We start from the raw sequence: 57,671 nt of genomic DNA, 5'->3' as shown, positions 1-57,671 counted from the left end.
ATTTCCAGAGGAGGATAACTTGGATGAGGCGAGATCATAAGAGAAACGCCAACAGAGGCCTGACTTAACAGACGGGCATATTCATCAAGCGGCATTTTACCGGTGACAGTGCAATTTGGTACTGATCGTACAAAAGAGGAATCAAATTCCTCGCCAATGCAGTATACCTTCCATTTATTAGCCAGAACAGGGTTCCTTCTTGCCCAAAGGGCCAAACCGTCAATTCCCGATTCAAAACAATTCCGCAATGCAGCAGGCCTCGAATAGAACAGAATGATTCTTTCTCGCGGCACACGAGTGAGCGTGGCGTCCACCTTTGCATTCGGCGTATAGCTTATGAGCATCTTGGCGGGGTGACTATATCTCGTTTCAAAATATTGCAGAAGTTCCTCCGAGTTAATGAGTGCTATAGTATCATCACCCCGCATATAGGTCGATTCCGCCAAGGCATAACGTGTAGACCAGCCATAAAAATCAGGTTCAAAGTCTTGTATCAGGTAGACAACCTTTGGCGCATTGCCAAACAAGCTTTTCTGAAGGTCGTGCAACCGGAATGCGTTTAATGCGGTCCACCAGGCCGTAGCGACAAAAACGTCATCGGGACGGAGATCCAGATATTTCTGTCTTCTCTGCGTCGCATCAACAATAACCCGCTTTGCGGGAGCCTCGTCCCCTATCTGCTGAACAATATATTCTTTCAAACTATCGGGTACATCTCCCACACGAGCTTCTGTTACGATAACGCGGACATCTACATCGTCGCCAGCTACAGCTACTATCTGATCAAATATTTTTAGCGCAGTATCGATCCCTCCGAAGATCGAAGCCGGATCAATGATCGGCAACATGAGGTTTAATCGCCGCTTCCCGATCCGCTGGGGAGCCGCGAGTATGCGCAATGTTTCTCCTATTTTCATAGAAGCCACTCCAACCGCACCGTGCTCCGAACCCAAAAGCGGTATAAATTTACGATTGATGCCAAGTCGGCTTTTCTTGGGTGCCCGCGTAGTAACACGTGCCCAACTATGCCCCGATCTCTCAACAAACAGTAATAATGACCTCTCTATAGCGTGCGCGAGAGTGCCATCAATTTGAGCATTTTCTTCTGGAAAATCGTCAAAAGATAAATCGAGATCGAGAAGCTGTTTAATAGCCGCCGAACGCCCCCAAAACATCGACCCCGAAGGAAACTCAAGGATGGTGTTCGAATCCAGAACGACGCCAATTCTTGCCAACAGCTCTTTGGCAATTGGGAAATCGAAACCCCAATTGATATGCTGTTTTATTGGCTTGGCATGCTCCGGATAAACGACGCCAATATTCTCAGATGAAAGTATCTCTAAATTGGATCTAACGATGGGTTCGCTGCCCGCCAAACTCTCAAATAAATAGCGACGCCAGACGTTTCCGAGCCCATCAGCGTGTAAGGATTTTTTTGAATGTACATGTAAAAATGCTTCATACCGATCATAAACGTCACGAAAAGCAATATATTTAGGTGCAATATCGCGACCTCTGTTCGGCGTCACACGAATTACGACCTCAATCGCCCCGACATCAGTTCCGTCGATTGCATCACGAATCCTATTCTTCTTTTCTTCAGTATCTGTCGTAATAAACAAACCAAAAGGAACAGGGATATTTTTAATATAACCAATTATTTCCTCCGTTAATTCGGGATAAAAAATATGTGCTACGACAGCTACTCTATCGAAAATAATATCACCTTCCGATTGTTCGAAAGGAATATTTAACGACGGATTGATATCATCTGGCAATGTTCGTGCAGTGACAGCACCAATGCTATTCAACTTCCCGCCTTGGAGATTTTGATCCGTAATGTAGGAGGAAACTTCGTACGAACCCAATTTAAAACTAATAAACTTCAAACTGTGCATTACTAAGCCCGTCACTCCTCTCGTTTTCAAAACATGGCTAGCTCGACGCACGTAGTACATATAAATGTTCCAAAATTCACAAGTTGGGCAGTTTAACATCGTTTGAGCATTATGCGGGTATGAGGCCCATTGGACGATCTTTCGATATGGCACTCATATCCATCATTTTGCACCATCAAGAAATAAGGGATAGCTGAAACAGAGCCACAAAAACACCCTAATAAGCGCAATTCAGAAAAATAGGCGTTAACCATTTTCTGCCTGCCAAGCGCGAGCCATCGCCTCAATTTTTTTCTCTGCTTTTGCGATCATCGGCGTATAGCGACTATTATCAAACCCCCACAGAGTGGAAGTGACGCCTTCATTATACCCAACAATAAATGGGATACAAACAACCACCCGGAGTCCTTTCTGCCTTTCCAAATATCTATCTACCGTGTTCGTGACTGCATCCGTATCGAGCGGGTCCCATTTTGATAATAATTCCAACGCGCTCCGATTATAGATGTTGAATACCATACTGGTCATTTTATCGATTATGACGTAGGTGCGATCACCCACTGTCTCTACAGACAGCACTTTCGCTTCCGGATTAATATCAGCCATTAAACCTGAAAAAATATCCCAGTTGTTTTTTTGGGTATCTAGATATTGGTTAACCTGTCGTAGAACTTCATCATAATTTTGTGGAAGAAGCGCGTCATCTTCCATAACTGTTAGTCTCTCAATGTTATTGTAAAGCGCATATCGTGACAGAGCGTTGAAGCTGCTGCCACATCCAATCCAGCCGATCCTATGACGAATTCCGTCAAACACTTGACAAGATTCAGGCCGCGTCCGAGCTATCGTTTTTCGTCGTTCAATTGTTTCGGGCAACGAAAGCACAAAGAAATTGCTATTATTAGCAATATAAACAGGATTCTCTAGAATAGCATTAGCAGGAATTGCCCCCAAGACCACTAGAAAGCGATCCAACATAAATTCAAAACGTTTTGAACTCGTGGAAACTGCCTGTTGAACAGCTTGCTTCAGATAATCTACATCATCAAGCATCTGAGCAGCGGCACTCATCATGCTATCGACTGACCCCTCGTCAAAATAGCGTACGGCGCCTTCAAGTTCTGGATATTCGCCCTGATCTTGAGACCCCTCGGAAAGAACCGGTACGCCCAACGATATGCACTCGCAAATACGCGGCGTCTCCAGCAAAGCACCATCATAATAATGAATATTTACAACAACCCGTGCCTGGCAAATGATATTATACATTTCATCGCCGAATACATCATTGCATATTTTAACTTTATACTTCTTCTGAAGACGCGATAGGAATTTTCGCCTGCGTTCAGAGCTCAGATTATCCCCATAGAAAACAAAATCGTATTTTTTAAGCATTTCACCTTCAAAGCACCACTGGACCGTGCCGATCGGCAGATAATGCACCTTAGGATACTCAACCCCCTTCCGAGCAAGAAAGTCTATATTGCTGAGAGAATACTCGAGGACGCCGAGAGATTCCTTTAAAATTTTTATGTATTCCGGAGTAAACCAACGAGAGCTAACGGACTGCTCTAGTTGAAACACAACACGCTTGTTAGCGGGCGGAAGTTGCGCAAACATCTGGGGGCAGAGAACGATGTAGAACTCATGGTTGAAATCCTCCAGAGGACCTGTCAGAACTTCACTCGCGATGCCATGTATGGACAAGCGACTGGATATTGCATTTGCTATAAAAAGAGTATGCGGCGTACACATAATCCCCCATGCAAGTTTATTTCCACTCGCCAGACGACGATGCAATTTCACTTGTGTCTGTTCGTCACGATACCATCTTAGCCGACGCGCCAGACCGGAAAAATCTCCGCGAGCCAAGTAACGTAACCCATTAGTTAATTGGCAAAAACGGCTTCGCAATTGTTTCATGGTTGTGAGCTCCAATATCGCGCCAAGTGGCTTATTCCGAGATCTGTAGCCTGTGCCTTGAATCGGGCGCAGAAGTTAGAATCCAAAACCACTAACAAGTTTATGCATCATTGGATATTTCAACTCCGGCATGTAAATGTATATGCGATGCACAGACGTTACAAATATCGGTTTTTTTCCTCCGAAACATTTCCCGAGCGCAAAACAGCTTTGTGCCGGACAAGGTCACAAGATGAAGAGCTAAAACTGCTCATTAATTTTGTTGAGCGGAACAATTCCTATTTGTCAGGCCCCAAAATAAAGTGGCAAAATCTCCGCCGGAGTGCCGTCCATCTTCACACGTCCATGCTCAAGCCAAATTACTCTGTTGCAATTTTTTTCCATCAGTTCTTTCGAATGGCTGGCCAGGACCAATATTTTTGTCGAGTCAACCAGATCGCGCATTCGCGCGTTAGCGCGATCCTTGAAATCTTCATCCCCGGTCGAAAGCCATTCGTCCATAATCAATATCTCCGGTCGAACAGCCGTCGATGTGGCAAAAGCTAACCGCAACTGCATACCTGATGAATAGGTGCGGAAGGGCACATCTAGAAATTCTCCAAGTCCCGAAAAATCGGCAATCTGATCAAATTTCTCTGCAATTTCTTCGGGCGGCATGCCCATCATTGCGGAACGAAGTCGAATATTCTCACGCCCTGTCGCGTCCGGATCAATACCGAGATTGATGTTAATCAACGAGACACAGTGCCCATCAATGACAGCACTTCCATGCGTTGGCGTATAAATACCTGATAGCACTCGTAACAAGGTGGTTTTACCGGAGCCATTATGCCCAATCAGCCCAACCCGATCACCATCCCTAAAGGCCAGCGACACATTATCAAGACCGCGCACAATCACGAGACGGTCTGTACGCCTTTCAATCTTTCCGCCTGTTGCGATACTAAGAACGCGATTTTTAAGGGAACGGCTCGATGAATTATAAATAGGAAATTCAACGCATACATTTTGAAGCTCAATTGCACTCATTGTCTACAACCAATACGCTACACGCCAACGATACCGCCCGAAAAACACGATTGCGATGGTCCAACCGACAATCGCAAGAGCGATGGTAAAGCCCCAGTCGAGCATTGTTGGAGCGGTCCCAAGTAGTGGAGCTCTGACAAGCTCTATCAAGTGAAAGAATGGATTCCATTCTATAAAGGCGCGCGAAACATGATCTGGAAGAATCTTTACCATCCACATGATAGGCGTCGCATAAAACATCACTTGCAGTACATTTGCCACGACCTGCGTCATATCGCGAAATCTGGCACACAAAACGGCCAAGATCAGCGTAATCCACGCAAGATTGACACATATCACTAAAAATCCAGGAAAAGCCCACAGAACATTTAAATTCAGCATTCTGCCGAGGATGACGAACAAGATGGGGAAAATAACGATGTTATGGGCGAATATTATGATATTACGCCAAATTGTGCGCAATATATGCGTAAACAATGGCATGCGGACTTGCAGAATTATACCTTCGGAAGAGGTAAACGTTGTGCAGCCTTCGCCAATAGCCGTTGAGATAAAACCCCATGTGATGATTCCGGCGCATAGATACGGCAGAAATTCACGCATCTCGCTCTGAAAGAGAGTACCAAAAATCAGGCCAAGCGCACCAATAAAAACCGCCATGTTGAGCGTGAGCCAAAAAGCCCCCACTCTAGAGCGACGATAACGCTGCGCGACGTCCTGCCATCCAAAAATCAACGCCAGGCGATATTTGGACAAAGCTTCCACAATGTCACCAATGGCAACCTTTGGCCCTTTGGTTGGCTCTGCCGCTACAATGTCGTGGGACACTCTCGCTCCAGATATCTCGATACTCATGATGTTCCCCGGGCTAATCTCTTATTTGTCACGACTGCCACTTTCTCGAATATATTTGTCAATCCAATGGGCGTAATTGAAGAAATGTTACCATTAAGTCAACTCCGTCGTTACTCCCGAATATGGCGCATTTAGGGTTCCCTCATTCTGGCGCTATTTCAGGGCAACGAAGAGATATAGCGAAAGAGGCAAATTTGCATCGAAAAACGGGCATAGAATGTCTGCGTAATTTTTGTTGAGATCGTGTCCCTGTCGGGGAACATTCGAAAAAAGAAACGGAGCACTGCCATCAAGCGCGCATCCTGCACGCAAGATGGAATCGAGGCCTATTTGAACAAAAACAACAGGAATTGGATTTTGTCAGTGTTTCATGGCTGGGGCGCCTGGATTCGAACCAGGGAATGGCGGTACCAAAAACCGCTGCCTTACCGCTTGGCTACGCCCCAACAAATCAAACCGAAGCAATCGGTTGCGCGGCCTTATAGCCGCTTCGAAACCGGAGCGCAATCGCCTAATCGCGAAATCCCGCGCAAGCTTACAGCCTCCGTGAGGGACGTTTTCAACACCAAAGCATGTCGCGCTTTATCCTATTCAAGTGCCATGCTTCAAACTCCAGTTTTCACGCATGTCGTTATCCCAAAACCGGTTCCCACTTTCGGGAGACATGCTCCAGGACCACTAGCCGTCACATAAAGCGAAACCGTCGATTTGCGCCCCGCTTCAAAGCTGCTACTTCCTATTGAAAACTGTGTTCTCGGTGTTCGCTATGCTGTTTCTGTTGATCTCATTTCTCGTGAGCGCTGCCTTGTGCGGCATCGGTCTCTATCTGCTGAACCGGCTCTTGCCCGAGCGCTTTCTTGCAGCCCGCATGAGTTCGCGTTCCAACCATACCACAGTGGCCCGACAGATCGGCGGGCTGGCGCTCATTCCCGCAATCATTGCGACGTTGCTGATCTTCGCCCCGGATCTGGAAGTCAACGCTCAACTGGCGCTCTGGCTTTCGGGGGCCTCGCTATTGCTCTGGATCGTCGGAGGCCTGGATGACCGCTACGAGCTCTCGGAAATTGTCCGGCTGGGGTCGCAGTTCATCGCTGCCGGGGTCGTTGTTTACGGTCTGGGACCGGATTTCCGGCTGTTGCCGGAGCTTTTGCCGCACTGGCTGGAGGCTGCGCTCATTGTCAGTGCGCTCATGGTAGCGATCAATGTGACCAACTTCATGGATGGTCTCGACCTGATGACCGCGGCGGGCATAGGGATTCCGCTGGCTGGCATCGGCATTCTGGCCGCCCTTGGTCTCGCCGGGCTGGAGAGCGGCGGCATCGCAATTATCGCGGCGGGCGGAATTCTGGGGTTCGCGCTGTTCAACCGCCCGCCAGCCACGATTTTTCTGGGTGATTCAGGAAGCCTGCCGCTTGGGTTGATTACAGGCACGGCGCTGATCCTGCTCGCGCGCGAAACGCATATCGTCGTCGCGCTGATCCTGCCGCTCTATTACATTCTCGATGCAGGGACCACCATTGTGATGCGGCTGAGCCAGGGCGAGAATATCCTGAAAGCGCATTCCAAGCATGCTTACCAGACAGCGAAGCGCTCGGGCTGGAGCGTGCTGAAGGTCGTCGGTCATGTGGCGCTGCTTAATCTGGTTCTCATCGCCTGCGCCATTGCGTTGCTCGCTCTCGACAACACAATCACGCAGGTCGCCTTCCTGCTCGTGGCAGTCGTCGCGACGCTGGTTCTGCTGCTGGATTTCCGCGGACGCTTCAGGAAGCTATAACGTCGAACAGAACCTTGCGGACCGCATCGACATCGCCGCTTTCCATCGCAATGCGCAGTGCGGCAAGGCTGGCTGGAACATCCACGGCTGCCTTGTTGCCTTTCGGCGCGCGCATGATCTTTGGATGGCGCGTCGGCTGTGCCAGTGACGGATCGTAGAAGAGTTCCTCGTACATCTTCTCGCCTTCGCGAATTCCCGTCACCTCGATGGCAATATCGCCATGCGGGTTCTCTTCATTACGAACGGTCAGCCCTGCCAGCAGGATCATGTTCTCTGCCAGATCGCGAATCCTGACCGGTTCGCCCATCTCCAGCAGTACCGTGTCACCGGATGCAGCGATGCCACCGGACTGCACGATAAGCTCTGCGGCTTCCTTGATCGACATGAAATAGCGGGTCATGTCGTCATGGGTCAGCGTAATCGGACCGCCACTGGCAATCTGCTCGCGGAAAAGCGGAACGACCGAACCGTTCGATCCGAGCACATTGCCGAAACGAACGGAATAGAACGCCTTCTTCTTTCCCGACTGCTCGGCGAGCATACCGCAATAATATACCACCAGTTCGGCCCAGCGCTTGGTTGCGCCCATCACATTGGTTGGCCGCACTGCCTTGTCGGACGAGATGAGGACCATGCGTTCGACGTCGGTCTCAAGAGCCGCCTGGGCCACTTCCAGCGTGCCGAAAACATTGTTGAAGATGCCGACCAACGGGTTCTTTTCGACAAGCGGCACATGCTTGTAGGCCGCGCAGTGATAGACCGTATCGACATTGTGGTCGCGAATGGCCTTCTCGACGCATTCGCGGCTGCTCACCGTGCCGAGGATCGGCACGATCTCGCAACCGGCTATCTGTCTCAGTTGCCTGTCGATGTTGTAAAGCGCGAACTCGCTTGATTCGAAAAGGACGATGGAGACGGGGTTCCATTGCGCAATGGTGCGGCAAAGCTGGCTGCCGATCGATCCGCCGGCCCCCGTCACCATGATGCGCCGGCCCTCGACCACTTCCCGCAACAGTGCCGCGTCCGGCGGCACCGGCGAGCGACCAAGCAGGTCGTCGATTTCAACATTGCGGAGCGAGCTGACCAGATATTTGCCTGCCGTCAGATCGGCAATCGGCGGAAGAATGCGCGTATTGACCGGAAGGCGCCCAAGAAGCCGCGCAAAATCCTGACGTTGCTTCTGTTCCAGCCCCGGTTCCGATACGACCACCTGCTTGATGCCGTAGTTTTCGATCAGGGCGGGAATGTCTTCCACGCCGTAGACACGCAGTCCCACGATATCCATGCCATTGAGCTGGCCATCAGGATCGACAAAACCGACAACCAATGTGTCACTATGGCTGCGAAGCGCGGTTGCGAGCTGGCGCGCGGGTTCGCCCACGCCAATGATCAATGCGGAACTCGTATAACGTTTGTCAGATTCAGCGCTTCGCAAAAGCCATTTTGCACCGAACCGGCTGGCCGAGATGAAAACGGTGCTCAAAAGCCAATAGAGCAGCGGAACCGAGCGCGGCAGGCCCGCGCTGCCGTAAAGTTCCATCAGGAACACCAGCGCAACCCAGAAGAGCGAGGCAATGGCCGTGGCCTGAAAAATCGGCCAGATCGCACGTTCCGCCAGATAGCGGATAATGGCGCGGTAGAGGCCGAAGCGAATGAAGACCGGGATTGCCAGAACGGGCGCGATGAAAATCAGGAACGTTTGTCCCTCGTTCGGCACGAAAACGAAGCCGAGCCGGATGACGAACGCGATATAGGCACTCAGCAACAGCAGAGCGCAGTCGCTCAGCATCAGGATGATCTGTTTGCTGGCGCGGGGCAAAAGCGCCAGTCTCTGCCATGGATATTTCAAACTCATACGCGTGTAATCCCGCTCTCCCACGGAGAGAAATACCGGAACGATTCCAGCGCCATAAGGCTATTCATACTACTATTGGGGACTAAAATTTAGTCAATCCCTTCGCGGCTTGCCGCACGTCGTAGCTGCGAAGCATTCAAATTTCTCGCCACCGTTATCATGAGTCCTACGGCAGGACTATATCAATTGCCGTTTCAGGCGCTTAACAAACATCTTTTGGCCAAATTGGGGCCGCGTTCGGTCTCGTGGGTTCCCGCATGTCCCTGCCCCAAACCGGTTGCCGCTTTCGGGAGACCGCCAGAGCGGACGCGCTCGCACAGGTTCGCGCTTCCGCTCCATCGCTTTGATTTACCGCATTTGTTCGACGCCAGATAATTCCAGCTGACAGCAAAATGCCCTAGGCAATTATCGTGCCGCTACGAATGCTTCGCCAGTTCGTGCCATCTGAATAGGCCATTTCAGCGTCGGACGGGGCGTTCGTCACAAAGACCAGCGCACCGGTGCCATTGTTTCCGGCAGGGGGCAGCGCCGCGAAAGTATAGGACGCGGGACGGATGGGACCATCAACATGAAGCTTCGTCTGCGGCCAGACCGAGCCTATGGCAACATTGCCTGTGGCGTGATCGATCTTGATCGCCTCCTGCCATCGCCCGCTGTCGCTGCTGACCTTCACGCTGAAATCGTTGCTGCCGTTCAGCCCCATTTCTGCAAAACCGGTCCAGTTCGTCTGGTAGAGAAGGCTCGCCGTATCGGTCATCGCCTGCTTGTTCACCTTTACCCGGTGCCCCGCCCCGGCATTGTTGAACAGGCTGGCATCGGACGAAACCGCCAGCCGGTTGACCGCATCGGCCGTCGCTTGAACACCGAGCATGGAGAGCGACAGGTTGTCAGGAACCGATGAAACGCCCTTCCAGAGCGCGCCGTCGAAAACGAGCAGTTGCGCTTCGTCCTCCACATACACCTGCCAGCCGACAGCGGGCGCAACAAACAGCCATCCGCCATCGATGAAGGAGGCAATCATCCCCTCTTTGCCGGCCCAGTTTCCCAAAGCGGGCGCGGCGGCCAGATAACGGTCTCCGCCGGCAGGGGTTTCTGGCGCGTCGGTCCGGCTACGCGACCTGACGCTCAGATGCGCCACGGCATCGAGCAACCGCAATGCCTCATTGTGGGTGACATGCTTCTGCGCCTGGCTGGGCAGGATATAGGGCAATTTCAGATTTGGGGTTTGGTCCATGAAAAACTCCTCGCGATGAATGATGCGAGGAGTCTATTTCTGTCATGGGTGGAGGGGATAAGTCCGATCAACTTCCGCGATAGGTGGAGTATGACCATGGGCTGACGAGCAGCGGCACATGGTAATGGCCGTCGACATCCGCAATTGCGAAGCGGATCGGAATAAGATCGAGAAACGGCGGATTGGCCAGCTCCGCACCGCGCCCCTCGAAATATTCGGCCACATGGAACTGCAATTCATAAGTGCCGGTCCGCATTTCGTCGCCCGTGAGCAGCGGCGCATCCGTGCGGCCGTCGAGATTGGTCACCGTGCGCTTGATGAGTTCGGACGCACCGTTGGCGGCTATCCGATAGAGCTCGATGCGCATGGCGGCTGCGGGGCTGCCGTGGGCGGTGTCGAGAACATGCGTGGAAAGCTTACCCATAAGTCTACCTCAATATGCTCAGGCAGGTTTGATCGTTTCGATGCGATAGATGGCATCGGAGAAGAAAAACTCTTGCAGATTGTCCTCCTTGCCTGCCCTGTCGACAACCAGAAAATCGGATTTCTGCTCCAGCGCCAGCAGCGGGTGGTGCCACGCATTGCGCAGATAATTGACGCCCTGGTCACCACGCGCCAGAAACACACGCGGGCGGGCGGGCTTGCCGCCAGCATCTTCGGCGACTACCACGAGGAACGGCCTGCCGTTCAACGGAATGAATGCCTGCGAACCGAACGGGTGGCGTTCCATCATGACGATATCGATGGGCGCTTCGAACGATTGTCCCCTGAAAATATTGACGAGCACCCGGGCCTCGCTGCCAGCGGCTTCGACACGAGCGAGATCATGGTAGCGCTCCGTTGTGTCATTGTTGATCAGGCGAAGTTCCGCTCCCTCCGTCTCGATCACATCGCCAAATGGCGCAAAAGCCTCTTTCGTCAGCGGTTCGACCACCAGAGTTTCGACGCGCAAGTCATCCTCCCCATAAAACAGATTTCTTATAACGACAAAGCTTGTTGACGAGGTCTCTGTCAATCGCGAAGCAGTTTCAACCGAAACAAGAAAAAGCCGGGCGAACCGCCCGGCTTTCATCATGCGGAGAACTGTGAATTTCAGCGCTTCAGAAGCGACATCATCGCAGGTACGCCGCACGCGGCAAGCGCCAGCTTCACAAGGTCGCCAACGATGAATGCGCCGAATCCGAAGGCAATGGCCTTTTCCAGACCGAAGAGATAGGCCATCCAGCCAGCGCCCATCAGCAGGATGACGGCTTCCGCGAGCAGCATAGCACCGCCGAGGGCGAAGGGATTGCGCGCCAGACCCTTGTCGGCGGCGCGTCCGACGATCCAGGCCGCAGCAAGATAAGACAGGAGGTAGCCGCCCGTCGGACCGACCATATAGGCAAGGCCGATGCCCTTTTCCGGCGTGCCGGTGAAGACAGGCATGCCAAGGACGCCCTCAAGCAGATAAAGCGCAACCGTCGCCACGGCGAGCCGCGATCCGTAAAGGGCCGAAATCGCAAAAAGAGCGAAGGTCTGCATCGTCACATTGACGTAGACCAGATCGACCTTGATCTTGGCGGAGATCGTGAGAACGGCTGTTCCGATCAATGCAAGGCCGACAAACCAGAAAGCGCGGGCCAGTTGACTGGTGGGCAGGTATTCTGCAGCGAGAGAGGCGGTGGCGACGCGAGGCTTTACTCTATGAGGCATATCCAACTCCACTTTTGACGCGGCGGCAGATACCGGAATGAAAACTCCCCGGAACCGACCCCTGACGCGATTTCGGCGCACGTGACTGTTCACGTTTGCAACCCGACTATATAAGGCCTATGCCGTTTCATCAATCAAACCAAAGAAGAATGGAAAGCCGCTTCCATGGCGCTTGTTTTCGACAGCAGTTTCACGCCCCAATATGGGGAACCGGTTGAACTGGGTAAAGGCATTTTGCGCCTCACCGTCAATAATCCGAGCGCTTTCACCTTTCACGGCACCAACAGCTATATCATCGGCACCGATACGCTGGCTGTCATCGACCCCGGCCCGGATAATGACGCGCATTATAACGCCCTGATCGGCGCCATTGCCGGTCGCCCGGTCAGCCACATCTTCGTCAGCCATACCCACCGCGACCACTCACCTCTCGCGCAGCGGCTGAAGGAAAGCCTTGGAGCGCGCACCGTGGCCGAGGGAGCGCATCGCCCCGCCCGCCCCTATTATGCGGGCGAAGTGAACATGCTCGAAGCAAGCGCCGATACGGACTTCATTCCTGATATCGCACTGGCAGACGGAGGTACGATCGAAGGCGATGGCTGGGCTCTGCAAGGCATTCATACCCCCGGACATGCCGCCAATCACATGGCGTTCGGCCTGAAGAATACTGGCGTTCTCTTTTCGGCCGATCATGTCATGTCCTGGGCGACATCCATTGTTGCACCGCCGGACGGCTCCATGAGCGATTACATGGTCTCGCTGGAAAAACTGCTGGCACGCGATGACAAGGTCTATCTGCCGGGCCATGGCGGGGCCGTCACCAAGCCTGCTGCTTTCGTTCGCGGCCTGCGTGCGCATCGCAAGATGCGCGAACGGGCCATCTTCGAGCGCGTCCTGCAAGGCGACAGGACGATCGGCGACATGGTGAAGGCCATCTATCGCGATACCGATCCGCGACTGCATGGTGCGGCAGCACTGTCCGTGCTGGCGCATCTGGAAGATCTGGTCGGACGCGGTGAGGTGAAGACCGACGACCACCCATCGCTCGACAGTATCTATATTCGCGGCTGATCATTCCACGTCGGCTGGAGCCCTGTTGACTTCACCTTCCAGCGCGCCCAGAAAATCGGTGATGAAGGCCGCATTCTGTCCCATGTCGCGTTTGCCATAACGCGACAGGGAACGCGCATCCACATAGGTGGTTTCGCCTTCGTCGAGCAGTCGGATGACGATATCGCTCTTGAGGCCCAGAATGAAACTGTGCGCCGTTGCGACAAACCGCGTTGCACTCTGCTCCGGCGAAGGAGCATCATGCGCGATCACCTGCCACCCGAATGTCTTGAAAACCGTTCTGACACCTTGCGCGATACGATCCGGGGCGGCTTCATAGCGGCGTCCGACCACATCGGGAAAGGCCGTCAACTGGGTCAGCGCATCGCCGCTCACCGCCACCGTCAGCGGGTTCATCCATTGCAGGCGTGACGGCATGTCGGGCGGAAATTGCGGTGGCGTCTCAAAGTCGGTTGAGAGGTCGTAGAGCGGTGGGGACGTGTACCACAGTGCTGCCACCAGCCCGACCGGCAGCAACACGGCAAAAGCGAACAGGCCGCCCCAGAAGGATCGCGCACCGCCCTTGTCGCCATTGACCCAGAGATTGCGAAAACCTTTTGCGGCGCAGAGCAGAGCCAGTGCCGCGAGCGCGGTACTCAATCCGGCAAGCAGCACCAGATCGGGCGTTTCGAGCTTCCAGAAGCGGTGCAGAAGAAATGCCATCGCAAGCAAAACAACTGCAAAAATGCCTAGCCGAAGCGACCATACCGCAGAGCGCGACTGACGCCGCTGGTAGCGAAGTTTTCTCATATGGTCTCCCAGACAGCAGTCCCAGGAAAACTGTCTCAACCGGAAAAGGCCCAGACCGCTTCCCGTTGAATGGAATCATGGGAGCGCCCTGTCTCTGTGTTTTCAGGCAATATGAATAGCAGAGAGATTTTCGCTCGGCAAAACCTCAACGCGGAAATTCAGATGCCCCGCCTGCTGCATTGCATGGCAGGGCATTTTTCCTTGGCATTACCGGTCAATAGCGCGCGTCCGGTCAAAATAAAGTTGCCGGAACCGCCCGAACTATTTGTTTCGCCGCATTATCCTGCGCATCGAAGCGGGTTAAGAAATCAGTCCAGTGAACTGATTTCCCCGCGTAGACGCTTCGCACTTTTGCTGGAAATGCTCTAATAGCGCGCGTCTTTCGGCTTTTTCGTATTCGGCCAGTCCTTCACCTTTCCGGCGAAATCAGGACGCGGCATGTGGGTGAAATATTCCGACACGTCGATAGCTTCCTGATCGGTCAGCACACCGCCTTGCCCGATGGGCAGATTGTAGTTCTGGGCAGGCGGCATCGCATATTTGACGAATTGCGCCGCCTTGTAAGTGCGGGCCAGTCCGGCCCCGATATTGAAGCTTTCGTCGCCCCACAGCGGCGGGAAGATATAATCGCCAGCCTGGTCCTTCATGCCTTCTCCGTCAGCACCATGGCAGGTGGAGCATTGTGCAGCGTAGATTCTCGCACCGTTGACCGGATCGGGAACAAGGCTTTCATCGATGGGCCCGGCATTGCGTATCGCCACCTTCGTGCCCTTCTTCACGTCTTGCCGCAGCCAGTCCATATAGGCGACCATCGCCCTCATATCGGCACCATCCGGCGGCAGCGGCTTGCCGTTCATCGAACGCTGGAAGCAGCCGTTGATGCGCATCACCAGATCGACTTCCTTGCCTGCACGGGGCATGACGGCGGGATAGAAATTGCTGGTGTTGATATAGGATGCAACGTTGTCCATCTTGCCCTGCCCCATGTGGCAGGAGTTGCAGTTGAGGCCATTGCCGACATTGTCGGGCAGAAGCCGCGCCGTTTCGTTGAGCAACCGCTTGCCGTGCATGATTTCGGACGCGTTCGGCTGCTTTAGAATGTCCCGGTCCGGCGGAATGACATAGGTTCCGACCTGGTTCTTGTCCTTGTCGAGAACCGCATAGGCCTTGGGAGCCGGAGCATCCAGCGAAGGCCGCAGATGATTGAAAAGGAAAGCACTGCCAGTTACTGCCGCGGCAAACCCCACACCAAGAACGATAATCGTACTGGTTTTCATTGCTTGTTCTCCGGAACATAGTGGACGGGCTTGTGAGCGATTTCACGTCGCATACGCGCGATGTCCTGTTCTGTTATGGCGGCCCCGTGGTTGCCCCAGCCATTGCGAATGAAGTTCAGGATTTCGGCGACCTGCCAGTTGGGAAGATCGGCAAATCCCGGCATGGTGAAGGCCATCCTGTCCGCTGGCGTGTCGGGCGTCCTGCCTCCGGTCAGCGTGACCTGAATGAGCGAGCTTGGATCGTCGGCAAAGACGATCGAGTTGCCGGCAAGTGCCGGATAGATGCGCGGCGCGCCCTTACCGTCCATACGATGACAGACCGAACATTGCTCGACATAGGACAGGGCGCCCGGCGCGGTGAAATCTCCCGCCTTGAGAGCAGCCGTCGTCACGTCTTCCCTAGGCTGCCATTCGCGTGCACGACCTTCGCTTGGCGCCAGCGATTTCAGGTAGCGGGCAATCGCCCGCAAATCGTCTTCCGCAAGATGCTGGGTCGAATGCTGCACGACATCGGCCATCGAGCCGAATGCCGCGGTGCGATCGGTACGTCCGGTCTTGAGGAAGGTGACAATCTCGTCTTCAGCCCATGTCGAAAGACCGGTATCCTGATCGCGCAGGTTTTTCGCATACCAGCCTTCCAGAACCGAACCGGAGAGGAACTTGCCTTTCGGATCGTTCTTCACCGCTTTTTCATCATAGGCGAGCCCCCGTGGCGTATGACACGCACCGCAATGGCCAAGCCCTTCGACCAGATAGGCGCCGCGGGCGATCACGGGATCGGTATCGGCCGCAATTTCGAACGGACGCGAATTTCCAAAGAAAAGCTGCCAGTAGGCGAGCGGCCAGCGCAGGTTGGTCGGCCATGGCAAGGTGCTGGGCTGGTTATCCTGCTGGATAGGCTGCACCTTCGACATGAAGAAAGCATAAAGCGCTTTCATGTCCTCATCATTCACGACCGTATAGGAGACGAACGGCATTGCCGGATAAAGATGGACATTATCCCGCCGCACCCCTTGCCGCACCGCACGCTCGAAATCGGCATAGCTATAGCTGCCGATACCGGTTTTGCTGTCCGGCGTGATGTTGGTGGAGTAAATCGTGCCAAGCGGCGTCTGCATGCCGAGCCCGCCCGCAAAAGCCTTGCCCCCCGGTGCCGTATGGCAGGCAGCGCAATCGCCCGCATGAGCAACATACTCGCCCTTTTGGATCAAAGCCTTGTCGGTGACATCGACGGCGCTTTCCTGTCGGGCCGTCAGCCAATGGGGCGTTGAAAGCGCAAAGAGCCAGGCTGCGGCTAGCGCACCCGCGCCGCCGACCGCCGCTTTCCAGATCAGTTTCATGTGCCCTCCGACACCAATTCCCTTGTGATGAGGAGAACGTCGAAGATTCGGGATGAAAGAGCATTGACCGCGATCAAAACCTACCGGGCCCAATGTTTAGCGATCTATGAAATCAACAGCTAATACACGTTTAGCGTGCTTGATAGACAAGGCAAATCGCATTAGGGGCAGCACCCTCCCCGGGCGCAGTTCAATCAGATTACGGCTCATCAGGACTGCAATTGTTTGTTCAACGCGCATCATATCCGAAAACAGTTTTGCACTTTTCGGGATGCGTTCTTAGCCTGCAAAGATCACCAGCTTTAAGAATAAGTGAAAAAAAGCTAGGTAAATCAAATAAAAAGGCATTGCAGCAACCGCTAACAGAAGGCATGATTGCGCACATGGGGGCAGATATTGCAATCGTCGGAGAGGACGGAATGGATCGCGCCCTTCAAAATGGCAGCCCGTTATCGGACGGGACAACCCCAGACGATATGATGACGCTTGAAGCCGTCGAACTGGAGTTCGCGCTTGGGGCCATCGACGTCCTGATCGAAGGTTTCGACTCCGCGCTTGCCAAAGCCGCCGAACGTGTGGGCGGTGAAGTTCTGTTCAACATGCCGGCGCTGGACACCAGCGAAGCGCAACGTATCGGGGCAATTGCCATCGCCGGGCAACCGGAGGACCAGGTCATATTCGTCACGTTGCGCAATGACGGCACAACATTGTCAGTCGAGCCGCCGACCGGCGAGAATGCCGTTTTCGAAAGCCTCGGCCGCAACTATGCAGCCGTCATGAAAAGTCTTTCCCCGAAGGAAAAAGTCAACGGCGCCTGAGCCAGTCATGCAGCCTATTTCGGTGCCGCCTGCTTTGGAACGTCCGCGTGAAGGTTGTGCGGTGCGACCGGGTTGAGCGTCATGGTCGTCTCGACCTCCTTGAGACGCACGAATTTCATCCCCTTCGCTTTCAGGGCCAGCACGCCTTTGACCACGCCCTCGCCCGCCGAACGCGACGGCTGGTTGATATGCGAAATGATGACGTCACCGTCCAGGGCGGCGGCGATGCGGCGCTCGACAGCAGGCGCCATCAGGGAGGCACCCTGATCGCCATTCAATGAATAACCGCCGATCTTGTAGCCCATGCTTGCCGCCAGCTTGACGGCATCGGTCGAATAACGGGCCGTCGCATCGCGATACCAGACGGGCTTCGACATTCCTGCATCCGTGATTGCCGTCGCACCGGCGTCGATCTCCAGTTGGACCGCCTCGAGCGATCCCGCCGTCTTGATCCCGTACATCCTGGGCTCATTGGTGATGGCCGGAATATGCATCGCACCATGATTTTCGATATCGAAAAGATCGGCATTGGCTTTGAGAACCGCCACGGCGGCAGGGTTCTGTTTTATCCATCGGCCCGTCACGAAGATCGTTGCCGGAATCCGGTTCTGAACCAGCATGTCGAGTATACGGTGGTCGGTCTTGCCCATGCAGGCATCAAGCGTCAACGCCACCTGCGGTGACGCGGCACCGCCGCGCGCAATATGCAATTGCGGTTCGACAACCCTGATCGTGTCGTGGCGGGCCTTGTTCTGCGCGCGCTCCTGCGGCGAGATATCATAGGCGCTGGCCATGCTGGTCGCGATGAGGATGGCGGCTCCAGCCGCGGCGATACAACGAAACATGATTACGTTTTCTGAAAATTGCTTGGCCACCGGGGCATTACTCCGGCAGCTAAGCCAAATTGTGGCGTATTGTCAAACCTTGCGCACAGCCGACTGCGCAGCCGCAAGACGGGCAATCGGCACCCGGAACGGCGAACAGGACACATAGTCGAGACCTGTCTTTTCGCAGAAGGCAATCGACGCCGGATCGCCGCCATGCTCGCCGCAGATACCGAGCTTGATATTGTTGCGGGTTTTTCGTCCGCGCTCGGCAGCAATTTCGACCAGTTCACCGACGCCTTCCAGATCGAGCGACACGAACGGATCCTGTTCGATCACGCCACGTTGCTGATAGGACGTCAGGAAGGATGAAGCATCGTCGCGCGAAATGCCGAATGTGGTCTGCGTCAAATCGTTGGTGCCGAACGAAAAGAACTCGGCGGTTTCGGCGATTTCGGCTGCGCGCAGGGCGGCACGCGGCAGTTCGATCATCGTGCCGACCATATAGTCGATCTTGATGCCCGCCTCGCTCATGACATCCTGGGCAACAGCATCGATGCGCGCCTTGACGAAATCAAGCTCGGCTTTCAATCCGACCAGCGGCACCATCACTTCCGGCACGACAGGCTCGCCCGTTTTCTTGCCAGCCTCAACGGCTGCTTCAAAAATCGCCCGCGCCTGCATTTCCGCGATTTCAGGGTAGGATACAGCCAGACGGCAGCCGCGATGACCCAGCATCGGGTTAAACTCATGCAGACTGTCGGCGCGTTCGCGAAGCTTTGCGCTATCCACGCCCATCGACCGCGCAACTTCTGCCACTTCCTCATCCGTATGCGGCAGGAACTCGTGCAATGGCGGGTCGAGCAGGCGGATCGTGACAGGCAGGCCCTTCATGATCTCGAAAAGCTCGACAAAGTCCGAACGCTGCATCGGCAGAAGCTTGGCCAGCGCTACGCGCCGCCCTTCTTCATTGTCAGCCAAAATCATCTCACGCATGGCGACGATGCGGCTTCCCTCGAAGAACATGTGCTCGGTGCGGCACAGCCCGATACCCTCCGCGCCGAAGGAACGCGCCGTGCGGGCATCTGCCGGTGTCTCGGCATTGGCGCGAATTTTCATCCGGCGGGTGCGGTCAGCCCATTCCATCAGCTTGCCGAAATCTCCGGAAAGCTCCGGCTGCAACATGGCGACCGCACCTTTGAGAACCTGCCCGGTGCCGCCATCGACGGTAACCACATCGCCCTTCTTGAAGCTCTGGCCCGCCGCAAGCATGACGCCGTTGCGATAATCCACGCGAAGCGACCCGGCACCCGAAACACATGGCTTGCCCATGCCGCGAGCAACAACCGCCGCGTGGCTGGTCATGCCGCCGCGCGTCGTCAGAATGCCTTCCGCCGCATGCATGCCGTGAATGTCTTCCGGGCTGGTTTCGATGCGAACGAGAATGACCTGGCGGCCTTCCGATTTTGCCTGTTCGGCGTCTTCCGACGAGAAGACGATTTCACCCGTCGCGGCCCCCGGCGATGCCGGCAGTCCCTGACCGATCACCTGACGCTCGGCGCGCGGGTCGATGGTCGGGTGCAGAAGCTGGTCGAGCGCTGCCGGATCGACACGCAGAACCGCTTCTTCCTGCGTGATAAGGCCTTCGCCTGCCATTTCCACGGCCATTTTCAACGCAGCCTTTGCGGTGCGCTTGCCCGAGCGGGTCTGGAGCATCCACAATTTGCCGCGCTCGATGGTGAATTCGAGATCCTGCATGTCGCGATAATGCTGTTCCAGCCGATCGGCGACCTTGAGGAATTCGGCAAAGGCTTCTGGCATCACCTTTTCAAGCGATGGCTTGTCGGAACCGGCAGCAATTCGCGCTTCTTCGGTGATATTCTGTGGCGTGCGGATACCGGCCACCACATCTTCACCCTGCGCATTGACGAGGAACTCGCCGTAAAGCTTCTTTTCGCCCGTCGAAGGATTGCGTGTGAACGCAACGCCGGTGGCAGAGGTTTCGCCCATATTGCCGAACACCATGGCCTGCACATTGACCGCCGTGCCCCAAGCCGCCGGAATGTTATGCAGGCGCCGGTAGGTGATGGCGCGCGCATTCATCCAGCTCGAGAAGACGGCGCCGATGGCGCCCCAAAGTTGTTCTCGCGGGTCCTGCGGGAAAGGCTGTCCGAGTTCCTCCTCGACCTTCGCCTTGTAGGAACCGATGACATCCTTCCAGTCTTCTGCCGTCAGGGCCGTATCGACATCGACACCGAGATCGGCCTTCTTGTCTTCGAGAATTTCTTCAAAAAAGCCGTGGTCGACACCCAGCACGACATCGGAATACATCTGGATGAAACGGCGGTAGCTGTCATAGGCAAAGCGCTCATCGCGCGCCTCGCGGGCAATGGCCTGCACGGTCTCGTCGTTAAGACCAAGATTGAGCACTGTATCCATCATGCCCGGCATGGAAGCCCGGGCGCCGGAGCGCACTGACACCAGAAGCGGCTTTTCGGCATCGCCGAAATTGCGCCCCGTCACCTTCGCGATATGGGCAAGCGCCGCCTGAACCTGGTCGTTCAATTCGGATGGATAGGACCGGTCGTGATCGTAATAATAGGTGCAGACTTCGGTCGTAATGGTAAAGCCAGGAGGCACTGGCAGACCAAGGCTGCTCATTTCTGCCAGGTTCGCTCCCTTGCCGCCGAGAAGATTACGGTCGCTTGCCGCGCCTTCTGCCTTGCCGTCGCCGAACGTGTACACCCACTTCGCCATCATGGCCTCCTTGATGCAGGATCGGCTCATAAACGGCTTGCAACAATTGCAAGCACTCCCAGAACCTGCTTCCCGTTGCTTATGCGATCCGTAAGGCTACTGCCAACCAAAAAAGATGAGCCGCGACAATAGAATCGATTTGAGGCGGACTTAGCCAGTAGAAGAACACAACGGATTGGCATTACTGATCACGTGCACTGGGACCAAGGCAATGCAAATCAAAGCTAAAACGCTCAATGTAACGAAGATTGAAAGGAGCAATCCCGTTCACCGAGTGATCCGAAAATGCTTGCAGGCAGCAAAAAACGGCACCTACGAGAGCCATCCATCAAGAAGCCAACTCTTTTCCCACCGGCAAAGATTCTCATCTCACTAGTGCTGGAAAAAAGTAATTGTTAACGGAGTTCAAAATTAGCGTCTATTCATATCAGTAGCTGGAAACAGACGAGCGTTGACCAGATAGTTTATGAAGGGATCTTTGTCAAAACTTTGCAATCGTTTAGTTGATCCCCCTCATTGAATTTTGCATCTTGTACCGACACGCAAATCGTTCGTCCGAATTTCAAACTGACAGGTGCACCCCGTGCTAATGAAAGACCGTATCGATCACCTGCCCCACGTCAAGCAGCACGAGTTGCAGCGTGTTTTAGAGATTCTTTTTGAGGAGTTCGACGACGCACTCAAAGAAGGTTCAGCTGAGTTTAAAAAACGCGGTCGGATTCTGAAAATTATTCTGTTCGGATCATATGCACGCGGCACACAGGTTGACGAACCGCACACTGGCAAAGGCTACCGTTCAGATTTCGATCTGTTGATTATCGTCAACAACCGAAAATTGGCCGATTTCGAAGCATATTGGCATAAAGCGGAGGACCGGTTGATGCGGCTTCGCGATGTACAAACACCTGTGAACTTTATCGTGCACTCGCTCCGGGAGGTAAACACACGAATTAAGGAAGGGCGATATTTCTTTACGGACATCCGTCGGGAAGGCATCGTGCTTTACGAACTCGAGCCCGAACCGCTCGCGCAACCGGGAACTCCCAATCCCGATGATGCCTATCGGGTTGCAAAGGAGTACTTCGATGATCGACTACCGCATGCACAGAGTTTTACGGAAGGTGCAGAGTTCTATCTTGGGAAAGGCAGGTTCAAAGAAGGGGCGTTTTTGCTACACCAAGCGATCGAGCAAGCCTATTCAACTTTTCTGCTGGTCACCACGAATTACTCACCTGCCTCGCACAATCTGAAATTTCTACGTCGACTGTCCGAAGGGCAGCAGAACGAACTTGCCAAAGCCTGGCCCCAGGACCAACAGCGTTACAAAGCCTGGTTCAATATCGTCAACGAAGCTTATGTGAAGGCGCGCTATTCGCCGCATTTTGACATCACTGAGGAAGCGCTGCTCTGGCTCCTGAAGCAGACAAACCTGCTCATCGCCCAAATAGAGCAACTGTGTTCTCAACATCTGGATAAAATGAGAGCAACTTAGGTTTTATATCAAATGGAGAACGACTGACAAAGCTGGTCTCTCGCTTTCTGGAATTTATAATGCCTTGTCCAGAGATCTTGCAACTGTCGACAAACTTAGAAGACTTCCCAACCGTTTTAACAGAAAATCTCGAATGTCGGGGCTCGCTTTCGACTTAACGCGAGAAAATCTGCTCCGGGTTGATGTTGCGTTGCCTGCGTTCTGTCATGACGCATTGGCTTTCTTGGAAGCGAACTAGTTGCTGCAAAATCTTCAACTTGTCCTGAAGCCCCTCAAAGACGGAATGTTGTGCCGGAGGCACGCGACTGATGGTTTCACTGTCGCCGCGCAGGATTGCGTTGCGCCCGAATCTAAGATCAAGGGCGCGGCTGACGCTTGTAAACTCCTGACGAATATGCGGCTCGAGCGAACCGACGAGGACGTCAAGCCGCGCGGTCTTCTTTTGCATCGCAGTTGTGATGCGACGGAGTTCTTCGCCGGCTTCTTCTGACAACCCGGGAATTGCGGTTGCCATCTGCTGACGCTCTGCGGCGATTGCTGTTGTTGCAGCCTTCAGGGCTGAGGCCCAGCCCGATCCCAGCGAGCGGACACTCGCCTGCACATCCGGCACGGCTTCCAATGCTGTCTTTCGCTCGCGGCCAACGGCCAGAAGCCTGTCCCTCAGCCGACCAGAGCCGCGCAGGGCACCATAGGCCGCAGGATCATTGGCAATGGCTGCCGCAATCCGATCACCGGCAATGCCTTTCCGGATCAGTGCCTCGATCGTATCGACGGCACTGGCGGGTTCACGCCAGAGATGAGAGGCCGTTTTGGCAAGTGCTGTTCGGTTATGGCGGTAGTGGGCTGCCGCGGATGCCCTCGCGCGCGCCTCAACGTCAACCGGGGTCGTAAACTCTGTCACGGCGGCAAGCAGCGGCGGTATGTTGCAGGCTTTCGAGCCCTGCCCGATATTGTTAGTCGGCCGGGTCCGGGACGAACCCGGAGAATTTCGATCCAGGGACATCGGGGCTGTCGGATTCTGCATGGGGAATCTTCCGGATTGCCTCTCATGATAAGAAACCCTGCGTTCCCGATCGATTGCCAAACCGAGCGCCGCACCTGCCCGCTCCCGGAGATTTGCCACCTGCTGGCGCTTTTGCGCCAGCCACGCCATCTGGCGTCTTGCTCCTGCCCCTGTGCCAGCGGCAATCCCGCCAAGTAGTTCAATGCCACGCCTGCGGGCAAAGTCCTGGACATGTGCCTGGTAGCCAGCCTCGCCAGCAAAATCCAGCGTCGTGGTTTTGGCGCCCGAGCGCCCGAGGCGCCTGGCCAGTTGCCGGAACAATTCCGGTGTGTGGCTTTCCCGTTCAATGCTTTTGCGGCGGACATCTGTGGCTTCATGCAGCTTCGCCGTCCAGACATTGCGTTCAACCGTGCGTTCCTCAAAGCGCCTTTTGCTCTCCTGTGCATCAGGGACTGCAATTTTTACCTTCACGGTCTCGACGCCATCCTTGCGAAGCGTGACCGTATCTCCTTTTGAAGCTCCCGCCGCCGACAGGGCTGCCGGCAGACTGACACCCCGGAGGCGATGGATCTTCCCGCCCTCAACCTTCAGATCAGCATAGGGCGTATCATTCGTACCCTCATCCCCGGGCCGGAATTTTGTCACCCCGGTTTCGACCAGTTCGCCGGTAATACCCTTCGCATGGTCAACAGGGGCCTTGTCCTCCCGTTCGGGCCTGAAGTCCTCGCGTGCAGCATAAAGATCAGCCCTGTGACGATGACGGGTCATGGACACATAGGTCAGATGCCTGTCCATCATGCCGCTGGCAAGCACAAGGGTCCGGTCGACAGTCGCGCCCTGCGACTTGTGGATGGTCACGGCATAGCCGTGATCGATGTTGCGATAACTGTCCTCACTGAGAACAATCTCGCCGCCGCTGTCGAGCCGGACAGAAAGAAGCGGCGCGCGGAGCGCGTTGCCGGTGGAGACCACCGTGCCGAACATGCCGTTCCTGACATATTGCGGACTGTTTCCTCTTGCACGCGGTTCGAGGAAACGGGCGTTCTCGAGAAAGATAATCCGGTCGCCTGCCGCAAACTCCCGCATGCCCCGCTCTGTCCGGAAGCGGCGCGCGCCATCGAGCGCTCCCTCTTCCCGCATCACCTTGCGCAAGGCTTCATTCAGCCTGTGGACATCCCTGTTGGTGTGCGCCAGCACCAGCAACGCATCACCCCGCAACTGGCCACCACCGTTTGATGCTGCAATCCCCGTCCCGGGCCGCATGTCTCGTCCCGGCTGTGATGGCGTGATCAGTTTCCGCCGTGCATCCGTCCAGTCCCTGACCAGACGCCCGATCAGTGCATCCCGGGTTTCCGCCTCGACCAGATGCCCGCGTCTGGCGTAAATCTCCAGCCCCGCCGCGGTGTCGCCGCGAGCAAAGAGTTTTGAGGCATCGCGTGCCCATTCATCCTGTTGCCGGCGCACACCGGCAAGTTCGGCGGAACCGATCCGCTCCGATATTGCCCGGAAAGCCGCACCGGCCCCGATCGGCTGAAGCTGCATGGCATCACCGACCAGAACAACCTTTGCGCCAGCCTTTTCTACGGCATCCAGCACACGTGCCATTTGCAACGAGGAGACCATGCCTGCCTCGTCAATGACGAGGATGTCACCGCGCATCAGCTGATCGCGCCCGTTATTCCAGGCATGCTCCCACGCAGCAAGCGTTCGTGATCTGATAGCGGAACTCTCCTCCAGCCCCTCGGCAGCCTTGCCGGAAAGTGCCGCGCCCAGGACGCGATGATGTCCGCTCTCCCAGGCAAGGCGCGCAGCTGCAAGCAATGTCGACTTGCCCGTACCGGCAAGACCGACGACAGCAGCGATACCGCTGCCCCCCGTTACATGCTGAATGGCTTCAATCTGCTCAAGATCCAGCCTGAACGGCTTCAGCGGATTGTCCCCTTCGACGAAACGCACTGCGCCTGCGCGTCCTGCGTCCGAAATCCCGAACCCCTTCCTCCCAGACAGGATATCGGCTGAACGCATCATGTTATGTTCGGTGCGCAGGATCTTTCGGGTGGTGAAGATTGCCGGTTCCCTTGTCTCGCCAGTCACCCGGCCATTCACACGACCAGTCATCGAGCCAGTCATCGGGCCGGCCTGCTGCGGGTTGAGGAGCACCAGATCGGGAGAGGCCATCAGTCGTGCACGGATATTGGCAAAGTCTGCCGGATCATCGACATAGCGGTGGATGACCCTTGCGATATCCATCTCGTCAAAGGTGGAGCGCTCATTGCCAAGCTGTCTGAGGAGAGGCTCTGGATCGGCAAGCAGCCGGGCGGTCATTTTGCGCCGGCGCGCCAGATCGGCAGGTGCAAAATACATCTCGACGCCCTTGCGCATCATCGCCGACTTTCCGGGTCCCAGATGCCTCTTGGCAATCCCGTCAAGTCCCTGTTCGGCATGGGAACGACCGTCAAGGCGGATGTCACGGCCAGCAAGTGCCAGATAACGGCTGGCTGTTTGCGCCCAGGCGATCTTCCACGCCTTCATTGTCTCCCTGTTGCCCGCCCAACACGTATAAACAATATCCCCGTTATGGCGATTTGATTTTACCTCACGTAGTGGCTTCCCGTCGGGTCGGCGAACCGGCATATATTTGGGACCAAACCCTTCTTCCGTCAGCGGCCTCAATGCGGTCATCAGGTGGATATGAGGATTGCCGCCCTTATCGTGATAGACCCAGTCAGCGATCATACCCTTCGAAGTCAGATTGTCCCGGATGAACTCCTGAACCAAACCGATATTCTCCACCCGCCTCAGTTCCTCCGGCAGCGCGATGATCAACTCACGGGCGAGTTGTGCATCCACACGCGTCTCAAATGCGTCAACCGCATTCCACAGTGTCTCGCTTGCCGCAGCCACCGTTTTCCCCTCGATAGCGGTCTGCAGCCACGCTGGAATATCTTCCGGCAACGCCAGTTCTTCATGGACCAAATCATCGTCGCCGCCGCGATAGTTAAACAAGGTTCCGGTCTGTTCGTCTCTCATCCGAGTGCGATGGCGATAGGCGGCAGCCGAGATGATGTTGCGTCCCGCTCCCCTGCTGATCATCTGCGCTCGCATGAACATGATTGCCACAACGTTCTCCTGTTCACATTTACAACGCCACCGAGTCGGTTCCACCCGGACAACGTCCGAAGAAAGTCTCATAGGAGAAACGTCACCAACGTTGACCATTGACGCGATTAAACTATAAATATCTTATATAGTCAAACGGTAGCTTTCTTGCCGGAAAGGCCGCCACTTCCGAGCACTACTGATTGAACTTACAAACCATCCAAATACGCAAACATGGCGATATTCATACAGTTACTTCAACCAGAGTTTCTTTATGTATCAACAGACAAGCAGAGAGCACACTCGCAAATCTAATCGCGCGGAATCCAGATTGTACCCCGGTTCAATACCGCTCGCGGAAAACCCAGTTTTGACTAGCAATTGCGGTTCGTGCACAGCTATCAACAGCTAATCAAAGTTTCTTCGAGCTGATGGAACTGGCCGAGACAACAGGCAGCATCAACGCGCGTTGGCTTGCACTATGCCGGCAAAACGCTTTTATAAGCCCTGTCTAGACGGAACCAAAAATTTAGTCTTGCTCCTGCGCCTTGACAAAACGCGCAGCTTTCGGTCAAATTGGAACAAAAAATGAACATTATGGACAAATGCAATGCGTATCACAGGAAAGCTCGACTATCTCGAAATGCCGACTGGAAACGGATCGCTCAATGCGACCAAGAGCTTCTACGCGCGTGTTTTCGATTGGTCTTTTGTCGATTATGGCCCAACCTATTCCGCCTTTTCAGAAGGATTGGACGGCGGTTTTGATGCCGACAGAGAGGCCACCGCGAAGCCTTTGCCCGTCCTGTATGCCGCAAAGCTGGAAGAAACGCTGGCTGCCGTGACGGAAGCGGGTGGAACGATTGTGAAACCCATTTTTGCCTTCCCGGGCGGACGTCGCTTCCATTTCACCGACCCTGCGGGCAACGAACTTGCGGTCTGGAGCGACAAGTAGCCTGCCAAGGAGCGATGTCAGCAAGGTTGACAGGGTTGGTTCCATGACAATGATGAAGCGCGTTCAATACGATTCACACTGACAGAAATTGGTAAAATGCGTTTCATTCTGCCCTCTATCCTACTATCCTTTATTGCAGCCCCCGCCTTTGCTGAAACCAAGCCCCCTTTGAAAGAAGAAGCGCCGCTCAGCCGCTGTGCGGAATTCTTAAAAGGCATGAATATTGTCGAGAAAGGCAAAGGCTTTGCCGTTCGGGATAGCCATGATGGCTGTGTGATCTCAAACGCATTGTTCAGCTCCGGCGATCTGATGAGTTGGGCGTTTGACCGGGTAGAGATTGAAGGCGACCGGCTTCGTGACTTTATGTCCGACACGCCGGATATGGCTTCAAGCCCACCGCAATGGGCGCGTCTGGCCATTGACGGTGTGCGGCTGTCCCTCAAGGTCGATGATAAACTGACCAAGTTCATAAGTTCTGTTCAGCAAACGCCGTCTGACTTTACAGCTTCCTACCGTTTCGATCCGAAAGACGGCTATCTGTACATCCAGAATGCCGAGATGAGCAATGTCAGGCTGGGCAAGGTCGCCATTTCAGGTGAATTCAACCTGCCTACCGAATCATCCATCGCTCAGCTGGCAGCAAATCCGACAGCGACCCTTTCCCGTTTGCACCTGCGTCTTGATAATCAGGGAATATGGGAGAGCCTGATTGTGCCCTCTCTCGCCAACGTGGTCTTCCGCGCTTGGTCAAACGTTGATGCAGATCCAGAAGCAGCAATCGCTCAGTACATCACTGTGGCAAGTGCCGCCGTACAGGCGATGCCCGACAGCCAGATTGATGCAGAATCGAAAAAGGCATTGCTGCGCTTCATCCAGGACATGCCTAATCCGACTGGCTATTTCGCACTTGATTTGAGCTTTGAAACACCTCTTCCAATCGGCCTGAGCGATTTGTCTCCCGAAAAGCTCGCCCCCCGCGCATTGTCAGATGCAAAAATGAGCGTGAGCTACAAGGCACGTTAGAGCATTTGCAGCAAAAGTGCGAAGCGCGGGGAAATCAGTCCACTGGACTGATTCCAGGCCCCGCTTCAACGCACCGGATAATTCGTGAAAACAAAGAGTTACAGCGGTCCCCATGCTCCAATCTTGACTGGAACGGCTGTAATCAGCATCGAAAATGGCCTAGCGGGTTCACTTCAAACTGACCCCGCTCAATTGCTCTTTCTATCGGCCTTTTGAACTCTTTCCGGCGAAAACTGCTTCACCGGCTTTGCGGGGGAAATCTAGAGCATTTCCTGTTTTTCATGAACCATTGGAAATGCTCCATCTGTTTGTTTTATCGCATGTCTTTAACCCGAAACCGGTGCCCACTTTCGGGAGACATGCTTTAGCTCGCTTCGCGCAGGCGTTCCGCCGTCTGCAAATCCACCGAAACGAGCTGGCTCACGCCCTGCTCGCCCATGGTGACACCGAACAGACGGTTCATGCGCGCCATGGTGATCGGGTTATGGGTGATGACCACGAAGCGTGTTTCGGTCGAAGCCGCCATTTCATCCATCAGATTGCAGTAGCGCTCGACATTGTGATCATCGAGCGGCGCGTCCACTTCGTCAAGCACGCAGATCGGTGCCGGATTGGTTAGGAACACCGCAAAGATGAGCGCCATGGCCGTCAGTGCCTGTTCACCGCCGGAAAGCAGCGTCATGGTCTGCGGCTTCTTGCCGGGCGGGCGGGCGAGAATTTCAAGGCCTGCTTCCAGCGGATCGTCGCTTTCGATCAGTTGCAGTTCTGCCGTGCCGCCGCCGAAGAGATGCGTGAACAGGCGCTGGAACTGCACATTCACAACGTCAAATGCAGCCAGCAGGCGCTCACGTCCCTCACGATTGAGGCTCTGGATTGCCTGGCGCAGTTTCTTGATCGCCTCAATGACGTCTTCCCGCTCGGAGACGATGGTATCGAGACGTCCGGATAGTTCCTGCTGCTCTTCATCAGCGCGCAGATTGACCGCGCCAAGCCGCTCGCGCTCGATCTTCAACCGCTCGAGCTGACGTTCCAGCTGATCGGGATCAGGCAAGGCTTCGTCCGGCTTCAAGCCTGTCTGGCGAATAGCCTCATGCGGAGGACAGTTCAAGGCTTCCGCGATGCGGGCTTCCGCATCCTTGCGCCGCTCTTCCGCCGCCGCAAGCCGTTCTTCGGCACGCGCACGCTGTTCGCGGCTCGCCGCCAGCTGCTGGATGGCAAGGGTAGCCGTCTTGTCGAGTTCCGCCTGCGCGGCTTCCGCCTCGGCCAGAATGTCGCCCGCCTGCTTGCGAAGGGCATCAGCCTGCGAGAGCTCGTTCAAAAGCGCCCGGCGACGGCTCTCGATCTCGTCAGGCGCTTCCGCAAGTGCCTCGGCTTCATCCGCCGTTTCCGCCCGACGATCATTCAATGCCTCTATATGGCGGCCGGCATTCTCCGCGCGGGATTTCCAGTTGCGGCGCTCCAGCGCAATCATTTCCAGCCGCCGCTTGCGGGCATCGGCCTCGCGACGCAGCCCTTCATAGGCAGCACGCGCCTCAGCCAGCGCCGCGCGATCCGCCATGACCTCGCTGCTCAATGCGGCGAGCCGTTCGCCAATCGCATCGATATCCGGCATTTCGCCAAGTCGATCTTCGGCTTCCGCGACGCGCATTTGCGCTTCTTCGAGATTTTCAGTGAGATGCGCCTTGCTGTCTTCCAGACCCGCACGGCGTGTCGCAAGCTGACCTGCGGCGCGTTCGGCGGTAGCCAGGGCTTCGCGCGCTTCATCGAGTTTGCGCTGGTTTGCGCGCCATTGATCGCGGGCGACACGCTCCTGCTCAATGGCCTCGCGAAGACCCGCCTCGGTGCGCTGCACGTCCAGTTCGGCCTGCTCGGCACGCTTGCGGGCTGCAACCGCTTCCTGTTCGAGTTCCGCCAGCCGGTTTTTTTGCGCCAGCCGCTGGGCCGCCGGTGTCGGCGCATCAGCGCTCGCCGTATAACCGTCCCAACGCCAGAGTGCACCCGCCTTGCTCACCAGCCGCTGGCCCGGTTTCAACAAGGCTTGCAGGCGCTTGCCATCACTATCCGAAACAACGCCAACCTGTGCCAGCCTGCGGCGCAATTGCTGCGGCCCTTCCACCAGTCGATCAAGCGGCGTCACGCCCTCCGGCAAAGCAGGATCGGCATTGGCGGCAGGATTGTAAGCCCAATAGACCGGCGCATGTTCATCGCTGGCCGCATCGAGATCTTCGCCAAGTGCTGCGCCGAGTGCGACTTCATAACCCTTCTCAACGCGTAGTTCTTCCACCACTGGCGGGAACTGCCCCTTTTCACCGGCATTCAGAATGCGGGCCAGCGTCTGCGCTTCCGTTTCGATACGGTTCAGTTCAGTGCGGGCTTCGCTCAAAGGCTGGCGGCTGGCGGCTTCCGCCTCACGTGCGTTAGCGACAAGCTCTTCCGCGCTGGCGACCATTTCTTCCGCCGTGGCCAGCGCTTCCGCGCAACGGTCGACCACGATGCGCTTTTCCGCCGGATCGAACAAGCCGCCGATCTGCTCCGCAACCGAAGCTATGTCGCGCTCGATCGCCTCCATCTGAACGGCCAGGCGGTCGCGACGGTCACGGGTTTCCTTCAGGGCCCGCTCGATCTGCACACGTTCCGCAGCCGCTTCTGCACGCTCAGCCGTCACACGGGACAATGCATTCTCGCTGTCCTGCAAGCGAATTTCCGCTTCCTGGAACAACGCGTGCAATTCCTGATCGCGTTCGCCGGATTCCTCGGCAGAAGCGATCAGTTCCTGCTCCTCCTCATCGAGCCGCGCCAGAATATCGGCGTTCTCGCGCATCATTTCTTCTTCGCGCGCTATATCGGCGGAAAGCTGTTCGAGGCGCTTTATCAACTCTGCCCGGCGAGCACGAAGACGCTCGCCTTCCTCGTCCAGCTGGGTCCGGGCAATGGAGAGGCGCTGCAACGCAGCCGCGGCCCTGGCCTCAGCCTCACGCAGTTCGGGCAGCTTGTGCGCGCCGACTGCCTGTGCCTTTGCAGCGTTCATCTGCGCCTGCGCCATGTCGCCAACGGCGGAGGTCGCCTGCGCCAGTGCGCTTTGCGCCTCGCCTTCCTGCATCTTTGCCTGTGACCAGCGCAGATGCAGGAGTGCGGCTTCTGCCCGGCGGATATCTGCGGACAGGGCCTTGAAGCGATTTGCCTGACGGGCCTGCCGCTTCAGGCTTTCGATCTGGCTGCCCAGTTCGCCCACCACGTCATCCAGACGCTCCAGATTGGTTTCGGCGGCACGAAGGCGCAGTTCGGCCTCATGGCGGCGCGTATGAAGTCCTGAAATGCCAGCGGCTTCTTCGAGAAGCGCGCGACGGGCCTGCGGCTTTGCCTGAATCAGTTCACCGATACGCCCCTGCCCGACCATCGACGGCGAACGAGCACCTGTCGACTGATCCGCGAAGAGAAGCTGCACATCCTTGGCGCGCGCTTCCTTGCCGTTGATGCGGTAAACCGAGCCGGATTCGCGTTCGATGCGGCGGGAAACCTGCAACTCATCCGCATCATTATAGCTTGCCGGCGCGCTGCGGTCCGAATTGTCGAGGAAGAGCGTGACCTCCGCCGTATTGCGCGCGGGCCGCGTGGCGGAGCCTGAGAAGATCACATCGTCCATGCCGGAAGCGCGCATGTTCTTGTATGAGTTTTCGCCCATCACCCAGCGCAGCGCTTCGACCAGATTGGATTTGCCGCAACCGTTCGGACCGACAACACCGGTCAGCCCGCCTTCGATGACAAACTCCATGGGCTCGACGAAGGATTTGAAGCCGACAAGACGAAGCTTGGAGAAGCGCATCAGCAAACGCCTCCCGCTATCGTCCCAGAAACGCAAAAAGCGGGCGCAAGGGAGCGCCCGCTTTTCGATCTGAAAAACGGATCAGAGAAGCTTGTCGATGATTGCCGACATTTCGTCAACCGAAAGCGCTCCAGCGTATTTTTGTCCGTTAATGAAGAACGTCGGCGTTGCATTCACACCGAAATCCTTCGATCCACGCTCCATCGTGGCTCTCACATCATCGAGAAGTTGCTGGTTCGTCAAGCAAGCCTTGAACGACTCCTGTGTAAAACCGGCAAGTTTTGCAATTTGCAGGAGAGCGGCTTCCCCGTCTTCGGCAGTCGCCCATTGCTGCTGCTGCTTGAAGAAAACGTCGACCATCGGGAAGTACCGGTCTTCAGGTGCGCAGCGCGCCAGCATGAAAGCGGCAGTCGCGCGCGGATCGAACGGGAACTCACGGAAGATGAGCCGTGCCTTGCCCGTATCAATATATTTTTCCTTGATTTTCGGGAAGGTGTTGATGGTGAAATCGGCGCAATGCGGGCAGGTCAGCGATGCATATTCAACGATGGTGACCGGTGCGTCCGCCTTGCCGTAGACCATGTCCTTGAGCTTGCCGGGTTCGGCAATCCTGGCTGCATCGACTGTGCCTTCCGGACTACGCTGCTGCGCATTCGCGCCACCGGCAAAAGCCAGACCGGCAGCCGCCGCTCCGGCAAGAGAAATAACGTGTCTGCGATTAAACGCTGCAGGCATCCGAATCATCCAGTCCTGTTTCAATAGTTGACTTCGACATACAATCTAAAGCGGCAAGTCGCACTTCGCTAGACCCGCAGCGTTCACATGAAAGTCAGCACCTTGCATTTTTTGTCTTCATATTTGCGACAATCAACCTGGGGCGCCTCTTACAAACTGCTGAAAGCTTGCATCAAATTTATGGCGGCCAGCAGAATTCAATTGCCCTTGCCGTCCTTTCGGCCAGTGGTCCGCTTCTCTGCGAGAATGTTCTTGCCGAGACGGGCAAGCGCTGCGCGAAGCGCATCGTCTTCAATAGCGTCCGTCGCCTTGTCGATACGGCGCTCATCCGCAGGCCCGAGCGGCGCCAGACGCTTCACCCGTCGCTTGGCCGGAATAAGCGGCGGTTTCTGCTCGATGCGGATGCGCCCGACCGCGGAGAAGCCGAGAAACCCGTTGATACGGCTGATGATTTCTCCTGTCTCGTGCTGGACCTGAAGAGCGGCGAACCCTTCACAAGCAATAATCAGCGTTGCAGGAGAAAACGGGTCGTCCTCATGGAGACGGCGTGGCCAGATAATGCGCAGTGGGCGCGAGGTTGCGCCGATGGCGGGACCGACGATGTCTTCCCACGACTGAAGCAAGGCGAGATTGATACCGGCGCGTTTCTGCAGCATCGGATCGACCAGACCCGAAGCCATATCTGCCAGCGGCCGGAAGCCGCGTCTGGATGTTTGTTCGCTCATCGCGCTCCATTATAACCGCGAAACCACTCCACGAACAAAGGAATACCCTGATCGAGCGTGGTTTTCGGACTAAAGCCAAGGTCGCGGGCGGCAAGCGTGATGTCGGCATAGGTGCGTGGCACATCGGCGGCCGGCATGGGTTCGAGCTTGCGGATCGCTTCCTTGCCCGTTGCTTTCTCGATCGCGGCGATGAAATCGTTGAGCATCACGGGCCGGTTGTTGCCCAGATTATAGACGGGTGCCGTATCTCCCGGCTTGTCGACTATGCGTCGCACCGCGCCTACCACCCCGCTGACGATATCTTCCACGAAGGTAAAATCCCGCTGCATCTCGCCATTGTTGAACACGCGGATCGGCTCGCCCTTGAGGATCGCCGAAGTGAACAGCCACGGCGCCATGTCGGGACGCCCATAGGGGCCGTAAACGGTGAAGAAGCGCAAACCGGCAGAGTGGAGCTTATGCACGTGACGATAGGAGTAAGCCAGCAATTCGCCAGAGCGCTTTGTTGCGGCATAGATCGATACAGGATGATCGACGGGATCGCTCTCGGAAAACGGCACTTTTTCGTTTGCGCCATAGACCGACGACGAACTGGCATAGACCACAGGCGGCCGCTTCTCCAGTCGCAGCGCGGTTTCGAAAACCGTGATCTGTCCCTGAACATTGGCCGAGATATAGGCCGAGGGGTTCTCAATGGAATAGCGTACCCCTGCCTGTGCAGCCAGATGCACGATGACATCCGCATCACGGTCGGAGCCGATTGCAGCGGTGAGTGCCGCGGCGTCGGAAATATCCGCCTTCGCAAACCGGAACCCGTCCCGCAGGTGAAGCTTCGAAAGCCGCGTTTCCTTCAACGCAACCGGATAATAATCGTTTACATTGTCAATGCCGACGACCTGCCAGCCCTCGTCCAGCAGTCGCTGCGCGGTATGGAAACCGATAAACCCGGCAGCGCCCGTTACAATCGCTTTCATGCAGTTGATTTCTTTCCCAAAACATATGAGGTGAGCCCGGCGCGCCGTGCCGCCATGATGCGCCTTGATGCAGCCGCGTTGAGCGCCGCGAGGAAGAACATGGTCGAGGATATCGTCACTTCGTGCAACAACGGATTGTGCAGCATGCCGTAGCTGCCGCACACAAGGGCAAAGTAGATCAAGGCTCGCCGCATTGCCCAGCTATCGGCTGTTCGCCACAAATAGACGAAGATGGAGATAAACGCACAGACCATGAAGATGAGACCGACAATACCGTCATTCAGCAACTCGTCGAGCACCGTATTATGCACATGGCGGAAGCCGTCAAGCATCGACGCCTTGTCGCCTGCCTCGGCCCTCACATAGTCCATCTTTGAATAGGAACCGACACCTGCGAGAGGATGGGCGGCGATAACATTCGACGCACTCCTCCACATGACCTCGCGAATATCCGCCGAAACCTTGTCCTCCCAGTTAGCGGCGTGTCCGGTATCGTAATATTCGATCATTCCGGCGAAACGTTTGGAAATGATGCTGCCAACAGGGCCCACCACGACGAGAGCGGCTATTGCTGCAAACAGTATCGCATAGGCAGTTCCCTGCTGCCGGAAACGCTTCAGGAAGATGACAGTTTCCACGGCTGCGAATATCGGCAAGACCACGATGACTGCCCGGGTTTCGGACGTCAGAACCGCAGCGAACCCCAATACCAGCCACTGCGGACCGTTCGGCAAATATCGCGAAGCCTTACGCAAAGGAATGGCGGCGGAAATCGCCGCTACCCCGGCTACGAATGCAAAGACAGCCTGATTACCGCCGACACCTATGCGCCCCCCGTCGGTCACGGAAAGATAGAGCGCGATAATCAGGGCAAGCAGCGTCCCAACACGCGCGCCAAGGACATAGGCCCGGAGCGGGTCCCGGACAAGCACCATTCCCGAACCGGCAAAAGCAAAAATCGCGATCAGCAGCGTGTAGCCGATCTGGCGGTTGTCGTTGAAAGGCTCCCCCCGAAACAGGATCAGGCCCAACGACCAGACAGCATATAAGATTATAAACAAATAGAATTTTCGGGCGAACATGCGCGTAGTCGCATGACGTCCGCAGGCGAGGTAAATACCGATGCAAGAAAATACGAAAAGTACCAGTGGTCCGAGCCCTACGCGAACGGGCATGGCCGCCGATGCGACTGCAAGTACCCCAGAATCTATCCGACGCCGCAGGAGAAAAGACTTCTTAAAAAAACTCAAACTCTGTCCTCTCTTAAGCTCTTCCTGTCAAAAGAGTAAGCGATTCGTCTGACATAGTCTGTCGCTCGAAACAGAAGGGTGCTTATCCTTTTGTATGCCGGCAGACGCTTTTTGGCGTAAGCCGAGCGCCCCTGAGCGATAGTAGAAGTGGCCATGTCCGAAAATTCGACGACCGGCTTGTCGGTTGTAAAAATCTGATAAGCACCAGCCCATCCTCTTTCCAGTGCGACATCATAAGGAAGCCGCATCGGGCGAAGCGCCTTGAGCAATTTCGAGGCGCCTTCACGGGTAACGACATAAGCCGCGGAACTTCCCAGCGGTCCATGCAAGCAGCGACCAATTGAAAACTGGCTATCAATACGCTGGAAAGACTGGAAAGCAGCGGTTCGGTGATTGACAAGCTTCACTGCGTCCCAGCCTGCCGCCTTCGCCAAATGTGTTAGAAAGGGTTTGAACGCAGGTGTAAAAACGATGTCATCTTCTACAATCACGGCAAAAGGCTCCGGCGCACCGGCTATGATTTCCAATGCTCGTATGTGACTGAAGTAACAGCCAATTTCTGCCGGTATTGCGATTTTACCGTGCCAGCGACGGAACGCTGCCTCATCGAAATCCGTCAGTTCCTCCAATGACAGCAGCTTTCCCTCGACGGCTTCCACGCGCCGGAGTACGATTGAAAGAGCATCGGCGTTGGACTTCAACCTGTCCCAGCGATCCCGGGACCGCGCAAGATTGACGACATAGACAGGTACTGACTGGTTCACTTATTCTCTTTCCAAGGAAGCTTGCCTGGAGACCCCGGCAGATTTCTATGCTTAAGCCTTTCATATGCACAGCATTGTTTCTATGAAGTGTAAAATTAAGGCATTAGAGCGGCTCTCGTGAAGCGGAACAGCGCATCCGTTCTATCTCTTTGCTTTCAGGCATTACCCCACGCAAAACCGCTTCGCACTTTTGCTGGAAATGCTCTAATCAGAATAATGCCCAATTGTTAACCGATGCCGTTCTCATGCTGACTTCCACCACTTCCAATCAAAGCACCAAGCTTCTGCACTGGTATGACCGGCACCACCGCGTCTTGCCGTGGCGCATCAGCCCATCCGAACAGGCATCCGGCATCAGGCCAGATCCCTATCGCGTGTGGCTGTCCGAGATCATGCTTCAGCAGACAACAGTCGAGGCGGTCAAGTCCTACTTTGTAAAGTTCACCGAACGCTGGCCCACGGTTCAGGCAATGGCGCGGGCGAGTGAAGACGATATTCTGCGAGCATGGGCCGGACTTGGATACTACTCGCGTGCACGAAACCTGAAAAAATGCGCCGACGCTGTGGTCCGGCAGCATGACGGCAAGTTTCCGGACAGCGCCGCAGCACTGAAGGAACTGCCGGGCATCGGCGACTATACTTCCGCAGCCATCGCTGCAATCGCCTTTGGTGAAGCGGTCGCCGTTGTGGACGGCAATGTGGAACGCGTGATTTCACGGCTTTACACAATCGACACGCCCCTGCCCGCAGCAAAACCGGAAATCCGCGCGCTCATGGGGCAATTGACTCTCATCGACAGGCCGGGAGATTTTGCGCAGGCGGTGATGGATCTGGGCGCAACCATATGCACGCCGCGGCGTCCAGCTTGTGCCATCTGTCCGCTCAATGACGATTGCATGGCGCTCAAATCCCGCGACCCGGAAAAGTTTCCGGTAAAGGCGCCCAAAGCGGAAAAGCCAATTCGCACAGGCGCGGCATTCATTGCCATTGCCGAAGATGGTTCGGTTTTTCTGCGCAAGCGAAGGGATGAGGGACTGCTCGCCGGGATGACCGAAGTTCCGGGCAGCCGATGGACGGCTCGCATTGATGGCGATACGACCATCGATGCGGCTCCGTTCCCCGCGCGATGGACAGCTTCCGGTTCGATTACGCATGTTTTCACCCATTTCGAACTGCGGCTCTCCGTCTATCGTTCGGAAAATGTCAGCAAGGCTGCATCCAGCGACGGCTGGTGGTCCCGCCCGACCGAGCTTTCAGACGAGGCATTACCAACAGTCATGAAAAAGGCGATCACCGCTGCCATACCAGAAGCTTTCAAAGGGAAGAGGAAAAACCGTTGAGCAGTCCCGTCAAGCACATCGTCTTCGACATCGGCAGGGTTCTTATCCATTACGATCCCGAACTCGCCTATCTCGATATTATTCCCGATGCGTCGGAACGGCGTTGGTTCCTGGAGAATATCTGCACCGGCGCATGGAATATCGAACAGGATCGCGGGAGAACCTGGCATGAGGCTGAGGCGTTGCTGATCGATGCATACCCAGAGAAAAGCGACCACATCCGTGCATTCCGGCAAAACTGGAACCGCATGGTGCCGCACGCTTATGAGGACAGTGTCGAAATTCTGCGGGGTCTCATCGGGAACGGCCACGACGTCACCATGCTGACGAATTTTGCGTCCGATACTTTCCGGGAAGCGCAGGGGCGGTTTCCATTTCTGACTGAAAGCCGGGGTGTCACCGTGTCGGGCGACATCCGCATGCTGAAACCTGACCGGGAAATCTACGATCATCACGTTGCGTCATTCGATCTCGACCCGGCAGCTACGCTTTTCATCGATGACACGATGCACAATGTGGAAGGTGCCAGGCATGCTGGCTGGCAGGCCGTGCATTTTACCGGTGCGAACAAGCTGGCTGCTGACTTGAAAGCACTGGGTCTCGCTTTCTGACCCGGAATTCCCGGTCAGACGAAAACAGCGAAGACGCCCGAAGCCTATGCTTCGGGCGTCTCACTATCAGACTATGCTGGAGGCCGTCCGATAAGAATAAAAGCGCGGGGCAGGCAGTTCAAAACGCGTTCTAGAGCGGTTCCTGTTCTGACAGAATCGCCGGAACCGCTCTAACTATTTGTTTTATCGCATTATCCAACGCAAAACCGTTTCACACTTTTGCTGAAATGCTCTAAGCGCCTGCAGTCGCCATCTGGTCGCGAATGACCTTGCGCAAGGCGTCAATTGGCTTCAGCGTGCCGTTTTCCTCGTAGTGCCAGAAAGTCCAACCGTTGCAGGCATCAAAGCCCTGGACCTTCGCGCCGATACGATGGATCGAACCGGCTTCGCCATTGGCGGCAAGCGTGCCATCGGCCCGCACAATCGCAGCAAAACGGCGGCGTTCATCGGAAAGCACCGTGCCAGGGCGAAGAAGACCGGCTTCTATAACGCTGGTGAACGCCACACGCGGTTCGGCCCGCTTGCCGGTCATCACGGTGAGTTCGGCCTTGCCGAGCGGTTCAACGGCATCAATGCGCGCCGTCGCCGCGTCGATATAGCTTTGTTCGCGCTCGATGCCGACGAAATGGCGTCCAAGACGCTTTGCAACGGCGCCGGTCGTGCCGGAACCGAAGAACGGATCGAGAATGACGTCGCCGGGCTTGCTAGACGCCATCATGATGCGGGCAAGCAGCGCTTCCGGCTTCTGGGTCGGGTGAACCTTGTCGCCGTTTTCGTCCTTGAGGCGTTCCGAGCCGGTGCAGATCGGAAACAGCCAGTCCGAGCGCATCTGCACATCGTCATTGGCGGCCTTCATCGCTTCATAGTTGAAGGTGTAGCCTTTGCCCTTCTGGTCCCGCGAGGCCCAGATCAGCGTTTCATGGGCGTTCTGGAAGCGACGGCCACGGAAATTCGGCATCGGATTCGTCTTGCGCCAGATGATGTCGTTCAGGAGCCAGAAGCCCAGGTCCTGCAACTGCGAGCCGACGCGGAAAATATTGTGGTAGGAACCGATGACCCAAATGGTGCCATTCGGCTTCAGGACGCGGCGGCAAGCCATAAGCCAGGCGCGTGTGAACGCGTCATAGGCCTGGAAGCTTTCGAACTGGTCCCAATGATCGTCAACCGCGCTCACCATCGACTGGTCGGGACGATGCAGATCGCCGCCAAGCTGGAGGTTATATGGCGGATCGGCGAAAATCACGTCCACGGAATGATCCGGCAGGCGTTCCAGAGCAGCGACGCAATCACCTTTGATGATGGAGTCAAGCCAGGCGGTACGCGGAGCCTCGATGGGCAACTCATGCGCAAGACGTACAAGAGACATGGGATACTCGATTACCTGTGGACGCAAAAACTTGTCCTTATGGTTACCGGGCAGGGTAAATATGCAGTTAACGCCAAGTGATTGAAATCGTAAATCTTTTCTTAAACGAGAGGGAAAGTCCGCAGTTCCGGGCTTTTCACGCACTATTGCCCCGAACATTTTGCCGTCTGTCATCTTAACGCCGCGATCGCTGTGCAATGCTGTTTTCGACCACTTGCCCTTGATAAGGCTTGGTTATTCCTTTTTGCCTATAATCGGCAGCCAACTTCTGAATTTGCGTGGCGGGCATGCCAGCCGCCCGCTTGCCCGGTGTTTTTATGATGAATATCGCTGAACTGCGGCATAACCGGTATTTGCGGGTTTTATTCGTACCCTTCCGCATGCGTGCGCTGGTTCGCGGCAGCGAAATTGGCCTCGTTATCGCCGGTGCCGCGATAGGTATCATTTCAGGGCTGATGGTTGCCGCCATAGGCAGTATTTCGCAATGGATGCACCAGGCGATCTTCGCGCTTGAGCCCGGCGAAAAACTCAGTTCGGCTGCATCGCTGCAACCGAGCGCCTATATTGCACCGCTCGCCGGCGGCATCCTGATGGGGATCGTGATCTGGGTTCTTGCGCGATGGCGCAAGCGGCCCATCGTGGACCCGATCGAAGCAAATGCGCTCCATGGGGGGCGTCTGTCGCTCACGGACAGCTTTATCCTTGTCGGGCAGAACCTGATTGCCAACGGCTTCGGTGCATCGGTCGGACTGGAAGCAGCCTATACGCAGCTTGCGAGCGGTTTCGCCTCCCGCATCGGTCGGGCGCTCAAGCTTCGCCGCGCGGATCTGCGGACTTTGGTCGGCTGCGGCGCCGCGGCTGCCATCGCCAGCGCCTTCAATGCACCTTTGACCGGGGCATTTTACGCATTCGAACTTATCATCGGCGTCTATTCGATTGCCACGCTGACGCCGGTCGTCGTGGCGGCGATCATCGGCGCTCTGGTGACGCAGGCAATTGGCGGCGCGCCCTTTATCATCGATATCGGCCAGATCGACGACATCACGCCACGTGATTACGTTCCTGCGCTTGTACTCGGCTTCTTCTCGGCAGGCATTGCCATCCTCATCATGCGCGGCGTGACCTTTGTGGAAAAAGTCGCCCGGCGCAGCGTGGTGCCCAATGTGATGGCCCCGGCGATCGGCGGCGCCATCGTTGGAATGATCGCCTTCCTTTCACCGCAGGTTCTGGCCTCCGGCCACGGAGCGCTCCACCTCGACCTGAATGCAAACATCACCATTCCCGCACTCCTGCTCCTGATCTTTGCCAAATCGCTCGCTTCTGCCGTCTCCATCGGGTCCGGCTTTCGCGGTGGCCTGTTCTTCGCATCGCTGTTTCTCGGTGCGCTGACAGGCAAGCTGTTTGCTGCCGTGGCCGGCGCAGTATTGCCAGCCGGTCTGGCACTCGCACCCGAAGTCTATGCCGTCATCGGCATGAGCTCGCTTGCCGTCGCAGTCGTGGGCGGCCCTATGACCATGACCTTCCTGGCACTGGAGCTTACCGGCGATTTTCCGATTTCCATGCTCGTGCTCGGTGCTGTCGTCTCGTCCTCGCTGATGGTGCGAAAGACCTTCGGTTACTCCTTCGCCACATGGCGCTTCCATCTGCGTGGAGAGGCCATCCGGTCCGCCCATGATATCGGCTGGATACGGGACCTGACCGTCAACCGGATGATGCGCCATGACGTGCGGACCGTGCTGATCGATACCGATATCGAAACATTCCGCCACGATTTCCCGCTCGGATCGACCCAACGGGTGATCGCGGTGGATGCCAAGGGACGGTATGTCGGCATGATCCCGGTTCCGGAAGTTTACGCCGACAGCTTCGATACATCCGATGGCGAACATAGCATCCGCGAGCTTCTCAAATATCAGGATGAATTCCTGCTGCCTCAGATGAACGCCAAGGAAGCTGTCGTCCGCTTCGACCGGGCAGAAAGTGAAGCTCTGGCCGTGGTGAACAACGCACAGGAGCGCAAGGTGCTCAGCCTCCTCAGTGAAGCGCACACCTTGCGCCGCTATAGCGAAGAACTGGACCGGCGCCGTCGGGAAGTGTCCGGTGAGGTCTGAACGGGATGAAAACAGAAGCGGGATGGAATTCGGCCCCTGGACCGAATGCGCCGCATGGATGCTTCACCCTCTCGCCGGAAAGGCTCCAATTTGACGGCTTCGCCATAAAGGTGTAGCTCAACCCGGTGTTCCGGCTGCTGCCGGTGCTCACTCCTCCCAATAAGAAGGCTATAATCATGGCGGCCCCGTCCCTCATCATTTTCGATTGCGATGGCGTTTTGGTAGATTCTGAAATCATCGCCGCGGAAGTCGAGTCCACACTTCTCACCGAAGCCGGTTATCAGATTGCCGCCGATGAGATGGCCGAACGTTTTGCCGGTCTGACGTGGCAGGATATTCTTCTGACTGTGGAGCGCGAGGCCGGGATTCCGCTTTCAGCGTCGCTTCTCGACAAGTCCGAAAAGATTCTGGACGAAAAGCTCAAGAATGAAGTTCAGGCCGTTGAAGATATCGTTGAAGTGGTATCGGCATTAAAGCTGCCGAAATGCATCTGCTCCAATTCGACCAGTCATCGGCTGGAAAGCATGTTGCAGCGTGTCGGTCTTTACGAGCTTTTTGCGCCCAATATCTTTTCAGCGAAGGAAGTAGGCACCAAAAAGACCAAGCCCGCGCCAGACGTGTTTCTTTATGCAGCCAAGCAATTCGGTGTCGATCCGAAGGACGTCATCGTGATTGAAGATTCCGCGCATGGCATTCAGGGCGCACGCGCCGCTGGCATGCGTGTGATCGGCTTTACGGGCGGCGCTCACACCTATCCGGGACATGCCGACAAGCTGACCGATGCGGGGGCGGAAACCGTCATCCATCGCCACAAGGACCTGCCCAGTGTCATCGAAGCCCTGTCCGTCTGGACCGATGCCTGAATGCGATAGTCCGACGCCTGGCTTCCGTCAGGCGGCGGTTTGCTTGTTGCGTCCCTTGGGCGGGGCATTGAGAATTGCCAGAAGCTCTTCGGCTTCACTTTCAGAGAGGCCGATCAGCAAGCGGGTTCCCATAATGACGGGCTCGCCGGAGGACGTATCGAAGATCGCCCAGGTGTCCGTCGGTTCAAGAATGCGTTCATATTTCTGTTTCATGAGAACACACTAGCCGAAACCTGTTGCCATTCATTTCACGCAGGCAGTTGCATTTAATTAGAATTTTATCGGTCTGCCTTTATCCACAGCATCGGTTCAGTCAGGCTTTTTCCTGAAGAGCTTTGCCGCGCTTCCGTCTGGCTTTGCGCAAACCGCCCATCAGAAGCGCAGCCGCATCGCCCGCTGGCATAGGCTTGCCGTAAAACCAGCCTTGCGCAGTCATCGGCGTGGTCATTTTGCGAAAATAATCGGCCTGGACTTCCGTTTCGATGCCTTCAATCACGATGCCAAGATTGTGCTGCCGCGCCATCGATATGATCTCTGGAACGATCGACACCATGTCCCCATCCGCACAGACGGTGCGCGTGAAGGCCTTATCTATCTTGATCGCATCGATATGCAGCTCGCCAAGATAGGAAAGACTCGAATAGCCCGTTCCAAAATCATCAATGTAGATCTTGTGCCCCTGTTCACGCAGCTGCCTGATACCCTCCGACGCTTTCGAGAAATCCACCGCCGTTCGTTCGGTCAATTCAAGACCGATCTGACGGGGATCGACACCCGCGCCAGCCAATTTCCCCTGGATATTTTTCTGAAACGCGGCCGCCTGAACATCGCTTGCGGTGATATTGATATTGATCTGGATATTCCGGTTAAGGCGCAACAAATCCCCCATATCGTCCATAACCCGATCCACGACATAGGCGGTCACCCGTCCTGTCATGCCCTTTTCCTCCGCCTCGGCGATAAATACGTCAGGCGGAATCATATCACCGGTATGCAGTTGCCAGCGGAGCAAGGCTTCAAAGCCGGTGAGCTCGGCATTCTCTACATTGACCACCGGCTGATAGACCACCTCCAGCTGGCGGGCATTGAGCGCCTGGTTGAGCATGGAAGCCAAAGGGCGTTCGCGATTGTGGTAGGCGAACCAGCCAAGGCCAAGGGTCGCCCCCGCGAGCAGTCCCAGACTTGTCGCCATGAAGGATTTCCATTGGGCGGAATTGCTGGAATTATCCAACTGCGCCTTGAGAGCGACGCAGATACCCACTTCATCGTCGCAACGATATTCCTTAATTGCGTCGCTGAGCACCTCGTATTCGCCGCGGTGATTCTTGAAATCCGGGACTGGAAAATCACCTGCCTGATAATCATAGAGGCGCGCGAAGTGCTTACGTTCGGCATCGCGCATATAGACGGCAAAGCTGTACTGCCGTGACTGCAGCAGGTCGAATGCAGCCGAACTCAAAATCACATTCGCCTCGCCCCTGCCTATCACGAAGCCCCGGCTGCCCGGTGTAATCAGCGATCTTTCGCCGTACACATAGGTGCCGTCCCGCAAATTGATATCGGCAGGCGAACGCTTTGGCTGCTCGCTGACATCGCCGAGAAGCGTCGAGCAGATCAGGCGATCATCACGGAGCCGACCTATATCCTTGATATGATAGGCAGAAAAAACCAGCTTGCGCTGATAGGCAATATCTTGCGGAGAACACATTTCATAGGGCGAGAGATTGGCTGCTTCGATTGTTTCACGGGCAGAAACAGCCAGTCGATTTGCATGCATAAGCAATGAAGACATGTGGGAATTCATGTGCCGCTCTTCATCGACTATGCGAAATCTGTTTCCCATCCACTGGCCGAGAGCCGCACCGAGAAACAGCAACAGAAGCAAAATAAGCGGAACAGGCTTTAATAATTCACTGCGATCAAATCGCATATGACCCTCGCCCCTAAATAATCGTGGCGTAGCTGGTGAGTTATCACTTCTACCCGTCTAAGACGTGGTGATCCATGACGTCAGAAAACCATAGCATGAAACAAACATTGATATGAATACATGTGAAACTGTCATTAATGCTATATTAAAACTGAATACATCGCCATATCGGCAATAGTTAAGTGTTTTCTAATTAAATCTGCGGGCTTTTGGCAGCAATATGAAAAAGCCTATAAATATCAGATTAAACGGTGCGCCAAAATACAAACCGGCGCACCGTTTTCAGTGCTTTACTTCGTGTTGTATGGACCCTCGTCGAAACCGACGAAAATCTGGATATTCTTCTGATCCGCCATCGGTACGGTGATCGCCTTGTCGTTGAACACGAACTGCGTCGCGGTATCCGCGTTCGCTACCGTAACCGCCTGCTTGTGCAGTTTGGAATAGATGACCTGATCGCCCTGACGGACGGCAACACGGATCGGCATGGTGATGGTGCCGCTCTTATATTTTGGCCCGGGAACAACCTTGCCCGCCGCCGCGACGTCAATCGTCATGGTCCCGGCGCCATACTGGCAGGCGCGGGTCGTATCGGTCAGCGCCGCCTGATAGATCACCCGTGCCGGGTCCTTATCGCCGCCCTTTTCATATGTGCTGAAGAAGGCTGTGCCGTCGCGCAGCGTGACCGAGGGACAGAAGGCGCGCAGCTCGGATTCCTTGACACGCTGATCGCCGGAAGCAGCGGACGCGGTCATCGAGGAGCTTGAAGCTCCGTCGGCGGCCTTATCAGTGCCACTGGTCGTGCAGCCTGCGAGGGCTGCGAGCAAAACCGTTGCAAAGACTGGAAACAACGATGAACGATTCTGTGGTGCTGTTTGCATAAAGCGGGCTTCCCTGCACTGATCAACCTGTCTTCTACATCACGCATGCGTGTAGCGCGATGACGTTTTCCCGTTTTTTGCTCCGGAGAGCAACCCCCATCCCCGTCAACATGCTTTAAAACCTTGCGGCTTTTTTAGGGAGGCTCTATTGCATTACGCGGCTCAAAACCGCGCCGATCCGAAATGAAGGCCAAGAAATGAAATATGTAAGCACGCGTGGGGAAGCGCCGGTCCTGGGGTTCAGCGATGCATTGCTCGCCGGTCTAGCCCGGGATGGCGGTCTCTATCTGCCGCAGGATTATCCCCAGTTTTCGCCAGAACAAATCCGCGATCTGCGCGGAAAATCCTATGTGGATATTGCGCTGGCGGTGCTCACTCCCTTTGTCGACGGCGAAATCCCGCATTCGGATTTCCGTCGCATGGTGCATGAAGCCTATGGATCTTTCCGGCATGATGCGGTCTGCCCGCTGGTTCAGACCGGGGCCAATGAATTCGTGCTCGAACTTTTCCATGGCCCGACGCTCGCCTTCAAGGATGTCGCCATGCAGCTTCTGGCCCGCATGATGGACTATGTCCTGGCGCAGCGCGGCGAGCGGGCCACCATTGTCGGGGCCACATCCGGGGATACGGGCGGCGCGGCTATCGAGGCCTTCGGCGGACGCGACAATACGGACATCTTCATTCTGTTCCCGAACGGCCGCGTATCGCCGGTGCAGCAGCGCCAGATGACGTCGTCCGGTTTTTCCAACGTTCATGCCCTTTCCATCGAAGGCAATTTCGACGATTGCCAGAACCTTGTGAAAGGCATGTTCAACGACCTTCAGTTCCGTGATGCGCTGTCGCTTTCGGGTGTGAACTCGATCAACTGGGCGCGCATCATGCCGCAGGTCGTTTATTATTTTACGGCGGCTCTGAGCCTCGGCGCACCGGACCGCTCCGTATCCTTCACCGTGCCGACGGGCAATTTCGGCGATATTTTCGCGGGCTATGTCGCCAAGCGCATGGGATTGCCCATCGACCGGCTGATCATCGCCACCAATGATAATGACATTCTCTCGCGTACTCTCGAAACCGGCGCCTATGAAATGCGCGGTGTCGCACAGACCACCTCGCCTTCAATGGATATCCAGATTTCCTCGAATTTTGAGCGCCTGCTGTTTGAAGCGCACGGACGCGATGCAGCAGCTCTGCGCGGTCTGATGGCTGGGCTCAAGCAGTCCGGTGGTTTTTCGATCTCTGAGAAGCCGCTGTCGGCGATCCGCAGCGAGTTCTCCGCCGGGCGCTCGACTGTCGATGAAACTGCGGAGACAATCAAATCCGTGCTTGAAGCGGACGGCTATCTGCTCGATCCACACTCGGCAATCGGTGTGAAGGTGGCTCGCGAAAGCCAGTCCAGTGAAGCGCCGATGGTTGTTCTTGCAACAGCGCATCCGGCCAAATTCCCCGATGCCGTCAAGGCTGCCAGCGGCGTCGAACCGCAGCTCCCTGCATGGCTTTCGGACTTGATGCAACGAAAAGAAAGCTTCACAGTTCTTCACAACGACCTGAAAATCGTGGAAGAATACGTTCGCCGCCATTCGAGAGCTTAAAAAGACCGGCTCCGAGACGAGAACCAGAGCGGGAATGCAGGGAGCAGTTTGCTTATGGGTGTTGAAGTAACGCGTCTTTCCAACGGATTGACGATAGCCACCGATACGATGTCCCACGTGGAAAGCGTGGCGCTTGGAATCTGGGTCAAGGCCGGGGCACGAAACGAAGCTGCCGACAGACATGGCATTGCTCATCTTCTTGAGCATATGGCGTTCAAGGGAACCGAGAACCGCACAGCCTGGCAAATTGCATCGGATATCGAAAATGTCGGCGGCGAGATCAACGCCGCCACCAGCGTCGAGACCACTTCCTATTATGCGCGCGTTCTGCGCAATGACGTGCCGCTGGCCATCGACATTCTGTCCGATATCCTGACCGCCTCCAAATTCGATGAAGCTGAGCTGGAGCGCGAAAAGCAGGTCATCATGCAGGAGATCGGCGCGGCGCACGACACGCCCGACGATATCGTCTTCGACCGCTTCACCGAAACAGCCTATCGTCATCAGCCAATCGGACGCGCCATTCTCGGCGAGCCTGAGACGGTCATGTCTTTCACCTCCGATGACCTTCGCCAATATATGGACGAACAGTACAGCGCCGACCGCATGGTGGTGACCGCTGCTGGTGGCGTCGATCACGATGCATTCGTCAGGGAAGTTGAAAAACGTCTTGGCGGTTTTCGCGCCCACAATACGGCTCCCACGCTCGACCTCGCTCATTATGTCGGCGGCGATTTCCGTGAAAATCGCGAGCTGATGGATGCTCAGGTTCTGATCGGTTTCGAAGGACGCGCCTACCACGTGCGTGATTTCTATGCATCGCAGCTTCTTTCCATGGTCTTGGGCGGGGGCATGTCCTCACGCCTCTTCCAGGAAGTACGCGAGAAACGTGGGCTCTGCTATTCCGTCTATGCCTTCCATTGGGGCTTCTCGGATACAGGACTGTTTGGAATTCACGCTGCAACGGGCCGCGACGAACTGGTCGAACTCGTCCCGGTTCTGATCGATGAACTGCACAAGGCCGCCGACTCCATCAGCCTGGAAGAAGTGGACCGCGCCCGCGCGCAATATCGTGCGAGCCTTCTCATGTCTCAGGAAAGTGCTGCAAGCCGTGCCGGACAGGTCGCACGCCAGTTCCTGCTCTATGGTCGTCCCGTCGAAAACAGTGAACTGATGGACCGTCTCTCGCTGATTACACCTCAAAGGCTGACCGATCTGGCCGGACGGTTGTTCCTCGACAGCAAGCCCACCATCGCCGGCGTGGGTCCAGTTGGACGACTGATGAGCTTCGATGGGTTGTCGGACGCACTGTCGACCAGCGCACATGCGAGGAAAATCGCTGTTTAAGGGAATATGTGAGTAGGGGAATAGGGGAGTATGTGACATTGAGCATTTTGTTTTTCCTACTCCCTTATTCCCTTACCCCCTTACTCCCCTAACCCGTCATGATCGGCCTGCCCTTCCGTAGAAGCAATCCGACCGTCCTGCGTGGACAGCGCATTTATCTGCGCGAGCCGATGATGAGCGATTTCGCCAGTTGGGCCAGCCTGCGGGAACAAAGCCGTGCCTTTCTCACGCCGTGGGAGCCGACCTGGCCGGACGACGACCTGACAAAGAGCGCATTCCGCCATCGCATGCGTCGCTTTCAGGATGAAATAGCCGCCGGAACCGGCTATCCATTTTTTGTCTTTCGCAATGGTGACAACACGCTCGTCGGCGGCATAACGCTCGGAAATATCCGGCGCGGTGTCGGGCAGAACGGCATGATCGGCTATTGGAGCGGCGCGCCCCATGCCGGCAAAGGCTACATGACCGAAGCCCTGTCGCTGGTTATCCCCTTCGCATTCGACCAACTCCGGTTGCACCGGATTGAAGCAGCCTGTATCCCTCATAATGTGCGCTCGATACGGCTTCTCGAAAAAGCCGGATTTGAGAGAGAAGGACTGTTGCGTTCCTATCTCAAGATAAATGGCTTCTGGCAGGATCACCTGCTTTTTGCCCTTATAGAAAGCGACAAACGTATGACGGATAGCCGCATGATCAATGGCAAGGTTGGACGCTCGTGACGGGTTTTGCGGATAAGTGGCTTTTTGCCGGTGTGCGGTTTCTCGTACTCATGGTTGTTCTGGCCGTTTCGGTCATCCAGGCATCGGCCATCGAACCGATCAAGATTTCCAAGGAAGATACCGCCCTCGACCTTTCCCGCGCTGTCGAGCTTCTGCGCAACAAAGGCGAAAGCGTGCAGGTATCGACGGCCCCCGGTCCTGACGGCATCGTCCGCCGCATCGAAGTGCAGGCCGATCAAAACAGCAAGGCATCCGGCGACTGGGCCGCTTTTTCGATCGCAAATCCAACCGACGAACAGATCGACCGCCTGATTGTTGCTCCTCATTTCCGTCTCGTCGGCTCCGGCGTCATCTGGCCCGATCTTGGTTCTCCACGCATTGCATCCATCACGCCGAGCGAAGGCTTTGCGCTCGACCGCCAGCCCAGCGCCGATGCGGACGTTTTCCGCATCACGCTCAATCCGGGCAGCGTCATAACCTTCGTAGCAGAACTGTCCTCGCACAATCTGCCCCAGCTCTATCTCTGGGAGCCGGAAGCCTACAAGGACGCGGTTAATTCCTACACGCTCTATCGCGGTATCCTCCTTGGCATTTCAGGCCTGCTGGCTCTGTTCCTGACCATCCTTTTCGTCGTCAAGGGCACTTCCCTGTTCCCAGCCACCGCCGCGCTTGCATGGGCCGTTCTGGCCTATATCTGCGTCGATTTCGGTTTCTGGAACAAGCTGATGGAGATAACGCCGGGCAATGAGCAGATCTGGCGCGCGGGCACCGAAGTGGCGCTTGCCGCCTCTCTCGTTATTTTCCTGTTCACCTATCTCAATCTCAACCGCTGGCACGACCATTTCAGCTATGGCGCCGTGACCTGGGTATTGGGCCTTCTGGCCCTTGCGGGGGTTGCCGTTTTCGATCCGCCAGTGGCTTCCGGTATTGCGCGCATCTCGCTGGCGCTGACCGTTCTGTCCGGCGTCGCCATCATCGGTTATCTCGCGGTCAAGGGATATGATCGCGCCGTCATGCTGATACCGGCCTGGCTTCTCACTCTCATATGGTTGCTGGGCGCCTGGATGACGGTTTCGGGCAGGCTCGATAATGATATCGTCCAGCCTGCGCTCGGCGGCGGTCTTGTCCTGATCGTTCTTCTGATCGGCTTTACCGTCATGCAGCATGCCTTTGCTGGCGGAGCACTGCAGCAGGGCCTTCTGTCGGATATGGAGCGGCAGGCTCTCGCCGTCATTGGTGCGGGAGACATCGTATGGGATTGGGACGTGCCGCGCGACCGCGTGGTGACCACGCCGGACATCGCCAATTATCTTGGCAATACGGCCAACAGCCTGCAAGGCCCGGTGCGCAACTGGCTTCCCGCCATGCACGCCGACGACCGCGACCGCTTCCGCTCCACGCTTGATGCCATTCTGGAAAACCGGCGCGGACGCATCGGCCAGATTTTTCGGCTGCGTGCCAATGATGGCCATTATCACTGGTATGCACTCCGCGCGCGCCCGGTCATCGGTTCGGATGGCGAAGTGGTGCGTTGCGTTGGAACACTCGTCAATGTGACGGAGCAGAAAAAGGCGGAAGAACGCCTGTTGCACGATGCCGTGCACGACAATCTGACCGGCCTCCCGAACCGGGAATTGTTCCTCGATCGTCTCAGCAACGTCATGAATATGGCGCGCGGGGAAAGCAACCTGCATCCGACCGTCTTCATTATCGACATAGACCGGTTCAAGCAGGTCAATGACAGCCTGGGCATGTCGGCGGGGGACACTATCCTCCTGACGATCTCGCGCCGTCTGGCACGCCTTATGAAACCGCAGGATACACTCTCGCGCCTCTCGTCCGACCAGTTCGGCCTGCTGCTTGCCTCTGAAAGCGACCCGGGGCGCATCGCATCCTTCGCCGAAGCTCTGCGTCAAGCCGTGCGCGCGCCGATTGCCTATGCAAAGCGCGAAATCGTTCTGACGTCATCCGTGGGCCTGATCACCTGGACGAAAACGGCGACAACTGCGGAAGACTTCGTGAAGGACGCCGAGCTTGCCATGTATCAGGCAAAGCGTTTCGGCGGTGACCGCATCGAGCCATTCCGTCCGGCATTCAGAGCCATCGGCAGCGACAAGCTGCAGCTTGAATCCGATCTGCGACGCGCACTTGAACGCGACGAAATCAGCCTTGTCTACCAGCCCATCGTGAAGCTTGACGAGGGCACGATTGCCGGTTTTGAAGCACTCATGCGTTGGGAGCATCCACGTCGCGGCGCGATTTCGCCTTCGGAGTTTATTCCAATTGCGGAAAACTCCGGCCTGATCATCCAGCTTGGCCTGTTCGCGATGCAACGGGCCGCGGAAGATCTGTTTGCATGGCAGGAGCAATTCCCGAAGCTCGACCTTTTCGTTTCGGTCAACCTGTCCTCGACGCAACTCATCCGCCAGGACCTCATCAATGATGTCCGCTCGGTGCTTTCCCGCATCCATCTCAATCCGGGCAGCCTCAAGCTTGAACTGACGGAATCCGTCCTCATGGAAAATCCGGAACAGTCCACCCATGTCCTGGCTCGCCTGAAGGCGATGGGCATCGGCTTGTCGCTCGATGATTTTGGAACCGGTTATTCCTCACTCGCCTATCTGACGCGCTTCCCGTTCGATATCATCAAGATCGACCGGTCCTTCGTGAAAGGGGACCAGCCGCAAAAAGCCACGCTGCTACGCTCGATTGTGAGCATGGCGCACGATCTCGGGCTCGCCGTGGTAACGGAAGGCGTGGAGAGCGAAAGCGACGCGCTTCAGCTTCGCCAGATGGGTTGCGAATATGTGCAGAGCTTCATGTTCGGTCAGCCCACCAGCCGCGACGAGGCAACTCGCATGATCCGCGAACAACTGGATGCCGCAGCGGCTTGATTAGGGCAGTAGGGCAGTAGGGCAGAGAAGGATATGTGCGTTGCGGTCGTCCGCAAGCAAAACATATTCCCCTACTCCCTACTCCCCTATTCCCTTAACATACTGCCTTATTCCATCAAGCATGTCCTGCGTCGGAAACCAGCCGTGCCATATCGATACCCATATGGAGCATCAAACGCGAATATTTGCCCTCGATATCGCTGTCGAACAGCATGTCGAGCGGCGCATCACAGGTTAGCCAGCCATTCTCGGCAAGTTCCACTTCGATCTGGCCCGGCGCCCAACCGGAATATCCAAGGGCCATCAGGGCCCGCGACGGCCCACTGCCCCCGTAAATGGCACGCAGAATATCGACCGTTGCAGTGAGGCAGACATCCTCTGAAACCGGCATGGTGGAATCGACCATGTAATCGTCCGAATGCAGCACGAATCCGCGTGTGCGGTCGACGGGACCACCATTGCGCACCATCATATGCTGCGCACGATCCGGAAGGATAATCAGTTCGTCGTCATCGATGACCCCGATCTGGCGCAAGAGGTCGGGGAATTCGACCGGCTGAAGCTGATTGATGATGAAGCCCATGGCACCCTCATCAGAATGCGCGCAGATATAGACCACCGACCGGGCAAAACGCTCGTCGCTCATTCCAGGCATGGCAAGCAGGAACTGCCCGTTTAGAAAACCCTGCTCCTTGTTCGACGTCTTGAGAATGGTCATGATTATGAAGGTAGCAAGACTACGCAAAATAACAATGGCCATTTATTTCGAGCCCGGAATTCGAAGCGGAACCAGCTCGATAGCCAGGTGGCAGGCCATACAGGCGATTACCGTGCCCGGCGATCCGGTAATATTGGACTTGAAGCAACCATCTTTTCATTCCATCTTTCAACGATGAACATCCGAACTTTTACCTTCGCCCCACTTTTGCTGGCCTTGCTGACATTGCCAGCACTGGCCTCGACCTCCGAGTGGACCGAGACGCCCGGCGGGCGCGTGCGTGTCATTATCGAAGACAAAACCCCTGACAATGCGGCCCGCGGGGAACGGCGCGGTGCCTTGCAGATCGAGTTGCAGCCCGGCTGGAAAACCTACTGGCGCAATCCCGGCGATGCGGGCGTTCCACCCCAGATTAACATCGACGGAAACGCAAAAGCGCAGATCGACTTCCCTGCGCCGGTCCGGTTTGAGGGAGACGATGCAGGTGGCATCGGATATAAACAGCCTGTTTCGCTGCCGATAGTCTTTAACCTGACATCGGCCGACAAGCGGCTGAAGGGCCATGTTTTTCTCGGAGTGTGCGAGAAAATCTGCGTCCCGGTGCAGGCCACCTTCGACTTTCCCCTTGATAGTGATCAACAAGAGTCCTCGCCCCAGGCGATAGCTGCCCGCACGATCATCGAAACCGCATTCGACCGGCTCCCGACCCCGGCGAGCTCGGCATTCGGCATAAGCGGCGTGAAGCGCGACGGCGAGAACGCCGTCTTCGATCTGGCCGTTCCAGATCCCACCGCTCCATCGGAGCTGTTCGTTGCCAGCGACACGGTCAGGCTTTCCGATACCATCGCGGTCGAAAAGGGCCGCTTTACCGCAAAGGTGCAGGGCAAGGCGGACAATGCCATCATCGACTATACCCTTGTGCAGAATGGTAAGGCCGTTTCTGGACAAGTGACACTGGATTAGCCTTCCTGCTGTTTTTGAAATTGTCCGGCGACCTGTTATCGGTTTAACTATGCCGTCCGCGCTTCGCGGAGCGATAAAATTTGACAATAGGCAGTGGAACAGACGGCCCCTGCCCCGAGGAGAGATTAAATGACTATCAAAGTTGGCGACAAGCTGCCCGCAGCGACTTTCAAGGTAAAGACCGCAGACGGCGTCAAGGAAATGACGACCGATGAAGTCTTCAAGGGCAAAAAAGTCGTTCTCTTTGCGGTACCGGGCGCCTTTACGCCGACGTGCAGCCTCAACCATCTGCCGGGCTATCTCGATAACCGCGACGCAATCCTCGCCAAGGGCGTCGATCAGATCGCCGTTGTTGCGGTGAACGATGCCTTCGTCATGGGCGCATGGGCGCAGAGCACGGGTGGCGAAGGCAAGATACTCTATCTGGCTGATGGTTCTGCCACCTTTACGAAGGCTGCGGGACTTGAGCTCGACGCGACCGCTGGCGGCCTCGGCATTCGCTCCAAGCGCTATTCGGCAATCGTGGAAGATGGTGTGGTCAAAGCCCTCAACATCGAGGAACAGGCTGGACAGGCCGTGACGTCGGCTGCGTCAGCCATTCTCGAACAGCTTTAGGCTGGAGCATATCCTCCCAGAGCGGGAACCGGCTTTTGGGAGATATGCTTGAAAACAGAATGACAGGACATCGGCTCGAGAATCTGAATTGATTTGAGCCGATGTCGAGCCATCGTGTTTTTCGTAGTAAAAAGGCGGCAACGCCGCCTTTATTCTGCAAATTCACTGCACTTTCAGCGATTTACGTCCGCCATATTTGAATGGCTCCATGCCGGCCCGGGCAAGCTCGTCAGCGCGTTCATTTTCCGGATGCCCGGCGTGGCCCTTGATCCAATGCCAGTTGACCTTGTGCGGCTTTCGCGCTTCATCGAGCGCCTGCCATAGTTCGGCATTCTTGACCGGCTTCTTGGCGGCTGTCTTCCAACCATTGCGCTTCCAACCCTCGATCCAGCCGGAAATCCCGTCGCGCACATAGACGGAGTCCGTATAGAGATCGACTTCGCACGGTTCTTTCAGCGCCGAAAGCGCCGAGATGGCTGCCATCAACTCCATGCGGTTGTTGGTCGTGTCGGCTTCGCCGCCCTTCAGTTCCTTGATATTGCCGTTCCAGCGCAGGATGGCGCCCCAGCCGCCGGGGCCGGGATTGCCCGAGCAGGCACCATCCGTAAAAGCCTCAATCCGCTTCACGCCGCTGCCCCTTGCGGCTCGAGTCCGTATTCAGCAGCGGTTTCGATCTGTCGGTGGAAGCGCATCTTGCGCACATATTCCATCGGGTCCTTCTTGACCACGAAACTGCCTTCCGGGACATTCAGCCAGTCATAAAGGCGGGTCAGCATGAAGCGGATAGCCGCCCCGCGCGCCAGAACCGGAAGCGCATCGGCTTCCGCCACGGATAGCGGGCGAACGGAATTATAACCGCGCAGAAGCGCTGCCCCCTTGGTGCGATTGAAGGAAAAATCCTTCTCAAAGCACCAGGCATTCAGGCAGACGGCAACGTCGTAAGCCAGAATATCAGTGCAGGCGAAATAGAAATCGATGAAACCGGAAAGCCTGTCGCCGAGGAAGAAGACATTATCCGGAAAGAGATCGGCATGGATCACGCCTTGCGGCAGATCCGCTGGCCAGTTCTTCTCCAGAAAATCCAGATCAGCTTCCGCCTCGCGGACAAGACCCGGTTCCACCCTATCGGCGCGTTCACGCGACAGATTCCACAACGGCCGCCAGTCGGAAAGCGTCAGGCCATTGCGGCGAAGCAGCGGGAAATCAGCGCCAGCCAGATGCATATGGGCCAGTCCTTCGCCGACAGCTTCGCAATGCTCGACCGTCGGGCGGCGCATCCACATGCCTTCGAGAAAAGTAACGATTGCAGCAGGCCGTCCGGCGAGTTCGCCGATTGTCGTGCCGTCGCGACGGACCACCGGCTGCGGACATTCGAGCCCGCGGCTGGCCAGATGCTGCATCAGGCCGAGAAAGAACGGCAGGTCTTCCCGATTGGTGCGCTTTTCATAAAGCGTCAGGATGAACGAGTCCGAAGTCGTGTGCAGAAGATAGTTGGAGTTCTCCACCCCTTCCGCGATGCCTTTGTAAGATGTCAGTGTGCCGATATCATACTGCTGCAGGAAGACGCCAAGCTCGATTTCATTGATATCCGTATAGACGGCCATGCCGCTTATTTCCCTTGTATGATCTTGGGCATTAATTTTGGAATGCCTACCACCCGGTGTTCTCCGTTGACGAATGCCATGTCCTGCACCGTCAGTTCCACATCGCGAACCTCGCGATTCACAAGGAAGTTCTCGGTTTCAACCGTGGTTTCGGCCAGTTCGATCTTCACATTGAAGCGGGCCTTGAAGGCATCGATGATCTCATCGACGATGATTTCAGGCGCTGAAGCTCCTGCCGAAAGGCCCACGACCGATATATCGCCGATGCGGTCCCATTCGATATCGGCCGCACGCTGAACCAGCATCGACATGCGCGCGCCGGCCTTCTCCGCCACTTCGACAAGACGCTTGGAATTGGAAGAGTTCGGTGCCCCGACGATTAGAAACAGATCGCAGCCCGGCGCGGCGGATCGCACCGCATCTTGCCGGTTGGTCGTGGCATAACAGATCGATTCGGCTGCCGGAGCCGAAAGGTTTGGAAAACGCGCCTGCAATTCTTCGATAATGCCTGCCGTGTCGTCGACTGAAAGCGTCGTCTGGGTCACGAATCCGAGATTGTTCTCGTCATCGAAATGGCAGTTGCGCGCATCCTCCACCGTTTCGATCAGCGTTACCGCGCCATCGGGCAATTGCCCCATGGTTCCGATCACTTCCGGATGGCCGGAGTGACCAATCAGGATCACATGGCGGCCAAGGCGTTGATGGCGCATGGCCTGCTTGTGCACTTTGGAAACCAGGGGGCAGGTTGCATCGAGATAAAAGAGGTTCTTTGCTTCTGCATCCGCTGGCACGGACTTCGGCACGCCATGGGCGGAAAAGACCACCGGCTGTTCGTGGTGTTCTGTGGGAATTTCGTCCAGTTCTTCGACAAAAATCGCGCCGCGAGACTGCAAGCCCTCGACCACATAGCGGTTATGTACGATTTCATGGCGAACATAGACCGGTGCACCATATTTCTTCAGCGCCAGCACGACGATCTGGATTGCCCGGTCAACCCCGGCGCAAAAGCCGCGGGGGCCGCAAAGGCGGATTTCCAGTGGTGGTCGCTGATCGGTCATGAAGTATGCTCGCTAGTTCGGCGTGGCTTAACATCTAAGGTCTGTTGAGATTCGGTCTATGAGGAGCCGAAAATGGTGTGGTT

General features: G+C 56.0%; 46 protein-coding genes and 1 tRNA gene (1 of these 47 only partly in view). 17 read left to right on the top strand and 30 right to left on the bottom strand.

Annotated elements, in window-relative coordinates; translation table 11 throughout:
• The 5 genes from JNC63_RS08760 to JNC63_RS08740 form a co-directional block, all read right to left on the bottom strand.
• A protein-coding gene (locus JNC63_RS08760; protein WP_006473121.1) for a rhamnosyltransferase WsaF family glycosyltransferase crosses the window boundary here: on the bottom strand, positions 1–1,958 show its 5' portion. The gene continues 247 nt to the left of window position 1, outside the view; only the first 1,958 of its 2,205 coding nucleotides appear in the window; it begins with the start codon at positions 1,956–1,958; the stop codon falls past the left edge of the window.
• A 186-nt stretch (positions 1,959–2,144) separates the two neighbouring features.
• Complete coding sequence (locus tag JNC63_RS08755) at positions 2,145–3,821, bottom strand: glycosyltransferase family protein (RefSeq protein WP_138725285.1); 1,677 nt, start codon at positions 3,819–3,821, stop codon at positions 2,145–2,147.
• 285 nt (positions 3,822–4,106) lie between these two features.
• The gene (locus JNC63_RS08750) at positions 4,107–4,850 is read right to left on the bottom strand and encodes an ABC transporter ATP-binding protein (protein WP_374846231.1); all 744 of its coding nucleotides are present in this window, start codon (positions 4,848–4,850) and stop codon (positions 4,107–4,109) included.
• Between the two features lie 3 nt (positions 4,851–4,853).
• Positions 4,854–5,705 (bottom strand): ABC transporter permease, encoded by an 852-nt coding sequence (locus JNC63_RS08745; RefSeq protein WP_006473124.1) that lies wholly within the window; start codon positions 5,703–5,705, stop codon positions 4,854–4,856.
• Between the two features lie 371 nt (positions 5,706–6,076).
• Positions 6,077–6,151, bottom strand: a tRNA-Gln gene (locus tag JNC63_RS08740).
• 320 nt (positions 6,152–6,471) lie between these two features.
• Here JNC63_RS08740 and JNC63_RS08735 point away from each other — a divergent pair.
• On the top strand, positions 6,472–7,479 hold the full coding sequence (locus JNC63_RS08735; RefSeq protein ID WP_006473125.1) for an MraY family glycosyltransferase: 1,008 nt from the start codon (positions 6,472–6,474) through the stop codon (positions 7,477–7,479).
• On the opposite strand, the gene JNC63_RS08730 is transcribed toward JNC63_RS08735, so the two are convergent.
• From JNC63_RS08730 to JNC63_RS08710, 5 genes are all read right to left on the bottom strand, one after another.
• Positions 7,466–9,334 (bottom strand): polysaccharide biosynthesis protein, encoded by a 1,869-nt coding sequence (locus JNC63_RS08730; protein ID WP_006473126.1) that lies wholly within the window; start codon positions 9,332–9,334, stop codon positions 7,466–7,468. The genes JNC63_RS08735 and JNC63_RS08730 overlap by 14 nt on opposite strands.
• A 397-nt stretch (positions 9,335–9,731) precedes the next feature.
• Positions 9,732–10,568, bottom strand: a complete 837-nt coding sequence (locus JNC63_RS08725) for a DUF2793 domain-containing protein (protein WP_006473127.1) — start codon at positions 10,566–10,568, stop codon at positions 9,732–9,734.
• 67 nt (positions 10,569–10,635) lie between these two features.
• Complete coding sequence (uraH, locus tag JNC63_RS08720; protein WP_006473128.1) at positions 10,636–10,992, bottom strand: hydroxyisourate hydrolase; 357 nt, start codon at positions 10,990–10,992, stop codon at positions 10,636–10,638.
• A gap of 18 nt (positions 10,993–11,010) precedes the next feature.
• The gene (locus JNC63_RS08715) at positions 11,011–11,520 is read right to left on the bottom strand and encodes an ureidoglycolate lyase (RefSeq protein ID WP_006473129.1); all 510 of its coding nucleotides are present in this window, start codon (positions 11,518–11,520) and stop codon (positions 11,011–11,013) included.
• A gap of 140 nt (positions 11,521–11,660) precedes the next feature.
• The gene (locus tag JNC63_RS08710) at positions 11,661–12,260 is read right to left on the bottom strand and encodes a biotin transporter BioY (protein ID WP_006473130.1); all 600 of its coding nucleotides are present in this window, start codon (positions 12,258–12,260) and stop codon (positions 11,661–11,663) included.
• A 165-nt stretch (positions 12,261–12,425) separates the two neighbouring features.
• Between JNC63_RS08710 and JNC63_RS08705 the strand changes: the two genes are divergently transcribed.
• Positions 12,426–13,331, top strand: a complete 906-nt coding sequence (locus tag JNC63_RS08705; protein WP_077684212.1) for an MBL fold metallo-hydrolase — start codon at positions 12,426–12,428, stop codon at positions 13,329–13,331.
• Here the strand turns inward: JNC63_RS08705 and JNC63_RS08700 are convergent, their stop codons facing one another.
• Positions 13,332–14,120, bottom strand: coding sequence for a DUF1499 domain-containing protein (locus tag JNC63_RS08700; protein WP_006473132.1), 789 nt, complete (start codon positions 14,118–14,120; stop codon positions 13,332–13,334).
• A 162-nt stretch (positions 14,121–14,282) separates the two neighbouring features.
• On the opposite strand from JNC63_RS08700, the gene JNC63_RS08695 reads away from it, so the two are divergent.
• Positions 14,283–14,489 carry a hypothetical protein gene (locus JNC63_RS08695; RefSeq protein ID WP_157796415.1) on the top strand — a complete coding sequence of 69 codons (207 nt, stop codon included), beginning with the start codon at positions 14,283–14,285 and terminating at the stop codon, positions 14,487–14,489.
• Here JNC63_RS08695 and JNC63_RS08690 read toward each other — a convergent pair.
• Together JNC63_RS08690 and JNC63_RS08685 are read right to left on the bottom strand one after the other, a co-directional pair.
• A complete protein-coding gene (locus tag JNC63_RS08690) occupies positions 14,486–15,397 on the bottom strand; it encodes a c-type cytochrome (RefSeq protein ID WP_006473133.1) in 912 nt (303 codons plus the stop codon). The two genes, JNC63_RS08695 and JNC63_RS08690, sit on opposite strands and share 4 nt — an antisense overlap.
• On the bottom strand, positions 15,394–16,737 hold the full coding sequence (locus JNC63_RS08685; RefSeq protein WP_006473134.1) for a c-type cytochrome: 1,344 nt from the start codon (positions 16,735–16,737) through the stop codon (positions 15,394–15,396). Before JNC63_RS08685 ends, JNC63_RS08690 begins: the two co-directional genes overlap by 4 nt.
• 419 nt (positions 16,738–17,156) lie before the next feature.
• On the opposite strand from JNC63_RS08685, the gene JNC63_RS08680 reads away from it, so the two are divergent.
• On the top strand, positions 17,157–17,555 hold the full coding sequence (locus tag JNC63_RS08680) for a hypothetical protein (protein ID WP_006473135.1): 399 nt from the start codon (positions 17,157–17,159) through the stop codon (positions 17,553–17,555).
• Positions 17,556–17,569: 14 nt separating this feature from the next.
• Here JNC63_RS08680 and JNC63_RS08675 read toward each other — a convergent pair whose 3' ends face one another.
• Positions 17,570–18,400 (bottom strand): polysaccharide deacetylase family protein, encoded by an 831-nt coding sequence (locus tag JNC63_RS08675; protein WP_031352989.1) that lies wholly within the window; start codon positions 18,398–18,400, stop codon positions 17,570–17,572.
• A gap of 72 nt (positions 18,401–18,472) precedes the next feature.
• Positions 18,473–21,136 carry a pyruvate, phosphate dikinase gene (gene ppdK, locus JNC63_RS08670; RefSeq protein WP_006473137.1) on the bottom strand — a complete coding sequence of 888 codons (2,664 nt, stop codon included), beginning with the start codon at positions 21,134–21,136 and terminating at the stop codon, positions 18,473–18,475.
• 589 nt (positions 21,137–21,725) lie between these two features.
• Between ppdK and JNC63_RS08665 the strand changes: the two genes are divergently transcribed.
• Positions 21,726–22,628 carry a nucleotidyltransferase and HEPN domain-containing protein gene (locus JNC63_RS08665; RefSeq protein WP_006473138.1) on the top strand — a complete coding sequence of 301 codons (903 nt, stop codon included), beginning with the start codon at positions 21,726–21,728 and terminating at the stop codon, positions 22,626–22,628.
• Positions 22,629–22,782: 154 nt separating this feature from the next.
• Here JNC63_RS08665 and traA read toward each other — a convergent pair whose 3' ends face one another.
• Complete coding sequence (gene traA / locus JNC63_RS08660) at positions 22,783–26,751, bottom strand: Ti-type conjugative transfer relaxase TraA (RefSeq protein ID WP_346484112.1); 3,969 nt, start codon at positions 26,749–26,751, stop codon at positions 22,783–22,785.
• 589 nt (positions 26,752–27,340) lie between these two features.
• On the opposite strand from traA, the gene JNC63_RS08655 reads away from it, so the two are divergent.
• A complete protein-coding gene (locus JNC63_RS08655; protein WP_022567775.1) occupies positions 27,341–27,685 on the top strand; it encodes a VOC family protein in 345 nt (114 codons plus the stop codon).
• Positions 27,686–27,781: 96 nt separating this feature from the next.
• A complete protein-coding gene (locus JNC63_RS08650) occupies positions 27,782–28,708 on the top strand; it encodes a hypothetical protein (RefSeq protein ID WP_006473394.1) in 927 nt (308 codons plus the stop codon).
• Positions 28,709–29,072: 364 nt separating this feature from the next.
• On the opposite strand, the gene smc is transcribed toward JNC63_RS08650, so the two are convergent.
• From smc to JNC63_RS08620, 6 genes are all read right to left on the bottom strand, one after another.
• The gene (gene smc / locus JNC63_RS08645; RefSeq protein ID WP_006473220.1) at positions 29,073–32,531 is read right to left on the bottom strand and encodes a chromosome segregation protein SMC; all 3,459 of its coding nucleotides are present in this window, start codon (positions 32,529–32,531) and stop codon (positions 29,073–29,075) included.
• Positions 32,532–32,612: 81 nt separating this feature from the next.
• Positions 32,613–33,266, bottom strand: coding sequence for a DsbA family protein (locus tag JNC63_RS08640; protein ID WP_006473221.1), 654 nt, complete (start codon positions 33,264–33,266; stop codon positions 32,613–32,615).
• A 197-nt stretch (positions 33,267–33,463) separates the two neighbouring features.
• The gene (locus JNC63_RS08635; RefSeq protein ID WP_006473222.1) at positions 33,464–33,991 is read right to left on the bottom strand and encodes a DUF721 domain-containing protein; all 528 of its coding nucleotides are present in this window, start codon (positions 33,989–33,991) and stop codon (positions 33,464–33,466) included.
• Positions 33,988–34,965, bottom strand: a complete 978-nt coding sequence (locus JNC63_RS08630; RefSeq protein ID WP_075042464.1) for an SDR family NAD(P)-dependent oxidoreductase — start codon at positions 34,963–34,965, stop codon at positions 33,988–33,990. Before JNC63_RS08630 ends, JNC63_RS08635 begins: the two co-directional genes overlap by 4 nt.
• The gene (locus tag JNC63_RS08625; RefSeq protein WP_235817986.1) at positions 34,962–36,026 is read right to left on the bottom strand and encodes an O-antigen ligase family protein; all 1,065 of its coding nucleotides are present in this window, start codon (positions 36,024–36,026) and stop codon (positions 34,962–34,964) included. The genes JNC63_RS08630 and JNC63_RS08625 overlap by 4 nt, the downstream gene beginning before the upstream one ends.
• Positions 36,027–36,211: 185 nt before the next feature.
• Positions 36,212–36,979, bottom strand: coding sequence for a glycosyltransferase family 25 protein (locus JNC63_RS08620; protein ID WP_374846225.1), 768 nt, complete (start codon positions 36,977–36,979; stop codon positions 36,212–36,214).
• 245 nt (positions 36,980–37,224) lie between these two features.
• Between JNC63_RS08620 and mutY the strand changes: the two genes are divergently transcribed.
• Complete coding sequence (gene mutY / locus JNC63_RS08615; RefSeq protein ID WP_036564727.1) at positions 37,225–38,319, top strand: A/G-specific adenine glycosylase; 1,095 nt, start codon at positions 37,225–37,227, stop codon at positions 38,317–38,319.
• Positions 38,316–38,930, top strand: a complete 615-nt coding sequence (locus JNC63_RS08610; protein ID WP_006470703.1) for an HAD family hydrolase — start codon at positions 38,316–38,318, stop codon at positions 38,928–38,930. The genes mutY and JNC63_RS08610 overlap by 4 nt, the downstream gene beginning before the upstream one ends.
• A gap of 232 nt (positions 38,931–39,162) precedes the next feature.
• Here the strand turns inward: JNC63_RS08610 and JNC63_RS08605 are convergent, their stop codons facing one another.
• On the bottom strand, positions 39,163–40,296 hold the full coding sequence (locus tag JNC63_RS08605) for a site-specific DNA-methyltransferase (RefSeq protein ID WP_006470702.1): 1,134 nt from the start codon (positions 40,294–40,296) through the stop codon (positions 39,163–39,165).
• Between the two features lie 320 nt (positions 40,297–40,616).
• Here JNC63_RS08605 and JNC63_RS08600 point away from each other — a divergent pair, with 320 nt between their 5' ends.
• Positions 40,617–42,407: a chloride channel protein gene (locus tag JNC63_RS08600; protein WP_374846238.1), complete on the top strand. Its 1,791-nt coding sequence runs from the start codon at positions 40,617–40,619 to the stop codon at positions 42,405–42,407.
• Between the two features lie 176 nt (positions 42,408–42,583).
• Positions 42,584–43,270, top strand: coding sequence for an HAD family hydrolase (locus JNC63_RS08595; RefSeq protein ID WP_006470700.1), 687 nt, complete (start codon positions 42,584–42,586; stop codon positions 43,268–43,270).
• A gap of 27 nt (positions 43,271–43,297) precedes the next feature.
• On the opposite strand, the gene JNC63_RS08590 is transcribed toward JNC63_RS08595, so the two are convergent.
• The 3 genes from JNC63_RS08590 to JNC63_RS08580 form a co-directional block, all read right to left on the bottom strand.
• Complete coding sequence (locus JNC63_RS08590; protein ID WP_006466249.1) at positions 43,298–43,483, bottom strand: hypothetical protein; 186 nt, start codon at positions 43,481–43,483, stop codon at positions 43,298–43,300.
• Between the two features lie 100 nt (positions 43,484–43,583).
• Positions 43,584–45,200 (bottom strand): EAL domain-containing protein, encoded by a 1,617-nt coding sequence (locus JNC63_RS08585; protein WP_006470699.1) that lies wholly within the window; start codon positions 45,198–45,200, stop codon positions 43,584–43,586.
• A 290-nt stretch (positions 45,201–45,490) separates the two neighbouring features.
• Positions 45,491–46,081 (bottom strand): hypothetical protein, encoded by a 591-nt coding sequence (locus JNC63_RS08580; RefSeq protein WP_022567762.1) that lies wholly within the window; start codon positions 46,079–46,081, stop codon positions 45,491–45,493.
• A gap of 197 nt (positions 46,082–46,278) precedes the next feature.
• On the opposite strand from JNC63_RS08580, the gene thrC reads away from it, so the two are divergent.
• From thrC to pdeA, 4 genes are all read left to right on the top strand, one after another.
• Positions 46,279–47,670: a threonine synthase gene (thrC, locus tag JNC63_RS08575; RefSeq protein ID WP_022569817.1), complete on the top strand. Its 1,392-nt coding sequence runs from the start codon at positions 46,279–46,281 to the stop codon at positions 47,668–47,670.
• Between the two features lie 54 nt (positions 47,671–47,724).
• The gene (locus JNC63_RS08570) at positions 47,725–49,017 is read left to right on the top strand and encodes a M16 family metallopeptidase (protein WP_006470696.1); all 1,293 of its coding nucleotides are present in this window, start codon (positions 47,725–47,727) and stop codon (positions 49,015–49,017) included.
• Between the two features lie 98 nt (positions 49,018–49,115).
• Complete coding sequence (locus JNC63_RS08565) at positions 49,116–49,736, top strand: GNAT family N-acetyltransferase (RefSeq protein ID WP_006466245.1); 621 nt, start codon at positions 49,116–49,118, stop codon at positions 49,734–49,736.
• A gap of 50 nt (positions 49,737–49,786) precedes the next feature.
• Positions 49,787–52,630 carry a phosphodiesterase PdeA gene (gene pdeA / locus JNC63_RS08560; RefSeq protein WP_085982942.1) on the top strand — a complete coding sequence of 948 codons (2,844 nt, stop codon included), beginning with the start codon at positions 49,787–49,789 and terminating at the stop codon, positions 52,628–52,630.
• Between the two features lie 115 nt (positions 52,631–52,745).
• Here the strand turns inward: pdeA and JNC63_RS08555 are convergent, their stop codons facing one another.
• The gene (locus tag JNC63_RS08555) at positions 52,746–53,348 is read right to left on the bottom strand and encodes a YqgE/AlgH family protein (RefSeq protein ID WP_006470694.1); all 603 of its coding nucleotides are present in this window, start codon (positions 53,346–53,348) and stop codon (positions 52,746–52,748) included.
• Positions 53,349–53,522: 174 nt separating this feature from the next.
• Here JNC63_RS08555 and JNC63_RS08550 point away from each other — a divergent pair, with 174 nt between their 5' ends.
• Positions 53,523–54,311: a protein-disulfide reductase DsbD domain-containing protein gene (locus JNC63_RS08550; protein ID WP_006470693.1), complete on the top strand. Its 789-nt coding sequence runs from the start codon at positions 53,523–53,525 to the stop codon at positions 54,309–54,311.
• A 129-nt stretch (positions 54,312–54,440) separates the two neighbouring features.
• Positions 54,441–54,926, top strand: a complete 486-nt coding sequence (locus tag JNC63_RS08545; protein WP_006466242.1) for a peroxiredoxin — start codon at positions 54,441–54,443, stop codon at positions 54,924–54,926.
• Between the two features lie 162 nt (positions 54,927–55,088).
• On the opposite strand, the gene rnhA is transcribed toward JNC63_RS08545, so the two are convergent.
• From rnhA to ispH, 3 genes are read right to left on the bottom strand one after another with little or no spacing between them, the layout of a single operon-like run.
• The gene (gene rnhA, locus JNC63_RS08540) at positions 55,089–55,553 is read right to left on the bottom strand and encodes a ribonuclease HI (RefSeq protein ID WP_006470692.1); all 465 of its coding nucleotides are present in this window, start codon (positions 55,551–55,553) and stop codon (positions 55,089–55,091) included.
• Positions 55,550–56,530, bottom strand: coding sequence for a homoserine kinase (locus JNC63_RS08535; RefSeq protein WP_006470691.1), 981 nt, complete (start codon positions 56,528–56,530; stop codon positions 55,550–55,552). Before JNC63_RS08535 ends, rnhA begins: the two co-directional genes overlap by 4 nt.
• A gap of 5 nt (positions 56,531–56,535) precedes the next feature.
• Positions 56,536–57,588 carry a 4-hydroxy-3-methylbut-2-enyl diphosphate reductase gene (gene ispH, locus JNC63_RS08530; RefSeq protein ID WP_374846222.1) on the bottom strand — a complete coding sequence of 351 codons (1,053 nt, stop codon included), beginning with the start codon at positions 57,586–57,588 and terminating at the stop codon, positions 56,536–56,538.
• Between the last annotated feature and the right edge of the window lie 83 nt (positions 57,589–57,671).

Source organism: Brucella ciceri (genome assembly GCF_041930145.1).
Taxonomy (GTDB): Bacteria; Pseudomonadota; Alphaproteobacteria; order Rhizobiales; family Rhizobiaceae; genus Brucella; species Brucella intermedia.
Note: the sequence above shows the minus strand (reverse complement) of the source record. Positions and strands in the feature narration are given on the sequence as shown.

Coding starts and splice junctions, on each gene's coding strand:
- JNC63_RS08755 (WP_138725285.1), bottom strand. CDS start 3,821: ATGAAACAATTGCGAAGCCGTTTTTGCCAATTAACTAATGGGTTACGT.
- JNC63_RS08750 (WP_374846231.1), bottom strand. CDS start 4,850: ATGAGTGCAATTGAGCTTCAAAATGTATGCGTTGAATTTCCTATTTAT.
- JNC63_RS08745 (WP_006473124.1), bottom strand. CDS start 5,705: ATGAGTATCGAGATATCTGGAGCGAGAGTGTCCCACGACATTGTAGCG.
- JNC63_RS08735 (WP_006473125.1), top strand. CDS start 6,472: ATGCTGTTTCTGTTGATCTCATTTCTCGTGAGCGCTGCCTTGTGCGGC.
- JNC63_RS08730 (WP_006473126.1), bottom strand. CDS start 9,334: ATGAGTTTGAAATATCCATGGCAGAGACTGGCGCTTTTGCCCCGCGCC.
- JNC63_RS08725 (WP_006473127.1), bottom strand. CDS start 10,568: ATGGACCAAACCCCAAATCTGAAATTGCCCTATATCCTGCCCAGCCAG.
- uraH (WP_006473128.1), bottom strand. CDS start 10,992: ATGGGTAAGCTTTCCACGCATGTTCTCGACACCGCCCACGGCAGCCCC.
- JNC63_RS08710 (WP_006473130.1), bottom strand. CDS start 12,260: ATGCCTCATAGAGTAAAGCCTCGCGTCGCCACCGCCTCTCTCGCTGCA.
- JNC63_RS08705 (WP_077684212.1), top strand. CDS start 12,426: ATGGCGCTTGTTTTCGACAGCAGTTTCACGCCCCAATATGGGGAACCG.
- JNC63_RS08700 (WP_006473132.1), bottom strand. CDS start 14,120: ATGAGAAAACTTCGCTACCAGCGGCGTCAGTCGCGCTCTGCGGTATGG.
- JNC63_RS08695 (WP_157796415.1), top strand. CDS start 14,283: ATGCCCCGCCTGCTGCATTGCATGGCAGGGCATTTTTCCTTGGCATTA.
- JNC63_RS08690 (WP_006473133.1), bottom strand. CDS start 15,397: ATGAAAACCAGTACGATTATCGTTCTTGGTGTGGGGTTTGCCGCGGCA.
- JNC63_RS08685 (WP_006473134.1), bottom strand. CDS start 16,737: ATGAAACTGATCTGGAAAGCGGCGGTCGGCGGCGCGGGTGCGCTAGCC.
- JNC63_RS08680 (WP_006473135.1), top strand. CDS start 17,157: ATGGATCGCGCCCTTCAAAATGGCAGCCCGTTATCGGACGGGACAACC.
- JNC63_RS08675 (WP_031352989.1), bottom strand. CDS start 18,400: ATGTTTCGTTGTATCGCCGCGGCTGGAGCCGCCATCCTCATCGCGACC.
- ppdK (WP_006473137.1), bottom strand. CDS start 21,136: ATGGCGAAGTGGGTGTACACGTTCGGCGACGGCAAGGCAGAAGGCGCG.
- JNC63_RS08665 (WP_006473138.1), top strand. CDS start 21,726: ATGAAAGACCGTATCGATCACCTGCCCCACGTCAAGCAGCACGAGTTG.
- JNC63_RS08655 (WP_022567775.1), top strand. CDS start 27,341: ATGCGTATCACAGGAAAGCTCGACTATCTCGAAATGCCGACTGGAAAC.
- JNC63_RS08650 (WP_006473394.1), top strand. CDS start 27,782: ATGCGTTTCATTCTGCCCTCTATCCTACTATCCTTTATTGCAGCCCCC.
- smc (WP_006473220.1), bottom strand. CDS start 32,531: ATGCGCTTCTCCAAGCTTCGTCTTGTCGGCTTCAAATCCTTCGTCGAG.
- JNC63_RS08640 (WP_006473221.1), bottom strand. CDS start 33,266: ATGCCTGCAGCGTTTAATCGCAGACACGTTATTTCTCTTGCCGGAGCG.
- JNC63_RS08635 (WP_006473222.1), bottom strand. CDS start 33,991: ATGAGCGAACAAACATCCAGACGCGGCTTCCGGCCGCTGGCAGATATG.
- JNC63_RS08630 (WP_075042464.1), bottom strand. CDS start 34,965: ATGAAAGCGATTGTAACGGGCGCTGCCGGGTTTATCGGTTTCCATACC.
- mutY (WP_036564727.1), top strand. CDS start 37,225: ATGCTGACTTCCACCACTTCCAATCAAAGCACCAAGCTTCTGCACTGG.
- JNC63_RS08605 (WP_006470702.1), bottom strand. CDS start 40,296: ATGTCTCTTGTACGTCTTGCGCATGAGTTGCCCATCGAGGCTCCGCGT.
- JNC63_RS08600 (WP_374846238.1), top strand. CDS start 40,617: ATGAATATCGCTGAACTGCGGCATAACCGGTATTTGCGGGTTTTATTC.
- JNC63_RS08595 (WP_006470700.1), top strand. CDS start 42,584: ATGGCGGCCCCGTCCCTCATCATTTTCGATTGCGATGGCGTTTTGGTA.
- JNC63_RS08590 (WP_006466249.1), bottom strand. CDS start 43,483: ATGAAACAGAAATATGAACGCATTCTTGAACCGACGGACACCTGGGCG.
- JNC63_RS08585 (WP_006470699.1), bottom strand. CDS start 45,200: ATGCGATTTGATCGCAGTGAATTATTAAAGCCTGTTCCGCTTATTTTG.
- JNC63_RS08580 (WP_022567762.1), bottom strand. CDS start 46,081: ATGCAAACAGCACCACAGAATCGTTCATCGTTGTTTCCAGTCTTTGCA.
- thrC (WP_022569817.1), top strand. CDS start 46,279: ATGAAATATGTAAGCACGCGTGGGGAAGCGCCGGTCCTGGGGTTCAGC.
- JNC63_RS08570 (WP_006470696.1), top strand. CDS start 47,725: ATGGGTGTTGAAGTAACGCGTCTTTCCAACGGATTGACGATAGCCACC.
- JNC63_RS08565 (WP_006466245.1), top strand. CDS start 49,116: ATGATCGGCCTGCCCTTCCGTAGAAGCAATCCGACCGTCCTGCGTGGA.
- pdeA (WP_085982942.1), top strand. CDS start 49,787: ATGGTTGTTCTGGCCGTTTCGGTCATCCAGGCATCGGCCATCGAACCG.
- JNC63_RS08555 (WP_006470694.1), bottom strand. CDS start 53,348: ATGACCATTCTCAAGACGTCGAACAAGGAGCAGGGTTTTCTAAACGGG.
- JNC63_RS08550 (WP_006470693.1), top strand. CDS start 53,523: ATGAACATCCGAACTTTTACCTTCGCCCCACTTTTGCTGGCCTTGCTG.
- JNC63_RS08545 (WP_006466242.1), top strand. CDS start 54,441: ATGACTATCAAAGTTGGCGACAAGCTGCCCGCAGCGACTTTCAAGGTA.
- JNC63_RS08535 (WP_006470691.1), bottom strand. CDS start 56,530: ATGGCCGTCTATACGGATATCAATGAAATCGAGCTTGGCGTCTTCCTG.
- ispH (WP_374846222.1), bottom strand. CDS start 57,588: ATGACCGATCAGCGACCACCACTGGAAATCCGCCTTTGCGGCCCCCGC.